Origin of the sequence: Candidatus Sodalis pierantonius str. SOPE (assembly GCF_000517405.1) — a bacterium.
GTDB lineage: Bacteria > Pseudomonadota > Gammaproteobacteria > Enterobacterales > Enterobacteriaceae > Sodalis_C > Sodalis_C pierantonii.
Window position 1 is genome coordinate 2,188,357 of the sequence record NZ_CP006568.1, and the last position, 57,671, is coordinate 2,246,027.

At 55.2% G+C, this 57,671-nt stretch carries 44 protein-coding genes, 1 tRNA gene, 17 pseudogenes and 1 riboswitch (1 of these 63 running past the window's edge); of the genes and pseudogenes, 26 read left to right on the plus strand and 36 right to left on the minus strand.

Features of this window, described 5'->3' with window-relative positions; translation table 11 throughout:
- Window positions 1–476: 476 nt before the first annotated feature.
- Window positions 477–2,159, plus strand: a pseudogene (sgrR, locus tag SOPEG_RS11135) (HTH-type transcriptional regulator SgrR).
- Window positions 2,160–2,269: 110 nt separating this feature from the next.
- Window positions 2,270–2,385: riboswitch (TPP riboswitch) on the plus strand.
- Between the two features lie 55 nt (window positions 2,386–2,440).
- A pseudogene (gene thiB / locus SOPEG_RS11140) lies at window positions 2,441–3,168 on the plus strand (thiamine ABC transporter substrate binding subunit); the annotation flags it as partial.
- A gap of 37 nt (window positions 3,169–3,205) precedes the next feature.
- On the opposite strand, the pseudogene SOPEG_RS11145 reads toward thiB, so the two are convergent.
- The 9 genes and pseudogenes from SOPEG_RS11145 to SOPEG_RS22890 all read right to left on the minus strand — a co-directional run bounded on the left by SOPEG_RS11145 (window position 3,206) and on the right by SOPEG_RS22890 (window position 12,665).
- Window positions 3,206–4,415 (minus strand): annotated as a pseudogene (locus SOPEG_RS11145) (IS256-like element ISSoEn2 family transposase).
- Window positions 4,416–4,487: 72 nt separating this feature from the next.
- Window positions 4,488–6,903 (minus strand): annotated as a pseudogene (locus tag SOPEG_RS11150) (efflux RND transporter permease subunit); the annotation flags it as partial.
- Window positions 6,904–6,992: 89 nt separating this feature from the next.
- Complete coding sequence (locus SOPEG_RS11155) at window positions 6,993–8,474, minus strand: efflux RND transporter periplasmic adaptor subunit (protein ID WP_025245394.1); 1,482 nt, start codon at window positions 8,472–8,474, stop codon at window positions 6,993–6,995.
- Complete coding sequence (locus SOPEG_RS11160) at window positions 8,471–9,553, minus strand: TolC family protein (RefSeq protein WP_025245395.1); 1,083 nt, start codon at window positions 9,551–9,553, stop codon at window positions 8,471–8,473. The genes SOPEG_RS11155 and SOPEG_RS11160 overlap by 4 nt, the downstream gene beginning before the upstream one ends.
- A gap of 12 nt (window positions 9,554–9,565) precedes the next feature.
- Window positions 9,566–9,727, minus strand: a complete 162-nt coding sequence (locus SOPEG_RS28260; protein WP_158382380.1) for a hypothetical protein — start codon at window positions 9,725–9,727, stop codon at window positions 9,566–9,568.
- Window positions 9,728–9,805: 78 nt separating this feature from the next.
- Complete coding sequence (locus tag SOPEG_RS11165; RefSeq protein WP_148297060.1) at window positions 9,806–10,135, minus strand: hypothetical protein; 330 nt, start codon at window positions 10,133–10,135, stop codon at window positions 9,806–9,808.
- A gap of 622 nt (window positions 10,136–10,757) precedes the next feature.
- Window positions 10,758–11,204 (minus strand): annotated as a pseudogene (gene nrdG, locus SOPEG_RS11170) (anaerobic ribonucleoside-triphosphate reductase-activating protein); the annotation flags it as partial.
- A gap of 6 nt (window positions 11,205–11,210) precedes the next feature.
- Window positions 11,211–11,816: pseudogene (nrdD, locus tag SOPEG_RS11175) on the minus strand (anaerobic ribonucleoside-triphosphate reductase); the annotation flags it as partial.
- Window positions 11,817–12,053: 237 nt separating this feature from the next.
- Window positions 12,054–12,665 carry a helix-turn-helix domain-containing protein gene (locus SOPEG_RS22890; protein WP_025245398.1) on the minus strand — a complete coding sequence of 204 codons (612 nt, stop codon included), beginning with the start codon at window positions 12,663–12,665 and terminating at the stop codon, window positions 12,054–12,056.
- 169 nt (window positions 12,666–12,834) lie between these two features.
- Between SOPEG_RS22890 and SOPEG_RS24660 the strand changes: the two genes are divergently transcribed.
- Entirely contained in the window at window positions 12,835–13,080 is a 246-nt protein-coding gene (locus SOPEG_RS24660) for a helix-turn-helix domain-containing protein (RefSeq protein ID WP_236851749.1), read from the plus strand.
- Between the two features lie 16 nt (window positions 13,081–13,096).
- Window positions 13,097–15,145, plus strand: a complete 2,049-nt coding sequence (locus SOPEG_RS11185; RefSeq protein ID WP_071882177.1) for a Mu transposase C-terminal domain-containing protein — start codon at window positions 13,097–13,099, stop codon at window positions 15,143–15,145.
- On the opposite strand, the gene SOPEG_RS11190 is transcribed toward SOPEG_RS11185, so the two are convergent.
- On the minus strand, window positions 15,113–16,036 hold the full coding sequence (locus SOPEG_RS11190) for an IS5-like element ISSoEn1 family transposase (protein ID WP_025244443.1): 924 nt from the start codon (window positions 16,034–16,036) through the stop codon (window positions 15,113–15,115). The genes SOPEG_RS11185 and SOPEG_RS11190 overlap by 33 nt on opposite strands.
- Before the next feature lie 186 nt (window positions 16,037–16,222).
- Between SOPEG_RS11190 and SOPEG_RS30585 the strand changes: the two genes are divergently transcribed.
- The 11 genes and pseudogenes from SOPEG_RS30585 to SOPEG_RS29520 all read left to right on the plus strand — a co-directional run bounded on the left by SOPEG_RS30585 (window position 16,223) and on the right by SOPEG_RS29520 (window position 21,480).
- Window positions 16,223–16,738, plus strand: a complete 516-nt coding sequence (locus SOPEG_RS30585) for a helix-turn-helix domain-containing protein (protein WP_335334083.1) — start codon at window positions 16,223–16,225, stop codon at window positions 16,736–16,738.
- Window positions 16,623–17,153 carry an AAA family ATPase gene (locus tag SOPEG_RS30590; RefSeq protein ID WP_335334093.1) on the plus strand — a complete coding sequence of 177 codons (531 nt, stop codon included), beginning with the start codon at window positions 16,623–16,625 and terminating at the stop codon, window positions 17,151–17,153. The genes SOPEG_RS30585 and SOPEG_RS30590 overlap by 116 nt, the downstream gene beginning before the upstream one ends.
- Window positions 17,154–17,164: 11 nt before the next feature.
- Window positions 17,165–17,455, plus strand: a complete 291-nt coding sequence (locus SOPEG_RS11200; RefSeq protein WP_025245401.1) for a hypothetical protein — start codon at window positions 17,165–17,167, stop codon at window positions 17,453–17,455.
- 7 nt (window positions 17,456–17,462) lie between these two features.
- Window positions 17,463–17,654 (plus strand): hypothetical protein, encoded by a 192-nt coding sequence (locus SOPEG_RS27450; protein WP_148297061.1) that lies wholly within the window; start codon window positions 17,463–17,465, stop codon window positions 17,652–17,654.
- Entirely contained in the window at window positions 17,644–18,273 is a 630-nt protein-coding gene (locus SOPEG_RS11205) for a DUF3164 family protein (RefSeq protein ID WP_025245402.1), read from the plus strand. The genes SOPEG_RS27450 and SOPEG_RS11205 overlap by 11 nt, the downstream gene beginning before the upstream one ends.
- A gap of 3 nt (window positions 18,274–18,276) precedes the next feature.
- Window positions 18,277–18,468: a hypothetical protein gene (locus tag SOPEG_RS11210; protein WP_025245403.1), complete on the plus strand. Its 192-nt coding sequence runs from the start codon at window positions 18,277–18,279 to the stop codon at window positions 18,466–18,468.
- A gap of 320 nt (window positions 18,469–18,788) precedes the next feature.
- Window positions 18,789–19,713, plus strand: a pseudogene (locus SOPEG_RS24665) (IS5-like element ISSoEn1 family transposase).
- 161 nt (window positions 19,714–19,874) lie between these two features.
- Complete coding sequence (locus tag SOPEG_RS11225) at window positions 19,875–20,606, plus strand: 3'-5' exonuclease (protein ID WP_025245404.1); 732 nt, start codon at window positions 19,875–19,877, stop codon at window positions 20,604–20,606.
- A 93-nt stretch (window positions 20,607–20,699) separates the two neighbouring features.
- A complete protein-coding gene (locus tag SOPEG_RS11230; protein WP_236851750.1) occupies window positions 20,700–20,987 on the plus strand; it encodes a phage protein GemA/Gp16 family protein in 288 nt (95 codons plus the stop codon).
- On the plus strand, window positions 20,987–21,181 hold the full coding sequence (locus tag SOPEG_RS29515; RefSeq protein ID WP_236851751.1) for a hypothetical protein: 195 nt from the start codon (window positions 20,987–20,989) through the stop codon (window positions 21,179–21,181). Before SOPEG_RS11230 ends, SOPEG_RS29515 begins: the two co-directional genes overlap by 1 nt.
- Window positions 21,178–21,480 (plus strand): hypothetical protein, encoded by a 303-nt coding sequence (locus SOPEG_RS29520; RefSeq protein WP_236851752.1) that lies wholly within the window; start codon window positions 21,178–21,180, stop codon window positions 21,478–21,480. Before SOPEG_RS29515 ends, SOPEG_RS29520 begins: the two co-directional genes overlap by 4 nt.
- Before the next feature lie 37 nt (window positions 21,481–21,517).
- Here the strand turns inward: SOPEG_RS29520 and istB are convergent, their stop codons facing one another.
- From istB to SOPEG_RS30875, 5 genes and pseudogenes are all read right to left on the minus strand, one after another.
- Entirely contained in the window at window positions 21,518–22,267 is a 750-nt protein-coding gene (gene istB, locus SOPEG_RS11240; RefSeq protein WP_025245405.1) for an IS21-like element ISSoEn3 family helper ATPase IstB, read from the minus strand.
- 11 nt (window positions 22,268–22,278) lie between these two features.
- Window positions 22,279–23,830 (minus strand): annotated as a pseudogene (gene istA / locus SOPEG_RS24675) (IS21 family transposase).
- 169 nt (window positions 23,831–23,999) lie between these two features.
- Window positions 24,000–25,142: pseudogene (locus SOPEG_RS11255) on the minus strand (IS256-like element ISSoEn2 family transposase); the annotation flags it as partial.
- A 135-nt stretch (window positions 25,143–25,277) separates the two neighbouring features.
- Entirely contained in the window at window positions 25,278–25,511 is a 234-nt protein-coding gene (locus tag SOPEG_RS11260; protein WP_038468641.1) for a hypothetical protein, read from the minus strand.
- Window positions 25,512–25,609: 98 nt separating this feature from the next.
- Complete coding sequence (locus SOPEG_RS30875) at window positions 25,610–26,080, minus strand: glycosyltransferase family 2 protein (protein ID WP_081742982.1); 471 nt, start codon at window positions 26,078–26,080, stop codon at window positions 25,610–25,612.
- Window positions 26,081–26,138: 58 nt separating this feature from the next.
- Here SOPEG_RS30875 and SOPEG_RS11270 point away from each other — a divergent pair, with 58 nt between their 5' ends.
- A complete protein-coding gene (locus tag SOPEG_RS11270) occupies window positions 26,139–27,062 on the plus strand; it encodes an IS5 family transposase (protein WP_025245409.1) in 924 nt (307 codons plus the stop codon).
- Between the two features lie 833 nt (window positions 27,063–27,895).
- Here SOPEG_RS11270 and nrdD (SOPEG_RS11275) read toward each other — a convergent pair.
- A pseudogene (gene nrdD, locus SOPEG_RS11275) lies at window positions 27,896–29,368 on the minus strand (anaerobic ribonucleoside-triphosphate reductase); the annotation flags it as partial.
- Between nrdD (SOPEG_RS11275) and SOPEG_RS29525 the strand changes: the two are divergent.
- Complete coding sequence (locus SOPEG_RS29525; protein WP_236851878.1) at window positions 29,279–29,698, plus strand: hypothetical protein; 420 nt, start codon at window positions 29,279–29,281, stop codon at window positions 29,696–29,698. The pseudogene nrdD (SOPEG_RS11275) and the gene SOPEG_RS29525 overlap by 90 nt on opposite strands.
- Window positions 29,699–29,935: 237 nt before the next feature.
- Here the strand turns inward: SOPEG_RS29525 and SOPEG_RS11280 are convergent, their stop codons facing one another.
- The 5 genes from SOPEG_RS11280 to pyrB all read right to left on the minus strand — a co-directional run bounded on the left by SOPEG_RS11280 (window position 29,936) and on the right by pyrB (window position 34,684).
- A complete protein-coding gene (locus SOPEG_RS11280) occupies window positions 29,936–31,447 on the minus strand; it encodes a class I SAM-dependent methyltransferase (protein ID WP_025245411.1) in 1,512 nt (503 codons plus the stop codon).
- Window positions 31,448–31,449: 2 nt separating this feature from the next.
- Complete coding sequence (locus tag SOPEG_RS11285) at window positions 31,450–32,112, minus strand: type II restriction-modification system restriction endonuclease (protein WP_200867876.1); 663 nt, start codon at window positions 32,110–32,112, stop codon at window positions 31,450–31,452.
- Between the two features lie 413 nt (window positions 32,113–32,525).
- Window positions 32,526–32,912 (minus strand): 2-iminobutanoate/2-iminopropanoate deaminase, encoded by a 387-nt coding sequence (ridA, locus tag SOPEG_RS11290; RefSeq protein ID WP_025245413.1) that lies wholly within the window; start codon window positions 32,910–32,912, stop codon window positions 32,526–32,528.
- A 79-nt stretch (window positions 32,913–32,991) separates the two neighbouring features.
- Complete coding sequence (gene pyrI / locus SOPEG_RS11295; protein WP_025245414.1) at window positions 32,992–33,456, minus strand: aspartate carbamoyltransferase regulatory subunit; 465 nt, start codon at window positions 33,454–33,456, stop codon at window positions 32,992–32,994.
- A gap of 244 nt (window positions 33,457–33,700) precedes the next feature.
- Window positions 33,701–34,684, minus strand: coding sequence for an aspartate carbamoyltransferase (gene pyrB, locus SOPEG_RS11300; RefSeq protein ID WP_025245415.1), 984 nt, complete (start codon window positions 34,682–34,684; stop codon window positions 33,701–33,703).
- A 372-nt stretch (window positions 34,685–35,056) separates the two neighbouring features.
- Between pyrB and SOPEG_RS11305 the strand changes: the two genes are divergently transcribed.
- Window positions 35,057–35,524 carry a NanQ anomerase/TabA/YiaL family protein gene (locus SOPEG_RS11305; RefSeq protein ID WP_025245416.1) on the plus strand — a complete coding sequence of 156 codons (468 nt, stop codon included), beginning with the start codon at window positions 35,057–35,059 and terminating at the stop codon, window positions 35,522–35,524.
- A gap of 252 nt (window positions 35,525–35,776) precedes the next feature.
- Here SOPEG_RS11305 and argF read toward each other — a convergent pair whose 3' ends face one another.
- Window positions 35,777–36,793 (minus strand): ornithine carbamoyltransferase, encoded by a 1,017-nt coding sequence (gene argF, locus SOPEG_RS11310; RefSeq protein ID WP_025245417.1) that lies wholly within the window; start codon window positions 36,791–36,793, stop codon window positions 35,777–35,779.
- Between the two features lie 172 nt (window positions 36,794–36,965).
- Between argF and rraB the strand changes: the two genes are divergently transcribed.
- Window positions 36,966–37,406, plus strand: coding sequence for a ribonuclease E inhibitor RraB (gene rraB / locus SOPEG_RS11315; protein WP_025245418.1), 441 nt, complete (start codon window positions 36,966–36,968; stop codon window positions 37,404–37,406).
- Between the two features lie 98 nt (window positions 37,407–37,504).
- Here the strand turns inward: rraB and SOPEG_RS11320 are convergent, their stop codons facing one another.
- From SOPEG_RS11320 to pepA, 5 genes and pseudogenes are all read right to left on the minus strand, one after another.
- Window positions 37,505–38,716 carry an IS256 family transposase gene (locus SOPEG_RS11320; protein ID WP_071882179.1) on the minus strand — a complete coding sequence of 404 codons (1,212 nt, stop codon included), beginning with the start codon at window positions 38,714–38,716 and terminating at the stop codon, window positions 37,505–37,507.
- A 101-nt stretch (window positions 38,717–38,817) separates the two neighbouring features.
- Window positions 38,818–39,313: pseudogene (locus SOPEG_RS11325) on the minus strand (GNAT family N-acetyltransferase).
- A 303-nt stretch (window positions 39,314–39,616) separates the two neighbouring features.
- Window positions 39,617–42,472: a valine--tRNA ligase gene (locus SOPEG_RS11330; RefSeq protein WP_025245420.1), complete on the minus strand. Its 2,856-nt coding sequence runs from the start codon at window positions 42,470–42,472 to the stop codon at window positions 39,617–39,619.
- Window positions 42,473–42,485: 13 nt separating this feature from the next.
- Window positions 42,486–42,935 carry a DNA polymerase III subunit chi gene (locus SOPEG_RS11335; protein WP_025245421.1) on the minus strand — a complete coding sequence of 150 codons (450 nt, stop codon included), beginning with the start codon at window positions 42,933–42,935 and terminating at the stop codon, window positions 42,486–42,488.
- 80 nt (window positions 42,936–43,015) lie between these two features.
- Complete coding sequence (gene pepA / locus SOPEG_RS11340) at window positions 43,016–44,527, minus strand: leucyl aminopeptidase (RefSeq protein WP_025245422.1); 1,512 nt, start codon at window positions 44,525–44,527, stop codon at window positions 43,016–43,018.
- Between the two features lie 279 nt (window positions 44,528–44,806).
- Here pepA and lptF point away from each other — a divergent pair, with 279 nt between their 5' ends.
- Together lptF and lptG are read left to right on the plus strand one after the other, a co-directional pair.
- Window positions 44,807–45,907, plus strand: coding sequence for an LPS export ABC transporter permease LptF (gene lptF / locus SOPEG_RS11345; protein ID WP_025245423.1), 1,101 nt, complete (start codon window positions 44,807–44,809; stop codon window positions 45,905–45,907).
- A complete protein-coding gene (gene lptG, locus SOPEG_RS11350) occupies window positions 45,907–46,983 on the plus strand; it encodes an LPS export ABC transporter permease LptG (protein WP_025245424.1) in 1,077 nt (358 codons plus the stop codon). Before lptF ends, lptG begins: the two co-directional genes overlap by 1 nt.
- Before the next feature lie 41 nt (window positions 46,984–47,024).
- Here lptG and SOPEG_RS26300 read toward each other — a convergent pair.
- From SOPEG_RS26300 to nei, 4 genes and pseudogenes are all read right to left on the minus strand, one after another.
- Window positions 47,025–47,192, minus strand: a pseudogene (locus SOPEG_RS26300) (IS5/IS1182 family transposase); the annotation flags it as partial.
- A 65-nt stretch (window positions 47,193–47,257) separates the two neighbouring features.
- A pseudogene (locus SOPEG_RS11360) lies at window positions 47,258–47,605 on the minus strand (Arm DNA-binding domain-containing protein); the annotation flags it as partial.
- A gap of 156 nt (window positions 47,606–47,761) precedes the next feature.
- Window positions 47,762–47,846, minus strand: a tRNA-Leu gene (locus SOPEG_RS11365).
- A gap of 270 nt (window positions 47,847–48,116) precedes the next feature.
- Complete coding sequence (gene nei, locus SOPEG_RS11370) at window positions 48,117–48,908, minus strand: endonuclease VIII (protein ID WP_025245427.1); 792 nt, start codon at window positions 48,906–48,908, stop codon at window positions 48,117–48,119.
- A gap of 494 nt (window positions 48,909–49,402) precedes the next feature.
- Here nei and SOPEG_RS11375 point away from each other — a divergent pair, with 494 nt between their 5' ends.
- A complete protein-coding gene (locus tag SOPEG_RS11375) occupies window positions 49,403–49,933 on the plus strand; it encodes a YjjA family protein (protein WP_025245428.1) in 531 nt (176 codons plus the stop codon).
- A gap of 418 nt (window positions 49,934–50,351) precedes the next feature.
- Here SOPEG_RS11375 and SOPEG_RS11385 read toward each other — a convergent pair.
- Window positions 50,352–51,309, minus strand: a pseudogene (locus SOPEG_RS11385) (YncE family protein).
- A 686-nt stretch (window positions 51,310–51,995) separates the two neighbouring features.
- Here SOPEG_RS11385 and SOPEG_RS26305 point away from each other — a divergent pair.
- Window positions 51,996–52,913 (plus strand): annotated as a pseudogene (locus tag SOPEG_RS26305) (IS5 family transposase).
- 186 nt (window positions 52,914–53,099) lie between these two features.
- On the opposite strand, the gene SOPEG_RS28265 reads toward SOPEG_RS26305, so the two are convergent.
- Window positions 53,100–53,258: a hypothetical protein gene (locus SOPEG_RS28265; RefSeq protein ID WP_158382382.1), complete on the minus strand. Its 159-nt coding sequence runs from the start codon at window positions 53,256–53,258 to the stop codon at window positions 53,100–53,102.
- Window positions 53,259–53,342: 84 nt separating this feature from the next.
- Here SOPEG_RS28265 and SOPEG_RS11400 point away from each other — a divergent pair.
- Together SOPEG_RS11400 and SOPEG_RS11405 are read left to right on the plus strand one after the other, a co-directional pair.
- A pseudogene (locus tag SOPEG_RS11400) lies at window positions 53,343–54,065 on the plus strand (IS5 family transposase); the annotation flags it as partial.
- 72 nt (window positions 54,066–54,137) lie between these two features.
- Window positions 54,138–54,464: pseudogene (locus tag SOPEG_RS11405) on the plus strand (transposase); the annotation flags it as partial.
- 55 nt (window positions 54,465–54,519) lie between these two features.
- On the opposite strand, the gene SOPEG_RS11410 reads toward SOPEG_RS11405, so the two are convergent.
- Together SOPEG_RS11410 and SOPEG_RS11415 are read right to left on the minus strand one after the other, a co-directional pair.
- Entirely contained in the window at window positions 54,520–55,443 is a 924-nt protein-coding gene (locus SOPEG_RS11410) for an IS5-like element ISSoEn1 family transposase (protein ID WP_025243834.1), read from the minus strand.
- A gap of 64 nt (window positions 55,444–55,507) precedes the next feature.
- A complete protein-coding gene (locus tag SOPEG_RS11415; protein WP_335334094.1) occupies window positions 55,508–55,759 on the minus strand; it encodes a helix-turn-helix domain-containing protein in 252 nt (83 codons plus the stop codon).
- A 56-nt stretch (window positions 55,760–55,815) separates the two neighbouring features.
- Between SOPEG_RS11415 and SOPEG_RS11420 the strand changes: the two genes are divergently transcribed.
- Window positions 55,816–57,024 carry an IS256-like element ISSoEn2 family transposase gene (locus SOPEG_RS11420; protein WP_025245435.1) on the plus strand — a complete coding sequence of 403 codons (1,209 nt, stop codon included), beginning with the start codon at window positions 55,816–55,818 and terminating at the stop codon, window positions 57,022–57,024.
- A gap of 53 nt (window positions 57,025–57,077) precedes the next feature.
- On the opposite strand, the gene rne is transcribed toward SOPEG_RS11420, so the two are convergent.
- Window positions 57,078–57,671: the 3' portion of a ribonuclease E gene (gene rne, locus SOPEG_RS11425; protein ID WP_025245436.1), read on the minus strand. It continues 2,934 nt past the right edge of the window; only the last 594 of its 3,528 coding nucleotides appear in the window; its start codon lies off the right edge, out of view; it ends in the stop codon at window positions 57,078–57,080.

The window sequence follows — 57,671 nt, forward strand, 5'->3', positions numbered from 1 at the left end:
GCGTTGATAGTTAGCGAACGCGGCAATGATGGCCATTATCCGCCGCGGCTCCGCGCCTCTTTATTGCTTACCGCGACGGTCGTCGCGTTCTTAACGTTGTGGTGTCGTTATTGACCAGCCCGACTCCGATTGGCCCTGATGACGACCGCCGCGCGACACTCTGCGCTACCGCTCGGAAACGCAGCGCGCTAATGCGCGATGCGCGACGTCCTGCGCGCAAAAAAAAGCCGGCGCCATGCGTCGCCGGCTGGTGATCATCACCTGATTCAAGAATTAGGGTGTCTAGGCGCTTGTCCATTGCATCGTTTGCACCGCGGCATTGCCGGCTGGCTGGCCCACCAACCAAGCGTTGAGGAGGTACAGCCGCTCTGCCGCGGCGCAGCGGAGGTGCATCCTGCCGCGCTTTCGGCTTAGTGAGTATCGGCGTAATATACGGAAAGAAAAATAGATGACTTTTCAGAGAGGGTTCCCCTTTTATGGCCTCACCGCGTTTACAGCAGCAATTCATACGCCTGTGGCAAAGCTGCCAGGGCGAATCCCGCGATACCACGCTCAGCGAACTGGCGTTACAGCTCAATTGCTCGCGCCGCCACGTCCGATCGCTACTGAAAAGCATGCAGCACATGGGCTGGCTCAGTTGGCATTCCCAGGCCGGGCGCAGTAAACACTCTCGGCTGGACTTCCATTATACCGGTCTCGGGCTCCAGCAGCAGCGCGCCAGCGAACTCCTCGAGCAAGATCGCATTGATCAACTGGTGCAGTTGGTGGGGGATCGCGAGAGCCTCAGAAACATGCTGCTTTCCCACCTGGGCCGCGGTTTCCGTCAGGGGAAACATATCCTGCGGGTGCTTTACTACCGTCCGCTGAGCAATCTGTTACCCGGTACGCCGCCGCGGCGCTCGGACAATCATATTGTCCGGCAGATCTTCAGCGGCCTGACGCGTATAAATGAGGAAAATGGGGAACTCGAGGCGGATCTGGCCCATCACTGGCAGGCGCTGGCCCCCGATCATTGGCGTTTTTATCTACGTCCAGCGGTGCGTTTTCACCACGGCCAGGAGTGACCGTCGACGATGTCATCCAGTCGCTGTCGCGCATGACCGGCAACCCGCTATTTGCCCCGATCCTGTCTTTGCATTCCCCCGCTCCCCATGCGCTGGATATTAAGCTCGCCGGGCGTGACGATTGGCTGCCCTGGCTGCTGGCGAGCGTATCGGCGATGATCCTGCCCGCCGAATGGCGTACTCTGCCGGATTTCGCCCGCCGGCCCGTTGGCACCGGCCCCTATAGCGTGGTGCGCAACCACCCGAGCCAGCTGACCATCCGCGCGTTCGACGATTACTTCGGCTACCGATCGCTGATTGATGAGGTCAATATCTGGGTGCTGCCGGAGCTGTCCCATGAGCTTAGCTATAGCGGCGTTCAGCTGCAAAACGTGGCTATGCCGCCGGGGAAAGACGGCAGCAGCGACGCCGCTGCGGAGATACGTCAGGAAGAGGGGTGTTACTTTTTACTTTACGACCAGCGCTCGCCGCTGATGCAATGCCCGGAAATACGCCGCTGGCTCTGCGACTACCTCAACCCTCTGGCGCTGCTGCCCTATACCCCGCCCGCAAGCCAGCACTTCTGGTCGCCGGCTTACGGACTGTTGCCGCGCTAGCACCATCGCCGCCATGAACCGCCGGCGGCTAAACCACCAGAACTGACCCGACTGACCCTCACCTTATACCGCAACCATTCGGAATTCGACGTGCTTGCCGCCGCGCTGACCGCGCTATTGGCGGCGCAGTCCATCCAGCTGGACATCAACGCGGTGGAATATGACCAATGGTACCGCGGCGACGCCACCGCGGATATTTGGCTAGGCAGCGCCAATTTCTCGCTGCCGCAGGCGTTTTCGCTGTTTGCCACCCTGTATGAAATACCGCTGCTGCATCGTTGCCTGCCGCCGACGCTTCACGACGCGGCCGAACGTTGGCGCCATCGTCAACTGCCGATGGCGGAGTGGTGCCGGTCGCTGGTTGACGAACATTGGTTTCATCCGCTGTACCACAACTGGCTCAGCCTGCAAGGGCAGCCGTAGCATGCGCGGGATCCGGATGAACACCCTGGGCTGGTTCGATTTCAAATCGGCCTGGTTCGCGCCGCCGGCACCCTAGCTACGCGCAGGCTATCGGCACCCTGGTTACCGTTTCCCTTGTTTTCCGTATTTCCGGCGCCAATGGCGGGATTTACTGTTAACCCGACTCGTAAGCGTTTACAATCAATGCCGTTCTCAACGGGGTGCCCACTCCCGCCGCCCGCCGCGACCGGAGTCAGCTGAGAGAAGACCCGCCGAACCTGATCCGGTTAATACCGGCGAAGGGATTTGAGAGTGCGCTTCTGCCTCAAAGACCTTTGCCACCCTTATCTCAGGAGTGCAAGGTGTTGAAAAAAATGGTTGTTCTGTCTGTTACTGGCCGCCGCCGCGCCGGCGTGGGCCAAACCGACCCTGACGATGTACACCTATGACTCGTTCTCTTCCGGATGGGGCCCGGGGCCGGCGATAAAAACGGCGTTTGAAAAAGAGTGCGGCTGCGAGCTGAAATTCGTCGCGCTGGAAGACGGGGTGGCGCTGCTGAACCGCTTACGCCTGGAAGGCAACAATAGCCGTGCTGACATCGTGCTGGGCCTGGATAACAACCTGCTGCAGGCGGCGCACGATACCGGCCTATTCGCCCCCCATCGGGTCGCTACCGACGCGCTTACGCTGCCCGGCGGCTGGCATGACGACACTTTCCTTCCCTACGACTACGGTTATTTCGCGTTTGTCTATAACCAGACCAAACTTAAAAACCCGCCCGCAGCCTGCATGAGCTGGTGGATGGCCCCGCATCATTAAAAATCATCTATGAAGATCCACGCACCAGCACCCCTGGGCTGGGGCTGCTGCTGTGGGTGCAGAAAATCTATGGCGACGGCGCGCAGGCGGCCTGGGAAAAACTGGCCGCGAAAACCGTTACCGTGACCAAAGGCTGGAGCGAAGCCTATGGCCTGTTCCTGAAAGGGGAAGCGGACATGGTGCTTAGCTACACCACCTCGCCGGCGTACCATATTATCGAAGAGAAGAAAAATCAGTACGCGGCGGCGGACTTCAGCGAAGGACACTACCAGCAGGTGGAAGTGGCCGGGGACCCTGTACACGATTCTGTGTAAATGCCTTTTCTCAGAAGTGACCGTCCAGGCGGTCACCGAACTCGATAATAAAGCGGCTCATTGCCATGCGCCAGTCCCTCAAAGGCATTGTCCATTTCTGTGAGGCCGCCTGTATCGCCAGCCACACCACCTTTTTCACTGCGTCGTCGGTCGGGAACACCTTGCGCTTTTTGATGGCATGCCGGATCACGCTGTTTAACGACTCGATGGCGTTGGTCGTGTAGATCACCTTGCGGATGTCCGTTGGGTAGGCAAAGAACGTGGCCAGATTGGCCCAGTTTGCCTGCCAGTTTCGACTTATTTTCGGGTAACGGATGTCCCAGGCACTGGAGAACGCTTCCAGCGCCTGCAAGCCAGCTTCTTCCGTAGGGGCCTGATTAGATAGCTTTCAGGTCGCGGGTGACGGCCTTGTAGTCCTTCCAGGAGACGAACCGCAGGCTGTTGCGCACCATATGCACGATACACAGCTGGAGCCGCGCCTCCGGATACACCGCGTTAATAGCGTCAGGGAAACCTTTCAGCCCGTCTACGCAGGCGATAAGGATATCGTTCAGGCCGCGGTTTTTCAGCTCTGTCAGCACGTTCAGCCAGAACTTTGCGCCTTCATTTTCGGCCAGCCACATACCTAGCAACTCTTTCTGGCCTTCGATGTTGATGCCCAGCGCCAGGAACACAGATTTGTTGATGATGCGGCTGTCCTGCCGGACTTTTAGAACGATACAGTCAAGATAAACAATGGGATAGACTGCATCCAGAGGCCGGTTTTGCCATTCGACAACCTGCTCCATGACCGCATCGGTGACCTTTGAGACCAGCGCCGGCGAGACATCGGCGTCATACAGCTCTTTGAACGCGGCGGCGATCTCGCGGGTGGTCATCCCTTTGGCGTACAACGATAAAATCTGGTTATCCATCCCGGTAATCCGGGTCTGGTTCTTCTTCACCAGTTGCGGTTCAAAGGAACCGTCACGATCGCGCGGAGTACGCAGCGCCAGCGGGCCATCGCCAGTGGTAACGGTTTTTGTGGAATAGCCGTTGCGGGCGTTGGTCCCCGGTTTAGGCTGATTTTTATCGTAGCCGAGGTGATGGGTCATTTCGGCATTGAGAGCTGCTTCGACGCTGATTTTTTTCAGCAGCCGATCGAAGTGACTGAGATCTTCAGGGGTTTTGAGATTTTTGGCCAGTTCGTTAGCCAGAGCCTGCAACTGTTTTTCGTCCATAAATTAACCTGTTTTTGATGTTGGATTGAACATATCAAAATCAGGCAAATACACAAATTTCTAAACAGGCTCTGGCCCGTCATTAACGCGGATGGAGGCCAAATCCCCCAGCATAACCTGCGCGCCGGCCGCGGTGATAACGGGCAGGTCGCGCAGTTTTTGCACCGAATCCCGCAGCTCGCGCGGATAGCGCACATTAATGGGATAACGTTCGCGCCCCTCGATAGTTTGGCCGATGTTCTCTCCGCCGACGACCGCGGCGACCAGGGTCTGTAGCGCCTGCACCGTTACGCCATAGCGCGCGGCGCGCACCCGGTCGATATCCACATCGATATAGCGTCCGCCTTTCAAGCGCTCCGCCAGCGCCGACGTGACGCCCGGCACCTGCCGTACCACCCGTTCGATTTGCTGTGCGACCTCTTCAATCTGGTCAATGTTATTGCCGTTGACCTTGATGCCCACCGGACTCTTGATACCGGTGGCCAACATATCCAGCCGGTTGCGGATGGGCGGTACCCACACATTGGCAATGCCGGGCAGGGAGACGGCGTTATCCAGCTCGCGCACCAATTTATCCATGGTCATCCCCGGTCGCCACTGCTGCTTGGGTTTGAAATGAATTGTGGTTTCCAGCATGGTCAGCGGCGCCGGATCCGTCGCGATATCCGCCCGGCCCGCTTTGCCGAATACCGTCTCCACTTCCGGCACGGTCTTGATAAGCCGATTGGTCTGCTGTAGTAGCCGAGCGGCTTCGCGCGCCGAGATGCCGGGCAGAGTCGAGGGCATGTACAACAAATCCCCTTCGTCTAGCGGCGGCATGAACTCGCTGCCTAGCCGGCTGAGGGAATAAAGGGTAACCAACAACAGCGCCAGCGATTGACCGAGCGTGGCCCAGGGCCTGGCCAGCACGGGGCGATACAGCGCAATCAGCCAACGGTTAAGGGGATTGGCCCTCTCGTCCGGAATGCGGCCGCGGATAAAGTACCCCATCAGTACCGGCACCAGCGTGATTCCCAGGCCGGCGGCGATCGCCATGGAGTAGGTCTTGGTGAACGCCAGCGGGCTGAACATCCGGCCCTCCTGCGTCTCCAGCGAGAAAACCAGAATGAAAGATAAGGTGATGATCAGCAGGCTACAGAAAAGCGCCGGCCCCACTTCGGTGGCGGCGCGGGCGGAAACGTGCCAATAGTCCTCGTTTGACGGCGTCTTGCCGGGATGATCATGGCGCCACTGCTCCAGCACTTTGTGCATGTTCTCTATCATCACGATGGTGGCGTCGACCATGGCGCCGATGGCGATGGCGATACCTCCAAGCGACATGAAATTGGCGTTAATTCCCTGATAACGCATGACGATGAAGGCGCCCAATATGCCGAGCGGCAGGGTGATTATCGCCACCAGCGCGGAGCGGAAGTGAAACAAAAACAGGCTGCACACCAGCGCCACGACGATAAACTCTTCGAGCAGTTTATGGGATAACGAATCAATGGCCTGTTCAATCAAGTGGGAACGGTCGTAAACCGGCACGATTTCTACGCCCGGCGGCAGACTGAGGCGGATGTCCGCCAGCTTGTTTTTAACGCCGTTGATCGTATCCAGCGCATTTTTACCGTAGCGCATAATGACGATCCCGCCGGCGACTTCTCCTTCCCCGTTCAGTTCCGCCACGCCGCGTCGCATCTCAGATCCGAGGCGGACCTGCGCCACATCGGACAACAATATCGGCACGCCGCCGCGGGCGTCGATGACAATGTGATTGAAATCCGCCAGCGTTTTCAAATAGCCGGCGGTGCCGTACCATATATTCGGCTTCGCTCATCTCCAGCACCGAGCCGCCGCCCTCCTGGTTGGCCTGCTGTACCGCTTCGATGATTTGTTGATGGCTGATATTCAATGCGCGCATCTTGTCCGGCTGCAGCACCAACTGGTATTGCCGCACCATGCCGCCGAGGCTCGCGACTTCCGCCACGTTGGGCACGGTTTTCAACTCAAACTTAAGGACCCAATCCTGCAACGCCCGCAGCTCCGCCAGATTGTGCCGGCCGCTGCGATCCACCAGCGCGTACTCATAAACCCAGCCGACGCCGGTTGCGTCCGGACCCAGGCCGGCGCGGGCCTCCGCCGGCAGCGTCGCTTGCGTCTGGCTCAGGTATTCCAGCACCCGCGATCGTGCCCAATAGGGATCGGTACCATCGGCGAACAGGACATAGATATAAGCATCGCCGAACATGGAGAAGCCGCGCACAGTGGTCGCGCCGGGAACCGACAGCATCGTGGTCGTCAAAGGCCAGGTGACCTGATCTTCTACGACCTGCGGCGCTTTGCCGGGATAGCTGACCCGAACGATGACCTGAACATCGGACAGATCCGGCAGCGCGTCCACCGGCGTACGTTGTAGAGACCAAATGCCCCAGGCCGCCAGCAGCAGCGCCGCCAAGATGACAAGCAGGCGGTTGCGCAGCGACCAGCGAATAGTGAAAGCGATCATTGGTCGCCCCTTACCGGTACGATAGTGGTGAGTTGCGCGCCGCTGTCGTTCAGGATAAAGGCGAATTGCACCCGGCTACCGATGTTGACCTACGGCGGTAAACCGCTCTCGGGCAGCGTGAAATCCATGGTCATCGCCGCGATGGCGCCGTGGGCCAGGGTCACCCGCCGGTCATGACGGGCTTTCAGCGTCCCTTCTCCCCGATAGGTTTGCGGCGAGGCGTCTTGGCTGCCGGCATCATGATGTGCCTGTGGCGGGACCGATGCGCCGCCGGCGCTGTCATTGCCTAATGGCGTTGCCGGCATGGGCGATGAGGCGCCCTGGCCATCGGCCGGCGCACCAGCTAGCTGCGACAGCGCGCCGCGCAGGCTGGCCTCGGAGTCGATGAGGAATTGCCCGGCGACGACGACTTTATCCCCGTCGTGCAGCCCGTTGACGATTTCAACCCGGTCGCCCAAACTGCGCCCGGCAGTGACCGCAACCGGTCGGAAATAGCCGTCACCCTCGGCCAGCAGCATTGTATTGCGGCTGCCGGTCTGTAGTAACGCGTCCTGGGGGATCGTCAGCACCGTTTCACCTGTACCGCCGCCGTCGGCCCGCTGCACCCGCATGTACATGCCCGGCTGTAGGCGGGCGTCATGATTATCGATGGCGATACGCGCCCGGTAGGTGCGGGTGCTGTTATCCACGACCGGCAGCAACTCTTCGACACGCCCGTGAAAACGCATGTCCGGCCAGCGCGCGGTGGTGGCGACAATGTCATCCCCCGCCGCCACGGCACCGGCTTGCGCCTGCGGGAAATAGGCCACCAACCACAAGGGATCCAACGATGCCAGCTCAAACAGCGGCTGCGCCGCGGTGACCTGGCTACCCTCACGGACCGACAATTGGCTGATAAAGCCGCTTGCAGGCGCGCGCAGGGTGATGCGGGTCTGTGGTTGCCCGCTTCGCTCAACCGTGCGTATGACCTCCTCCGGCATTAACAGCAATTGCAGTTTCTGGCGCGCAGCGGCCGTCAATGCGCGGTCCCCCAGTTGCCTTATCGCCAGATATTCCTGTTGGGCGGCATTCCACTCGGGGATCCACAGCCGCGCCAGCGGCTGATTCTGCGTGACGCGCTGCTGTTCGGCGCGCACGTATAATTTATCCACCAGCCCGCCGGCCCGCGCCGGAATAACGCGAAGGCCACGATCGTCGATATTGACGGTACCAAAGGCGTCCAGGTCCCGCGACAGCGTACTTTTTTGCACCGTCGCGACCGCCACGCCCAGGTTTTGCTGTTGGCGGGCGCTGAGGGTTATCCCGCCGCTATCCTGCGACTGATCGGCATAGCGGGGCGTCAGCGGCATATCCATAAACGGTGATTTGCCGGGCTTGTCGAAACGCTGACCGGGTACCATGGGATCGTACCAATATAATACTTTGCGATGGTCGTCAGGACGCGCGTCCTGCGCCGTGACGACCTGCTCCGGCGCGGCTGGGTGCAGCGCATAGCCGGCGGCGAACGCCGCAATCAACCCGGCGATCGCCAGCGCGATGACGCCGGTACGGCCGGTAGCAGAGAGGCTCATAGCCTATTCTCCTCGGGGATCAGATAGCGGATGGCGGCCCAGTCCTGGGCCAGTTGTCTGGCGGCACGGCTTTCCTCGAGCTCGCTGCTCAATAGCGCCTGGCGTGCCTCAAGCAGCTCGCCCAACCCGGCGGTACCGCTGCGATATTGCGCCTGCACAAGCGCGATGCGCTGGCGCTGCAATGGCAAGACCTCCTGGGTTTGCCGCCGCCAGCGGCTTTGGGATGCTTCATAGCGGGCGATCAGCGCCTGTAATTGCGCGGTATGATCGCGAATGGTGAGCGCCAGCCGATCATTGGCCTCAAAGGTGCGCGCCCGATCGGCCGCGTGATCCTTGTCCTGGCGCTGCGACTGAAATAGCGGCAAATCGACCGTGAACATGATGCCGGCCATATCGTCATAGCCGCTGGCGCGCTGGGCGTAGTACACCTCCACGCCGACATCGGGCAGCGCAGCGACGGCCGATTGGGCCGAGCGAGCCTGCGCGACGTCCGCCTCCCGACGCGCCTGCAGAATTTCGAGGTGCTGCGAGATACCCTGAGTGAGCACGGCCACATCCGCCGGTAGGCGCTCAAAGCGCGGCAGCGCGCCTGTAGGTTGCACTTGAGCGACGCCGGTGAGTTGCGTGATACGCGCTTGGGCCAGCACCACATCCCGGCGGGCATCGGTGACGGTATCGCGCTGGAGCTGCGCGCGCAGACGCTGATAGTTTGCCGAGACGGCGTCCGCCTCGGCGCGGATGGCGTCCGCCTTGTGGTCACGTTTGGTCTGACTGATATACTCCTGCATGATGCCCACGCGCTTCATGGTCATCCCCTCCCGGCTGAAGCGGCGATCGTTACTGCCGCCCACCGGGACATTTTCAATACCGAACTTAAGCTGCGGGTCCGGCAGCTGGTTGGCGGTGTCGGCCTGATTTTCCAGCGCCTGACGTTGATAAACGGTGGCGGATAAATCCGCCGAGTAGCGTTCGGCTCGGGCCAGTGACTCCGCAAGCCCCATCTCTTCGGCGCCGGCGGCCGTGGAGAAAAGGAGCGCGAAGACCAGCCATGCCCGTGGATAACGGCACGGTAACAGCATGATATTCCTCGCTTATGGCTGGACGGGCTGAATGGCGGTGACGGTATAGCTGCCGTTTTGCAAGCGGAAGCTGAAATTCACCGCGGTGCCTGTGACGAGCGGCTTGGCCGCCAGCGGCAAAAAAAGGGAAAACAGGCTTACAACAGCGCTAACGCTGAGCGATAAAGTACGCATGAGGACAATTCCTGAACAAAAGTCAATAATTGCCGGCGCAATGACTGCGTCGACAACCGATTGCGTTTTGTCAGGTGGTTATTCTCGGTAGCGACAGAACTTCTTTTCCGCCGGCGGCCCCGCGATGGGAGGCATCAGCCAGGCAACGATTTGTTGCCGTGGCGGCTCATGCCGGTCGATTAGACTGAGTCTGGCGCTGTTCGGCAGCGCGATAATCGGCGCGTGGTGGTTTTCCTGCTGCGCCGAATCCGGCAGGCAGTGTTTACCGCAGATCGGTTCGGTGGTGCTGGTGTGGCCCGGCGGCGGGATGACGCTATGGATCATGCCCTCACTGTGCTGAATACTGGGCGGCAGCGAGATGGGTTTGAGATTGCAATCGTGGCTGGCCAGCGCCAGTTGCGCGTTCATCCACAGCCAGATAAACAGCATGCACTGCCAGGCAATCCACCGGCAGCGGCTGCGAAGCAGATGGCTGAATCGAGTGGGACGAACACAAACGCACATGAAACTCCTATTTCAAGTTATTGATAAATAAGTTGGCCAGGCTTAAGTAAACGTGAAAAACACACCAGGCTTATTGATACGCATCAATATTATCGGGATAAACACCCGCTACATGAGCAAATTTGCGCTTATTGACAATTCGCCGCCGTAATAACCGACACGGCTTACGCGTGAGCGTCACCCTGTTCTCTGGCGCTACGGCGGCTTGGCGCACCACAACGAACCGGCGTGATACCCGCGGGCAAGGTCAGGGAGCACCGCCGGCCGGGCGGCGCTTAAGCCATCGGCGCCGCGAAAATGATCCGGCAGCGCTAGTAGGTATGGATGCCTCTCTCACTGCGGCGACATGGGTAAATTGGCCGCCTCTCTCTCTGCGGCGGCGCTGGTGAAAGTGGCTGCCTCCCCGCGTCGGCGGCCCCTATCGGTTTGGTTACTCCCTCGTGTCGCCGGTCTCCATCGCTTCGGTTATCTCCGCCGCGTTGAGCGACGCCCGCAAGCTCGCGCCTTGTAGCCTGCGCTGCGCATTCAAATCGTGGATCACCTGATTGCCGCTGCCGCGCCAAATTAGCGCGGGATCGTGCAGATCCTTCACGAATTTGCCGTCCACTAGCGCTACCACCTGCTGCGGCGCCTCGGTTAGCGTCCCGAGGGTATAGCCGGTCCACATCCAAACATCTTTATCGGGGCATTCCCGACGTACCCGTTGCAGCAGACGGCGAATCGGCGCCAGATTTGCCGGATGCAGCGGATCGCCGCCCGACAGGGATAAACCCTACCGCTGGATACGCGTATCCTGCAAATAGCAAATAATGCGATCCTCCATCTGCGCGGTAAAGGGTAAACCGGAATTAAGCCGCCAGGTGCTTTTGTTGTAGCACCCCGGACATTAGTGCTCGCAGCCGGAGACGAACAGCGTACAGCGCGTACCGGGGCCATTGATGACGTCCACCGGGTAGTACTGATGGTAATTCATCGTCCCTTAACCCAGCTCGCCGGTCGAGAGATGCTTGACGCGCCGTTTGACTTCCTCCTGTTTACCGGCGTTAAACGGCCGCACATCCAGGCTGCCCAGATAACCGCAGACTCGTCGGGTCACCGACACGCGCGCCGGGTTATGGTTGCCGCATTTCGGGCAGGTAAAGCCCTTACTGGTGCAGGCGAATTCGCCGGTAAAACCGCACTCGTAGCACTCATCGATAGGGGTATTGGTACCGTAGTAAGGCACGCGGTGATAGCTGTAGTCCCAGACATCTTCCAGCGCGCGCAGGTTGTGTTGCAGATTAGGGTACTCGCCGTAACAGATAAAGCCGCCGCTCGCCAGCGGAGGATAGGGCGCCTCGAAATCCAACTTGTCATAGGGATTCACTTTCTTTTCCACGTCCAGATGGAAACTGTTGGTGTAATACCTTTTATCGGTGACGCCGTCGATAATACCGAACTCGGCGGCGTCCAGGCGGCAAAAACGGTCGCACAGGTTTTCGCTCGGCGTACTGTAGAGGCTGAAACCATAACCGGTTTCTTTCTTCCAACGTTCGGTCGCCGCCTGCAACCGTGCGACGATCGCCAGCGCTTTCTCCCGCAGCTCGACTGTGGGGTGGCAAGCATTTCTGGACTCTCTAGGGGAACGATGGATTAGCCGGAAGCCCTTTACTGGCGCGGCTTACAGTGATTTTATTGATTCTGGACTCGTCGCAAAAAAATGAGCGGAAAATGATTTTTTTGCACTATATTCTGGACTGGGTTGATTGTAATTTGGGTAAGTTTGAAAGCCGTTTAAAAATTCTCTTATTAACAATTGTGTTACTAAATATAAACAAGAAATTTATAGTTTTTTAAACGGCCCTTTTGCGTTCGTGCGTTCGCTTGCTAGGCTATCTTCTGATGCTACTTCACCAACCTCACTAGTCCCCTTTTTGATTTGGTCATAGAGCCGCATTAGACGCTCTTTTTCTTCAGGAGGCAGCTGTAAGATTTTTATGTTCATATCATCACTTAGGCTAAGAAGTGATGCTATTCCCCTAGCGTAGATGACGGTAAGCAGTTCCTCTCTCTGCTCCTGACTTACTCGTGATAATACCGAAAGAAACTCTCCCGTAACGGAGTCGCACGAATGTACGACACCTCCTGTTTTATTCATGCGGTCACCGTATCCACTCTCCTTTCCTGTTGCTAACCAATTAATAGTACAATTACAAGTATTAGCAAGCAAAGAGAGGCGTTCAAGCGTGGGGTAGGACTCTCCTTTTAAATACTTCCTTATGACGGCTTCAGACATGCCGGATTTTTTGGCCAATAGGCTATTGCTAAGGGATCCAGCTTTTTCCATGGCTTCTTTCAGGCGCTCGGGAAAACGGATTATTCCCGACTCTGTAAAAATCCGTTCACGGATTTTTGTATTCGTCGCGGATTTTTGGTCGTAATCAAATGAATTCATTATGATTTCTCTTATCAGGCTGCACTAGAATAAATCGTGCGAATAATCCGCACTATTGTGTTGGTTTTGGATTTTTATGCGCGCATATTTATACGAGATGATAATCACATCTGATTATCGCCTTTGATAAACTTTAGAGGATCACACAATGCAGTTGCCGAGACAAGACATGACCAGCTTGTTCGTTGATATGGGGCATGACTGGTCTAGTAAAGCGATCATCACGGCATTGGATAAGAAAGGCGTCAGTTTACGTACACTGGAGCAGGAGCTAGGTTTGCGTGCAAACTCAATTCGCAATGTTTTCTATAGAAGAGTTAATTGTTATCAAGAGGCTATAGCTCAAGCTATTGGAGTTAACCCGGCAGTAATTTGGCCTAGCCGTTACCATCGCGAGAAACATAAATCTGCTTAGTTGGAGAATATCAAAAATGTCTATCTGGCTAACAGCCAAGGAATGTGTATCTTTGCCCGGTTTGCCACGCATGCAGCAAAATATTCATAGCCGACTAGATAAAGCAACAGGTAATAGTGCTGAATTACGTCGTCGGCGTAAAGGTACTAAGGCTTTCGAGTACCACATCGATTGTCTGCCAGAGCAAGCGCGCGAGATCGTCAAGCAGAGACACTATAAATCCTTGATAGCGCAAGCCCCGGCCCAGCCGGTTGATGAGTCGGTCAAGCGCGGCACCGCCATCAAGTCGCGTGATGAGCTGGCGATCATGCGTCAATGTCCAGCCCTGCTTGACCGCAAGGTGCAGTCCCTGAACGATCACCAAAAGCAGATTGCCGATGCACGCATGATGCTGGCACAGGAAGTGATCCGATTGCAGCAGGCCGGCATGACCCGCATTGCGGCGGTGACCTTTATCGTCGAGGAGTCAAAGGCCGGCACATTGCCCGAGGCACTGCAGCGCGCCGCCACGCTGGCCAACGCCAAAAAGGGCCGCACCCGGCAAGGGGTGGGCAAAAGTAGCCTGCAGGAATGGGTGAGTCTCTATCTTAGCGTTGAGCGGCCCCAGGAGCGCCTGGCGATACTGGCTCCCGGTCAGCCGAAGAAGCAGCGTCCCGAGGACATGACGTGGTTCTATACGCTCTTCTGGCCGCATTATGCCCGGGCCTGTGGCCCGACGGTGCTGGAAGCCTACCGCGCATTTCAGGCGGACTGGCAGGGCAAATACCATGACCAACCTGCCATGCTGGCGGCCCTGCCGACCTACGACAAGGTCAATCGCATGGTCAAGAGGGTGGCACCTCACCGACGGGTCAAGGGCCGGGTCACCGGTTCGGCGCTCAAGGCGTATCAGGTGTACCAGCAGCGGGATTGGGCACAGATGCCGGTGAATGGCTGCTGGATAGCCGACGGTAAGTCGGTAAACATGAAAGTGGCGCATCCGATACACGGGCGGCCCTTTACCCCAGAGCTGACTTTGGTGCTCGACGGGCGTACCCGGTATCTGGTGGGCTGGAGCCTGTCACTGGCGGAAAACGCCATCGCGGTAGCGGATGCGTGGCGTTATGCCATCCAGCACCACGGCAAGCCGTTGTTTGCCTACTCCGATAACGGCGGCGGCGAGACCAACAAGATGCTGGATGCGGATATCACCGGGATTTTTCCCCGGCTGGGCATAGAGCATATTACCGGTATCCCCGGTAATCCGCAGGCGCGGGGCATTATTGAGCGGCTGAACGGGGTGCTCCCACGTCGGCTGGCACTGCGCTTTCAGACCTATAACGGATTGAGCGCCGACCCTAACGGGGTACGGGTGCAGGGGCAAAAACTGCTGAGTCTGTCGAATGCATTGCGTCAGGGGAAGGAGCTGAACGCCACGCAGCAGAAGACGCTGGCGATATTGCCCAGCTGGCGGCAGCTGATAGACGCCATCGAGGAAGAAGTGCAGCGCTATAACCACAGCCACGAGCATAGCGCCTTGCCCAAGGTCAACGGTAAATCGATGACGCCGGCTGCTTACCGCAAGGCCCTGCTGGCCGAGGAGGGGGATAATATTGAATACCTGACGCTGGGCGAGTTGCGCGAGATGTTTATGCCAGAAGAAAAACGGGTAGCCCAGCGCGGCTGGGTTGAATTACTGAACAACCAGTATTTTGCCCGGGAGCTGATTGAGGTAGATCGCCAGACGGTGCGGGTGGCCTACGATATCCATAATCCTAATGAAGTGATTATTCGCCAGATGGACGGGGCCTATCTTTGCACCGCGCTCTGGAATGGCAATACCGTCTCGCCGGTGCCGGTCTCGCGGGTGGAAAAAGCCCTGGAAGCGCGCGCTAAACGTCGCATTAAACTGGCTGAAAATAAAATTCAGGATGCGAAAGACGAATTACGTCCGGTGATTGATGCGCCCAAGGAGAACGATTACAGCCTGCTGGTTGCTTTGTTGAATAAATCCGAAATTTGTGTGACGACTTCCTCCCTATCAGGGCGATTGTTACATGATGCGGACGCTGTTTGGCATTCCTAACAGCGTGATCCGGTTAAGCGCTTTGACCATTGCCATAGCCTCACCTACCTGCGCGTCATAGTCATGCAGACTCAGATGACCACCCAGAAGTGTTTTAAACCGGAACATGGTCGTTTCAGCCAGTGAACGCCGGTGATAACCTACTTTCTTTTTCCAGGTATCGTTATTGCCGCTCAGATGCTGATTTGCCACCGCATGGTTACGCTCATGGTATCGAGCTGGCCAATATTGCGCACCACTTCGCGGTGGGATAAGCGGCTTTATTTTTTTCCTCAGCAGAGCATCATGACAGTAACGCGTATCGTAAGCACTGTCAGCCGACGCTTCCCTGATTTTCCGGTGGGTTTGGTTAATCAGCCCGGGCAGCGCCTGCGCATCTGTCGTACCGCTTAGCGATAAATCGGCACAGATAATTTCATGTGTCGCGCTATCTACTGCCAGATGAAGCTTGCGCCATACTCTGCGCCTCTCAGCCCCATGCTGCCTGACTTTCCATTCGCCTTCGCCGAAGACTTTCAGGCCGGTGCCATCGATGACCAGGTGTGAGATTTCGCCGCGGGTTGGCGTTTTTATGCTGATGTCGACGGTTTTTGCTCGCCGGCTGACCAGAGAGTAATCTGGGCAGCGCAGCGACAGCCCCATCAGTTTAAAAATCGAGTCAACGAAACCCTGTAACGCCCGGAGCGAAAGGTTAAACACGCGCTTTATCATCAGAACCGTGGTAATGGCCATATCGGTGTAGTGAAGCGGCCGGCCACGATGTTCAGGTGGTGTACTCTCAGTCCATGCAGCAATGGCTGACTCATCAAGCCATACTGTCAGGTTCCCCCGCTGCCTGAGCGCATTGTTGTATGCGGGCCAGTTGGTGATTTTAAACTTTTGCTTTGCCATGGGGACCTGATGTTGAAACGAATGTAGTGATCAGAGCCGCCAGTCACCTAAAAGTTCGATTTATTCAACAAAGCCCCTGCTGGTACCCAAGGCAGCGGAACCCGAAAAAGAGAAGGTGTATTTATTTGAATCTGAATACGAGCACGATATCAAGCAGGTCGGTAATAACCGCTAAGGATATATTGTATGACAACGCGAGAACGTATTTTCCAGCTGATGGAACGGTCAGACTACACCCAGCGCAAGGTGGCCGATAAAACCGGATTAAGCAGCGCGACCATTTCACAATATTTAAAGGGGGTTTACAACGGCAATATTGATAACGTCGAGGGTACGCTGCGGGATTTTCTTGATCGCGAGACAGAGCGCGCTCACCGGCGGGATATCAAGGTGCATTTTGTGCCGACCCATCTGGCCAGGGTGGCGCTGGACCTGATTAGTGCCACGCACGACTTCGGCGATATCGGTGTGATATACGGCCCAGCCGGCATGGGGAAAAGCATGGTACTGAAAGAGTATGTGCGCGCCAACAGCGCCAATAAAGGCGTCATCCTGATTGAAGCCGACCCCGGGCTATACCGCCAAGGTGTTATTGCAGGCGCTGTGCGCCCGGCTGGGTCTGCGCAAAACCGGCAATATCCACGAGCTGGTCGAGGAGTGCGTACAGGGGCTGCGCGACAAAAACTGGCTGGTCCTGGTTGACGAGGCCGAGCTGCTGCCCTACAGGGTGCTTGAGGTCTTGCGCCGCATTCACGACCGTTCCGGGGTGGCCATTGTATTGGCGGGCATGCCACGCCTGCTGCTCAATCTGAAAGGCTCACGCGGGGAATACGCCCAGCTCTATAGCCGGGTGGGCATGGCGTTAGACCTGGAATCTCGTAAGAAAGACAGTGAAGCCGAGGATTTCAGTGCCATTCTGGGCAGCCTGCTATCGAACGGCGGGGTCTCGGATAAACCGCTTGCGCCGGAGATTGCCGCCGCCTTTCGCAAGCATTCACGGGGCAATTATCGCCGCCTGTTTAAACTAGCGCGCGGGGTGGCCCGGACAAGCGCTATCGGCAATCAGGGGATGTCCGTGACGTTAATCGACCGCTATGCAGAAATGCTAATTCATTGAAGGAGGAAAGTATGTCAGTCCATCATAAAGCGGCATCGTCCAACACTCATCTTATCGCCGCGATGACGCAGGCAGGAGCTGTTATTCATTATTTGACGATAAGAGGCGTGAGCGTAAAAAGCGTGATATTGCATAATTGCAAACCCGTTATCCGTATTGCACACCATCCGCTCTGTGAGCAGTTATTAAAACAGGGCCAGGCGAATTATATCACCGTGGGCAAAAACGCACGGGGTGATTTTAAGCAAGGGGCATTCATGAAAGGTGGGTGCAAGGTGATTTGGTCAACGTCATTACATTGAGGCTATCATGCCAATTAAAATAACAGTGACTCTTCTGGATGATGAAAAAGGCACTCATGCGAATGTCCGTGCTAAACAAAAAAAGGTTACACCACATGAAGATAAATGTGCACGCCTATTACTTAAACTGATAGAGATGTATTTCTCTGAAATAGGTGAAAACGAAAACAGGATTAAAGGAGCCCCCCATGTCCACTAACTCACATGACAATACAGTACCCGCCGGCTACTGGCAGGACGCCAAAGGCGTATTGATACCCGACGCCATGGTAAAACCCATTGATAAGGAGCGCGACGCGCTGGTTAAAGATATTGTGGCGCGCGCCCGGCCGCTGCATGAGGCATTGCGAGACTTTAAACACCGCGCGTTTGTCGATATCCAGGCATTGATTGACCTGTCGATTGAGCAGTACGGGGTAAAGTGTGGCGGTAGAAAAGGCAATGTGACGCTGTATTCCTTTGATGGTCACTACAAGGTTATCCGTGCCCTGCAGGACCGCATTACCTTTGATGAGCGTATCCAGGCCGCCAAGGCATTGATTGATGATTGTATGACGGAATGGACGCAGAATGCGCGCCCGGAGCTGCTAGCCATTATTGACCAGGCGTTTTCCACCGACAAGAACGGTGATATTAATCCGGCCCGTATTCTGCAGCTGCGTCGCCATGATATCACCGACCCACGCTGGTTGCGGGCAATGGATGCGCTGGCGGAAGTGGTGCAGGTGGTCAGCAGCAAGAGCTATATCCGCCTTTATGAGCGCATCGACGAGACCGGGCAATATCGGCCGTTGTCGCTGGATATCGCCAGGGTATGAATCATGAAGGCAGAACAGTTTAATCAGTGCTATCCGGTCGGCGCGACTTTTATTTATCAACCTAACCGGATTTTAAAAAATGGCACCTTAATAAGGACACTGGACAGAGCAAAAGATTTAACCACCTGTACTGTGGTTGAAATTAACTGCGCACCTTATTTTGCGAATATTCTGTGGCTGACGCCGAAACGCTGAATAAATAATGCATTAATGCTTTGTTTTATAATGGCGTCAATCCGCCGGTGCTGGCGTGCGCCAAATAAACGTCATGCCTTTTTTCTCAACCCACCCGGGAGGACATAAACATGTTATATCGTGTGATTAAATGTGAATATAGGGATAACGGTAATCGCTGTGTTTATTATCTTAATGACCGCAGTCTGGTGCAGGAGTCACGCCTCGTCCCGGTGCCCTTCAGCCTGCGTTTTTATGACGCACGGGGCTTTGTTGAATAAATCGAACTTTTAGGTGACTGGCGGCTCTGATCACTACATTCGTTTCAACATCAGGTCCCCATGGCAAAGCAAAAGTTTAAAATTACCAACTGGCCCGCATATAACAATGCGCTCAGGCAGCGGGGGGACCTGACAGTATGGCTTGATGAGTCAGCCATTGCTGCATGGACTGAGAGTACACCACCTGAACATCGTGGCCGGCCGCTTCACTACACCGATATGGCCATTACCACGGTTCTGATGATAAAGCGCGTGTTTAACCTTTCGCTCCGGGCGTTACAGGGTTTCGTTGACTCGATTTTTAAACTGATGGGGCTGTCGCTGCGCTGCCCAGATTACTTCTCTGGTCAGCCGGCGAGCAAAAACCGTCGACATCAGCATAAAAACGCCAACCCGCGGCGAAATCTCACACCTGGTCATCGATGGCACCGGCCTGAAAGTCTTCGGCGAAGGCGAATGGAAAGTCAGGCAGCATGGGGCTGAGAGGCGCAGAGTATGGCGCAAGCTTCATCTGGCAGTAGATAGCGTGACACATGAAATTATCTGTGCCGATTTATCGCTAAGCGGTACGACAGATGCGCAGGCGCTGCCCGGGCTGATTAACCAAACCCACCGGAAAATCAGGGAAGCGTCGGCTGACAGTGCTTACGATACGCGTTACTGTCATGATGCTCTGCTGAGGAAAAAAATAAAGCCTCTTATCCCACCGCGAAGTGGTGCGCAATATTGGCCAGCTCGATACCATGAGCGTAACCATGCGGTGGCAAATCAGCATCTGAGCGGCAATAACGATACCTGGAAAAAGAAAGTAGGTTATCACCGGCGTTCACTGGCTGAAACGGCCATGTTCCGGTTTAAAACACTTCTGGGTGGTCATCTGAGTCTGCATGACTATGACGCGCAGGTAGGTGAGGCAATGGCAATGGTTAAAGCACTTAACCGGATCACACTGTTAGGAATGCCAAACAGCGTCCGCATCATGTAACAATCGCCCTGATAGGAAGGAAGTCGTCACAAATTTCGGATTTATTCAACAAAGCGGACGCACGGCAATGCATGATTTATTCAGACGCTATTCGCCAGCAAATGAAACAGGCGGTCATGCGCTATAAAAAACAGCATTGAGGAAAAATCATGAACAGACCCATGAATAACGTGATGCTCGATATCGAAACGCTGGGTAAAAAAGCCAGCTGCCCGATAGTGTCGGTAGCGGCGGTGTTGTTTGAGCCGGCAACGGGGCGGGTTGGACAGACGTTTTATGCGCGTATCGATTATCAGGCCGCACGTCAATACGGCCAGCCAGAGGAAGAGACCCTGCTGTGGTGGCAAAAACAGAGCGATGAGGCGCGTCAGGAGGCCTTTGGCGGTAAAGCGCGTCCCGATGTTGTGGCGCGCGCCTTGCGGACGTTCATTGCCACCCACTGCGCCAAACCTCGCGTACCCTGGGGTAACGGCGCGATATTCGATATTGCCCTGCTGGAAAGCTGGTTCGACCGCGTTGACCCGCAAAAAGACGACCAGGGCAATGACCGCTACCCCTGGTCATTCTGGGATGTCGCCGACCTGCGCACGCTGGTACGGCTGTCAGGCATTGATGTGCGCGCCATCCCGTTTGCCGGTGAAAAGCATCATGCACTGGCGGATGCGCTGCACCAGGTCAAGATAGCGCATACCGCCTGGCAACGATTATTTCCTGATGAGGGCCAGTCTTATGCGTCAGTCACCGAATACCAGCTCACCCAATGCAAGCGAGCCTTGACCGCCCTGGGGTTATTGCCCCCAGTGTCTTTCTTCAGTGAGAGGGAGAGGCATTTACCGGGACAACATTCTCATGCGGTGAACCTTCGGAGTGATGCTCATGAAAAATCTGATTAAGATTGTGCATACGGGTAAAAATACACTCGGCTGGGATGAAGAGACCTACCGGGGCGTCCTGCTGCGCGAGACCGGTAAGCGAAGCGCCAAGGAGTGTGTACGGCCGCCGAGCTGGCGCGGGTGGTGCGCTATATGCGCAGCCAGGGCTTTACCACGTTACTCCAACAGGGCTGCAAGCCGCGTGTGGCGGCGGGACGCCAGGGTATGCTTAATAAGATTGAGGCGCTGCTCGCCAGCGCCGGGCGGCCCTGGGGCTCCCTCGATGGCATGATTGCGCGTATGCTGGGCGAAAAAAAGCCCGTAGAATGGCTCTATGATGCGCAGGTGCGCCGGCTGATGCAAATGCTGATTATGGACGCCAAACGGCACGGGAGGCTGTGATGCAACCGTCATTGCAGCCCGATTACGCCGAGGTGCAGGCATTGCTGCCAGAGTCGGTGCAGCAGATTGCCGGCCTGATAGGCTTTCCAGCCACCGAGTCGCTTATTCGCCATTTCGGCGGGGTGCCGTTTCGCATCGGCAAGGGATTGCGTGGCGCGGGGAGCGACGCATTGCCCTGCTGCAGGACGTGTTGACGCCCTCTCAGGTGGCGCTGCTGATGCGCCATTTTGGCGGCGAGGAGCTGTATATCCCCCGCTGCGACAAGGCGTGGCGCGCCTGGCGTAACCGCTGCTTTCTGGCCGAGCTGGACCGGCTGCGGGCGCAAGGGGAGTCCACCACCATGGCCCTGACGCTATTGTGCCCGCGCTATGGCATCGCCGCTACCCGCGCCCGCGAACTGGTGCGCAAGCTGCAGATTCCGACGTATCCGATCAGCTGTTCCGGCGACATCCGATCAGTTATTCCGATATTTTCCGATCACCCATTTCAGTGATATTCGTTCACGTGTTCGCTCATCTTCTGACTCGGGTTTAGTCTATTTTTCCTGTGCTGGCTACTCCTTGCTCTTTGCGTAGTGATTCGCCTTTAAGTTCCAGTCTATAGCTGGGGTGTACTAACCGATCGAGTAACGCGTCAGCTGTCGTGGGGTTTTCTATCAGTCCATACCATTTTTTCACCGGCAGTTGACTGATCAGGATGCTGCTGCTTTTGTCGTAGCGATCTTCCATCACCTCCAACAGCATCGTTGCCTGCATCGGACTTATTGATTCTAGGCCCACGTCGTCCAAGATCAGTAACTCTATTTTTTCTAACTGCTTAAGCTGTTTTAGATAGGTCCCGTCTACCTGACACTGGTGAAGATGGGCCAGCAACCGACCCACTCGCCAGTAACGCACGCTATATTGCTGCCGGCATGCCTGCTCACCAAGCGCACAACTGAGCCAGGTTTTGTCCGTACCTGTTGGCCCCGTGATGAGTATGCTTTTCTGATATTTCAGATATTGTCCCCCTAGCAGATCTCGCATCTGTTCCGGTGTCACTCCTCGGCTAGGGATATAGCGGATATCTTCCGGTTTTGCCTGCAAGCGCATTTGCGATTGCCGTCGCATACGGCATATGTAGTTGTTTTTTCTATGCAAATTTTCCGCTTCTACCATCAGCGACAACCGCTCCTCGAACCCCAGCTCCCCATAACTCCCCGGGAGTTCGCGTTGCGTCTCCAACGCCTGGACCATTGCCGACAACTTCAGCTCTCGCAGAGCCATTAACAGTGTATCCATATTTATTCTCCTTAGTGATAACTGTCCGGACCTCGGAGGTTTTCGTGAACCAGCATTGATACGCCGGCTCCGTCCTGGGTGACCTCACTTTCACGACCGTGTTTCAATACGTTGGCTATGAAAGAGCGGTTAATGCACCCTTTCTCCAACGCCAGCGCGCAGGCCTTCTCCAGTCGCGTCGTCTCATAGCGCCGTTGCAGATTGAGTAGCCCCAGCACGGAGCGGTAAGCCTGCTCCGGATGGGCTTTGCTCTTTTGGATGGACTCGACCACTTTCAGTGTGCACACACCCACCGACAGCGACCAACTGCACAGCTTTTCCGGCGTCCACTGACTCTGCCCCTTATGGTTAGCCGGCATGTGCGCCGCCTGAGTCGTGTGCCTATAGGCGTTATCGCTGCGAGGGTGCGTAGCCACGCAGACGCCCTTATGGTGGATTTGCACCAGCCGTTGGGTGGCGATGACGTCAACGCGCTCGCCAACCAGCGGATGCGGCACCGAGTACCAGTTTTTGCCGTAGTCTATGTGGTAATCAGGTCCCACTCGGGCAACGAGATACTCACTGTATTCCCATTGTGTGGGCGGTAGAGGCCCAAGAGCCGGTTTGTCCAGCTGCTCGAAGCGTTCAAAGGCGACTTTGTCCGCCGTAATGACGCATCGGGCGCAAATTCAACTCATGATTGAGTTCTCGTATCACCTGGTTGAGTTCGGCCAGCGAGTAGAACCTACGTTTACGCAACCGGGCCAAAACCCAGCGTTCTACCAGCTGCACAGTTGATTCTGCCTTCGCCTTGTCTTTCGGTTTTCTCGGGCGCGCCGGTAGCACCACTGTCTCATAGTGATTTGCCAGCGCCTGGTAGCTCTGGTTTATGACCGGCTCATAGCGGTCAGGGGTGCTGACAGCGCTGCGCAGATTATCAGGTATCATCAGCTCCGGAACCCCACCCATGAAGTGCAGGCAGCGGCTATTGGCATTGAGCCACGATGCCATGTCCTGGCCTTCGCAGGCTTCGATATACGCATAGCCTGACACGCCCATGGTAGCGACGAAGATAGCGACCTAGCGTACGCTACCGGTCGCAGGGTTGACGATAGGTACGGTGGGGCCACAGAAGTCGATGAAGAGCTTTTCGCCAGCCTTGTGTTCCATGCGCATGGAACGCTGCTGCTTCTTTTTCCAGTCACGGAACAGTGCACAAAACTGTGAGTAACCGAGGGCATCACCGCCCACGGCGGACTGATATTCCATCCAGAGCAGCTGCTTGGTCATGCCCTTGCGGCTTAACTCGGTATCGATATCAAGCCAGCTGGGTAAGGTATTGATAACTTTTCCGGATTTGCCGGGATAGAGCAGGCGGTCGAGGTCGACGGGAGACAGTTCCGCCGGCAATGGCCAGACCAGGTTAGCTACCGTGAATCGGCCGAGGATATCGTGCACGGTAGTACAGCCTATGCCGAGCGCTGCTGCGATAGTGCGATTTGAGCGACGCTGCTCGAATTTCATACGTAAGACATTAATATAGATGCACATTTCCGTTCTCGCTTTCTTCTTTTTACGTGCCATGCCATGCCCCCAGAAGCTAAAAGTCTCCAGAGTATGGCGGAACAGAAGATGAGCGATCGGACAGAATCGGAATCGCTGATCGGGCGACCGGAATCAGTGATCGGATGAAATCAGAATTAGTGATCGGGTGAAATCGGAATCGGTGATCGGATGTGACCGGAACCAGCACCCTCAAAGGCATTGTCCATTTCTGTGAGGCCGCCTGTATCGCCAGCCACACCACCTTTTTCACTGCGTCGTCGGTCGGGAACACCTTGCGCTTTTTGATGGCATGCCGGATCACGCTGTTTAACGACTCGATGGCGTTGGTCGTGTAGATCACCTTGCGGATGTCCGTTGGGTAGGCAAAGAACGTGGCCAGATTGGCCCAGTTTGCCTGCCAGCTTCGACTTATTTGCGGGTAGCGGATGTCCCAGGCACTGGAGAACGCTTCCAGCGCCTGCAAGCCGGCTTCTTCCGTAGGGGCCTGATAGATAGCTTTCAGGTCGCGGGTGACGGCCTTGTAGTCCTTCCAGGAGACGAACCGCAGGCTGTTGCGCACCATATGTACGATACACAGCTGGAGCCGCGCCTCCGGATACACCGCGTTAATAGCGTCAGGGAAACCTTTCAGCCCGCCTACGCAGGCGATAAGGATATCGTTCAGGCCGCGGTTTTTCAGCTCTGTCAGCACGTTCAGCCAGAACTTTGCGCCTTCATTTTCGGCCAGCCACATACCTAGCAACTCTTTCTGGCCTTCGATGTTGATGCCCAGCGCCAGGAACACAGATTTGTTGATGATGCGGCTGTCCTGCCGGACTTTTAGAACGATACAGTCAAGATAAACAATGGGATAGACTGCATCCAGAGGCCGGTTTTGCCATTCAACAACCTGCTCCATGACCGCATCGGTGACCTTTGAGACCAGCGCCGGCGAGACATCGGCGTCATACAGCTCTTTGAACGCGGCGGCGATCTCGCGGGTGGTCATCCCTTTGGCGTACAACGATAAAATCTGGTTATCCATCCCGGTAATCCGGGTCTGGTTCTTCTTCACCAGTTGCGGTTCAAAGGAACCGTCACGATCGCGCGGAGTACGCAGCGCCAGCGGGCCATCGCCAGTGGTAACGGTTTTTGTGGAATAGCCGTTGCGGGCGTTGGTCCCCGGTTTAGGCTGATTTTTATCGTAGCCGAGGTGATGGGTCATTTCGGCATTGAGAGCTGCTTCGACGCTGATTTTTTTCAGCAGCCGATCGAAGTGACTGAGATCTTCAGGGGTTTTGAGATTTTTGGCCAGTTCGTTAGCCAGAGCCTGCAACTGTTTTTCGTCCATAAATTAACCTGTTTTTGATGTTGGATTGAACATATCAAAATCAGGCAAATACACAAATTTCTAAACAGGCTCGTTTAGCGATGTATTTTTTCATTGACTCTTTATGTTTTTCACTCATGGACAAATCACTCATGGTTACAATAATTTACTTGCCTTCAATTTCAAATATTTTTTCTTATCACTAACTCTAATAAATGGTGATAAAATGAACCTCGGCATTGATATTTCTTTGCACGTGTCAATGAGGATTTTGATGGATTCTTCATGCAAATACTCAGGAGGCAACTTTCTTAGTTCATTTATTGCGCTACAATAGGCAATTGGCCCTTGTCTCTTTAGCGTTTGGATTTTTATTTTTTCTAAATTCATTCGTTCAGTAATCTGCTTGGTATTTAAACTATTAGTTAAATTATCTTCTCTTTTGAAATAACTATAAAAGCTGCTTTTTGAAAAGAAAACATCCTTAATTAAAGGAAGTGCTTTAAGTAAAGTGTATTCATCTTCATAATATTTTTTTCCACTATTCCAATTTTTTTTAGTAATGACGTCCGATAAAATTTACCTGCAAAATGTCCCTGAATTTTCTTTCCTTTCAAGTACATATTTATAAAATCCTTTTTCCGTACGTATTTTGGGATAGTATAATTTTTGATACAGTCTCCTTCTATTGGTGTAGCGAGTAAGTCAAAATCTTTCATCCTTAAAAAAGGAAGTATATTTTTTAAAAAAACCCCATAAACAGTATCATCACCATCAAGGATGGTAAAATATTTTCCTTGACATTGACTTAATGCATATTGTCTTACTCTTCCTATGTTCTTATACTCAACACGGAAATAGTGGATCTGCGAATATTTTATGGAATACTCTTTCCTAATTTTAGGAGAATCATCGCAAGATGAATCATCGACTAATATTATTGGCTTTGTTGAATAAATCGAACTTTTAGGTGACTGGCGGCTCTGATCACTACATTCGTTTCAACATCAGGTCCCCATGGCAAAGCAAAAGTTTAAAATTACCAACTGGCCCGCATATAACAATGCGCTCAGGCAGCGGGGGGACCTGACAGTATGGCTTGATGAGCCAGCCATTGCTGCATGGACTGAGAGTACACCACCTGAACATCGTGGCCGACCGCTTCACTACACCGATATGGCCATTACCACGGTTCTGATGATAAAGCGCGTGTTTAACCTTTCGCTCCGGGCGTTACAGGGTTTCGTTGACTCGATTTTTAAACTGATGGGGCTGTCGCTGCGCTGCCCAGATTACTCTCTGGTCAGCCGGCGAGCAAAAACCGTCGACATCAGCATAAAAACGCCAACCCGCGGCGAAATCTCACATCTGGTCATCGATGGCACCGGCCTGAAAGTCTTCGGCGAAGGCGAATGGAAAGTCAGGCAGCATGGGGCTGAGAGGCGCAGAGTATGGCGCAAGCTTCATCTGGCAGTAGATAGCGTGACACATGAAATTATCTGTGCCGATTTATCGCTAAGCGGTACGACAGATGCGCAGGCGCTGCCCGGGCTGATTAACCAAATCCACCGGAAAATCAGGGAAGCGTCGGCTGACAGTGCTTACGATACGCGTTACTGTCATGATGCTCTGCTGAGGAAAAAAATAAAGCCGCTTATCCCACCGCGAAGTGGTGCGCAATATTGGCCAGCTCGATACCATGAGCGTAACCATGCGGTGGCAAATCAGCATCTGAGCGGCAATAACGATACCTGGAAAAAGAAAGTAGGTTATCACCGGCGTTCACTGGCTGAAACGGCCATGTTCCGGTTTAAAACACTTCTGGGTGGTCATCTGAGTCTGCATGACTATGACGCGCAGGTAGGTGAGGCAATGGCAATGGTTAAAGCACTTAACCGGATCACACTGTTAGGAATGCCAAACAGCGTCCGCATCATGTAACAATCGCCCTGATAGGAAGGAAGTCGTCACAAATTTCGGATTTATTCAACAAAGCGAATATTATTTCATAATCATGTTCATCTTTCATCGCTGATAACGCGCTATCTAAACATGCAGATACGTACTTTTCAAGGTTATGAACTGCAACAACGATAGATAAGGAAATAGTCATTATGTTTACCATGTGTTAATTTCATGTAAATTTAATAGCATGTAGCTATCTACTTATATAAATCAAAATGTAAATTATAAATCAAAATTCACGAAAAAACCCTAAACATGCAAGATATTGTTTTATAAGACTTTTATCTTATGTAGATGACAATGACATATACTAAAAATACTTCAAGATGCAGTTGCCTATCCAGCAGAAGACTCGGGCAGTAAGGTCATTGTGCTTTCTCTGCCTGCATCTTCAAGTTAATTGGGATATCAGAAAGATTTAATAAATATTAGATAGCATCATAACTCTATAGATCATGATGCAAATGATCTATAGAAATCTATTTTTATGGGAATTGATTTAGTCCGGCATTGGAGAGGAAGGCGGCAATTTTTCATCCACTTTATCTGTTGGCGAACTCAGGACTATGGATGGCATTCGCTCTGGAGCAATACGCAAGCATGGATAGCCTGCTTCATTCAACATTGTTGACCTGAAATACTGATTGGGTAGCAATCGTCAGCGCAAGCGCGAGTTAATCATCTGCAATTTTGCTTGATAATTTTTTTGCAAACAATTCTGGACTGTCCAAAATAGCCATTTTTTAGGATTTAAAGGGGTCCAGAATTGTCTGCAAATTAGTCCAGAATATTTTGCATCGCTACACGACGCTGTCGTAAACGTGGGTGCGGTTGCCAAATAGCGCGTTAATGGTTTCGTGAATGCCGATATAGCCCAGCGAAATGGTGGCGCGACCGTGTTTAAAGATCTCGGCGATGTTGTCATCCGCCTTCAGGCGCACGCCACAGGCCCCTTCCATATACAGTATCGGCGCGACCCGCGCTTTCACGCCGTCCAGTCGGGCGATACGTGTCATCAACGCTTTTTTGGCCAGCCGCAGCCGCTCGTCCAGCAATGACCAGAAGCGCGCTTCGTCGCGTTCAGCCTCCAGCGCAATGCGCGGCAAATTGAGGCTGATGACGCCAAGATTATTGCGGCCATCGTGGACAAGTTGGCCATTTTCCTCATAGGCACCGAGGAAACTGCGGCAGCCCATCGGCGTTTTAAACGATCCGGTGACCTTCACCACCTGGTCATAATTGAGGATGTCGGGGTACATCCGTTTGCTGGCGCACTCCAGCGCCAGCTGTTTGATATCGTAGTTAGGATCGCTGAATTTATGATTGACGCCGTCGCGAATCGCGAACACCAACTTGGGGAACACCGCGGTTTTCCGGTTTTTACCCAGACCAGCGATGCGATTGCGCAGTATGGACTGCTGAATCAGCCGCGATTCCGCGCTAGTGCCCAGCCCGAAGCCGAAGGTGACGAACGGCGTCTGACCGTTGGCGGTGTGCAGAGTATTGACCTCATATTCCAGCGACTGGAAAGTATCGAAACACTCTTTTTCGGTACGAGCGCGGGCATAGCCTTCCGCATCCGCAATATGCCATTCACTGGCGGTGTTACGGTGCTTGTCATAACTGGCGGCGACATAGGGCGCTAGGATTTCATCTATCCGATTAATGGTGGTGCCGCCGTAAATATGGCTGGCGACCTGGGCGATAATTTGCGCGGTGACCGCGGTGGCGGTGGAGATCGAGCGCGGCGGCTCTATCTCGGCGTTGCCCATTTTAAAACCTTGGGTAAGCATGCCCTGTAAATCGATGAGCATGCAGTTGAACATGGGAAAGAACGGCGAGTAATCCAGATCGTGATAATGAATCTCGCCGCGTTCGTGGGCCAGCACCACGTCGCGCGGCAGGATGTGTTGCCGGGCGTAATGTTTGGCGACGATCCCGGCCAGCAAATCGCGCTGGGTGGGGAACACTTTGCTGTCCTTATTGGCGTTTTCGTTTAACAGCGCCATATTGCTCTGCTCCACCAGCCCGCGGATTTCCTGGTTCAACCGGCCGCGCTGCTCGCGCGCCACGTCGCGATCGTGACGGTATTCGATGTACAGCCGCGCGAGGGTTTTATAAGGACCCGCCATCAGCTGATTTTCCACCGCGTCCTGGATATCGCGGATATCCACATGGGAGCGGGACGCCATTTGCCGCGCGACCTGTGCGGCGACGGTCGCGCAATAATTCGCGTCGCCTACGCCTGCCGCCTGTGCGGCATGCAAAACCGCCTGGAAAATACGCTGTTCATCGAAATTGACCTGACATCCGTCCCATTTGATCACTACCGGTTGCACGATGTGACTCCTTGTATGCCGAGAGAGGTTAAGCGCCGCACCTGCGGGCAGCGCCTGAAAAAGACAATTGCTCATGTTGCCAACGGTCGGCTACGCCGCGGAGCGTTTACGCGCGCAAACCGCGCGTGCCGGCCAGTAATAATCCGTGATGCGACGAAGCGGCCGATTGCCGGCAGTGTGTGCGATGCATCGCATGGCACTATATGTAGTCTTTGTGATGTGATTTTGGCACAAGATGTAGAAAATCGTCGCAACGATCGCACTAAAAATTGACTTTGCGCAATAAAGTTTATGTTCGAATGAATTGCTGGTCAGCGCGATTTTTACCCGTCCGCGCGGTATCGCTTGAAATAGCTGGAAAAAGGGGAGGTAGGCGAATTTTGCCCCTTTCCCGGCAGCAAATTTGGACTTGACGGCGGTGATAAATCGGCGGTGCGCTGAGGCAACGCCACCCCCGGCACCTGGCGCAGCGGCGATGGGCGATAAAGAGAAAAGGGACCTTGTCAGCGATTAAGGCTGTGCCGCGGTGATCCTACGGCGAGGCGGCGCCGGTGGATGCTGCCGGGTGATGGCGTCGTATGCTTTGCTCATGCCCAATTTGCCCGCCACGCGCTCAAGGGAAACGCGCTTTAACAGTTCGGCGGTGATGGGGCGCTTCTCGTCGTTAAACACCATCGCGCCGAGAAGCTCGGTGAACGGCTGTGATCGCACCAATGTCATGATGAAATCCGCCTCCGATTCATGCTGACAAGGCAGGAAATAAAGGGTGTCGTCCAGCATCACGGGCTTGCCATTAATAGGCCCCACCTTCATGAAATTAAACGACTTGTAGAAGCCTGAGATGGCGACTTTCCAGGGCGCGAAGGTATAGGCGCCGACGCCAAATACCGAGAAACGCGGCTTTCCCCGATAGATAACGCTGCCCCGGGCATCGAGTCTATCCCCATGATCCATCAGGTATCGCCAGGTCTTCGGCACCGTGCCGGCGAGCGTAGCGGTATCCTCGCCGATCTCTTTCTGGGTGACGATCATGACGCGGTCCGCACGGCTCCTGCCTTTCGCCACATCGGAGCTTTTGAGCAGCGGAAAGACGATGCCGGTTTCAAGATCCACGCACTCTCCCAGGCCATTGGTCAGCAGACCGTCAACCCCCTTGGACAGCTCCATGACCTTTGAACAGTCGTGCTTCACGCCGGAGCGCCAGACGTAATGCATGTTGGTGGCAATCAGATCGCGATGGCGGAGGTACGAGTCGACATTGGAGACCAGAAACTGATCGTGAAAACCGATGGTGGACTCCGGCGCCGAGGCTTCAAGGCTGGCAAAGACATCACAGTCTTGCGAGTCATCCCCAACGGCGACCGGCAGGACAAAAAGGCAGGCTTCGACGGCGGCGCCAAAATGCTGCATGGCATCGATCTTATAGATGGCGGCTCGACCGACCGGGTCGCCTCGCCGCCACGCTTGCCGCAGCAATTTTCGCGCCACCGAGGTCTTGACGAGCATAGCTATCCAGCCTGAGCGTCCCCGAAGCCATTCCAACTGCTTGAGCAGCATCCATTCGGAAATATCGAAGTTGGCTTTGCCGGTCAGTGCGTCCAGTCCCTTATGCCCTTGGAAATTACTTTTCGAGGGCAGATTGACGCTCTGTAGCAGCCCCAGTTCGGCATTGGTGACCCAAGAGGGGTTACCCAATACTAACCATGGCCCCGGATCGCCAGACAGCACCGCGTCCCAGTCGAGGGTAAAGAAATCGCCCTGGTCCACCCGGGCGGCGCGTCCAAGACGCATCCGGGCTTCCTTCACGTATGCCGCATTGATTTCAAGGCCCAGCACATGCCGCGCCGCAGGGAAATGCGCAACGGCGGCCTCAAGGAAAGCGCCTTGGCCGCAGGTGGGCTCCACCACGGCGCCGGGGGAAATGCCGCGTCGAGTCAGGACGGCACACACAGCGCACGCCAGACCCAGCGGGGTTTGAAAATCCCCGAATTGCCAGACGTTCCGTTCTTTTTTGCCGGCCATGGTCAGCGCACCCTTTCCAGGCCGTCCACGGTACCCGCCTGTATTATCACCCGACTGTACTGGAGCCGCCATTGCAGTGCGTTTGAGATAGTGAGGTAACCTTGCAGCGGCGGTTCAGCCAAAATGGTTTCGGCAATGTTACGCGCTTCGATTTCGTCAACGGGCAAGTTTCTATCCTGGAGAAAGGCCACAATATCGTCAGCATTTCCCTCATTAGCAATAATTTGTCGCAGGCCGTGCGTCGTCTGGAAGTCGGCGGTACGGCCCTTGTCCACGAAAATCGTATGCATCATGTTCAGCCGGCCCGTACGGGCGAACGGATCGTCCACTTTCTCATAGACAAACACAATGAGGTGGTAGCTGAGACCATAGATCTTCTGACGCGCCGACTTATAGGGGCAGGAGGACTGCGGTTGGCGGATGCACGTAACCTTGATATCAACATTCAAGCTCGGCAGATCGATGCCGTTGGCCGTATTACCCGCGCCGAACCAATAACGCTCCATGAGATGGGAGGTGAATTTGTGCTCAAGATAGGTCCCGATCGCCTTGCCGTCCGTTACTCCGTATAACGCCGGCTCATCATACTTGCTCTCAATTTCGGCGAAATTGGCGGCTTCTGCCCACATATGCTCAAGTGTCAGGTCTATTTTATCGGCGAACACGGGTTTTCCATATTGTCGCATGTGCCGCTCAACCTACCACATAGCGCGCTGCCGCTCCATCTCGTTTCACGCCTTAGTCGCCTTGCGGCCCCTGGGTTGGGCTCGAGGGCAGCGTAGGTCGCAACCGTCTTCCACTGACGATCGGACGTAAGTATTCACTGCAAGACATCATTGTTTTTATTCAGGTAGTGATAACTCACGCTATCTGGTACGGCGTGAGCGGTGACCGCGTTATTATCGCGCATCGTCGATCAAGAGGCAGGCAGGTTAGTACTCCACTTTTGCCCATCCTACCTGCGCGAGCCTTCCGGCATGGGCAAAGGCGTCTTTCTTGTCATTAGTGACGATGTTGCCGGAGCCACAGCGGAGGGGGCATGATGACGCCGGCAGGCAACGCCCCGCCGGCGCTGCGCCTAGCGGCGTACGGCGATAGCTTCAATCTCGATTTTCACGTCTTTCGGCAACCGTGCGACTTCCACGCATGAGCGGGCCGGAAACGGCGCGTTATGTTCGGTGAAAAAGGCTTCATAGGTGGCGTTAATCGTCGCGAAATCGTTAAGATCTTTGACAAACACCGTTGTTTTTACGATGTCCACGACCTGTAAACCTGCCGCCTCGACGATAGCTTTGACATTCTCCAGCGACTGGCGCGCCTGATCGGCAACCGCTTCCGCTACCTGGCCGCTCTTCGGGCACACCGGGATCTGGCCGGAGGTAAGGATCATACTGCCGAGATCGACCGCCTGCACATAAGGACCAATGGCTGCGGGCGCGTTTTCCGTATTGATTATGCGGGTCATGGCTACTCCTGATGATTGAACATTAAGCGAAATAACGGTGCCGGCCAGCATAGGCCATAGGCCGGCCGCTGCGAAGAGATCAGGCGCTTTGAATCACCGCTTGGTGTTCAAATTCCTTCTCGCAATATTTGCACTGTAAGTGCACCTGCTGACCGCGGACCTTGACGCGAAAACCGGAGGCCACCGGCTCGCTGCGGCTAATACAGTTACTGTTGGGGCAGGTGAGCACACCATCTATACGCTCCGGCAATTGCAGCGTCTGTTTACGCACCACATCGTAATTATCAATACGGTTAACCGTGGCGTGCGGCGCATAGATGGCCAGCTGGTTGGCTTGTTCTTCAGTCAAAAAGACATTCTCCAGCTTGATAAGATCCTTTTTACCCTGCTGGTTGGACGGCAAATTAAGACCAATGGTAATGCGTTCATCGGTGGCGGGCAGCTTAAACAGGCTCAGCAATTTCATGCCCACCTGCGCCGGGATATGGTCGATGACCGTGCCGCGGCGTATCGCTTCGACTTGTAGTTTATTATCTTGCGTCATGGGTGATTCCCCCTTATGCGCCTGCTTTTGATCAGGCGGTTTACTCAGTATGCAGCGTCGTCGCCGGTGGTCCTGATCCCCGTCAGCCGGGCGCGGCGGCTATCGGGCCACACCGTGCCGGCGGGCTGGCGAAGGGCACGGGCGGCGCATCTCAGCCGGCGGCCTAAACCTTGCAGCCGTAGCGCACCAGACCGTAAGCGCCGCGTCAACCGCTGACCCGGCGCAGCACCAACGATACGCGCTGTTATGCTAGCCGGATGGTGTCCGGGTGTCTATCGGCAATCGCGCGCCGGACAGCATCACCCTCCGAGGGCGAGAACGCCGGCCGCCGCGCGGGACGGGCAAAAATTCCGTTACCGGCCTGCTGGAAATAATACGCATACGGCGTGCGGTCCACGTCAATGGCGATTTCATCCACTCGCGGCAGCGAATGCAAAACCTTCAGGTTAGCGCGCGCCTGTTGTAAATCGCCGGCATGCAGCACGAACGGTGCTTTCACGTTGGCATATTCCGAGGGATCCAGCCGCTCTTTCTGCACCCGGGTCATATAGAGGATATACAGCGCCGGCACCACTTCTTCAATGCTGGTGTGGAGACTGTAAGCGATTCCCTTTTCCTCCAGCATGTGCAGGATGTGGGCCGGCATCGCCAACGCCTGCGGCGCGATAAAATAGAAGCGGTTGCCGTCGAATTTGGCCAGCGCTTGAGTCAGTGAATGCACGGTACGGCCGTATTTTAGATCGCCTACCATAGCGATGCTGAGATGATCCAGACGACCCTGGGTTTCTTGAATGGTGAACAGATCCAAAAGGGTCTGGGTCGGATGCTGATTGGCGCCGTCGCCGGCGTTCAAAATCGGCACCTGTCCGGAGAATTCGGTGGCGAGCCGGGCCGCCCCTTCCTGCGGATGGCGCATCACGATGGCGTCGACATACGTGCTGATGACCGAGATGGCGTCGGCCAGCGTCTCGCCTTTTTTACCGAGCGAGGTATTGTCGGCATCGGGGAAACCGACGACCGAAGCGCCCAGCCGGTGAATAGCGGTTTCAAACGACAGGCGGGTTCGGGTCGAAGCCTCGAAAAAACAGCTGGCAATGACTTTGTGTTTCAGTAATTCCGGCTGCGGCCGGGCCTTAAGCGCGGCGGCGGTGGTTAACACCATTTCCAACTCCCCGCGGCTCAGGTCGTTAATGGAAATGAGATGCTTTTGATAAAGGGGATTCACCATCTTTCCTTCCTCCTTATAGGTGCCGGTAATGCCGTCGGGTGACGTAGGGCGAGCCGATTTGCGTCCAAAAAAAAGCCCCTCATTGAGGGGCGATAATAACAGAATATAACGGGAGCAGCCGTGGCGCCTGGTCGCCAGCGTGAAACGTATGCAGCTGAATATAAGCCAACGTGCTGATGCTGTGCATGATTCCTCCCGGCAAATTGCCCGGCATTATACGCAGGTGGTTTTCTACTTCAAGCCTAAATCTTGTCCGACGGCAACGAAAAGGAACCATTTAGTCGGCGCGGTAAAATAACTGACGGATTGCTCTCACCTTTCACCCATTTCTTATTTTACACTAAAACGACTTTTCATTTTCAGGGAACTATTATGATCACCGGTAACGTCAATCATCTTGAATTCATTCCGTATCTGCCCGCCAAATTGCGCGCCGCCATCGATTACGTCAAACGCCACATTAATGATGAGACGCCCTTGGGCAAGCATGATATCGAGGGCAATGAAGTGTTTGTTATCGTTTCCAATGATGTGACGGAACCGCGCCAGGCGCGCCGTGCCGAATATCATGCCAAATATCTTGATATCCAGATTTTGCTGCGTGGTACCGAAGCGCAATGCTACAGCACGCTGCCGGCGGGTAAACCGGATACCGACCGGCTGGAAGAAAAAGATATCGCCTTTCTGCCGTCGGGCCAGCATGAAAAACAGGTAGTGCTGCAGGCGGGGGATTTCGTGGTGTATTTCCCCGGTGAAGTGCATACGCCGCTGTGCGCGGTGGGCAAGCCGGCGAATATTCGCAAGGCGGTGATAAAAATCGACGCGGCGCGGGCGATTTAAGCGCGACGCCGACCTCCGCCGCGGCCGGCCCGAGGTGTGCTACCGCGTTACCCTTGGCGCCTCGTCGCCGTGGGCCGCGGCGCGGTTTCCCAACATCAGCTTGAGCGCAAAGGATGCCCCACTGCGTGCGGCAGTAGTGTAGCAGCAGAAACAACGACGCTGATCCGCGCTTGGCGGCGTTGTGCGCCGCCAGCAATAAAGGCAATCGCCGGATTTTGGCGGCAGTCATTCGGCGTCATAAGCGGGCGCTAATTAACCGGCTGACGGCTGCGTCAGCGTCGCCACCATGACGGCTTTGATGGTATGCAGGCGGTTTTCCACCTGATCGAACACCACGCTGTGCGCGGACTCAAATACCTCGTCGGTCACTTCCATGCCGCCCGCCAAGCCGTATTGTTCCGCCATTTGCCTGCCGAGGGTGGTTTGATCGTCATGGAACGCGGGCAGACAGTGCAAAAACTTCACCCGTGGATTGCCGGTCTGACGCAGCATGGCCATATTGACCTGATAGGCGCGCAGAAGCGTGATGCGTTCCTGCCATATGCTTTTGTCCTCGCCCATGGATACCCACACATCGGTATAGATAAAGTCCACCGTCTGCACGCCGGCGGCGATATCTTCGGTAAGGGTAATATCGCCGCCGTTTTGCTGCGCCAATCGACGACAGGTTGTCACCAGCTCTTGATCCGGCCAGCAGGCGCTCGGCGCCACCAACCGCAAATCGATACCGGTTAGCGCCGCCGCTTCCAGCAGCGTATTGCCCATGTTATTGCGCGCATCGCCGACATAGGCCAGTGACATTTGATTAAAAGTTTTTTCCGGCAAATATTCCTGCATGGTCATCAGGTCAGCCAGCAATTGGGTAGGATGGAACTCGGTCGTAAGCCCGTTCCATACCGGCACGCCGGCATGACGCGCCAGCGTTTCGACGATCCCTTGGCCATAGCCGCGGTATTGAATTCCGTCATACATACGGCCTAGTACCCGAGCGGTATCCTTTATGGATTCTTTATGGCCTATCTGGCTACCGCTCGGCCCCAAATAGGTAACGCGGGCACCCTGATCAAAGGCGGCAACTTCGAAAGAGCAGCGGGTACGGGTCGAATCTTTTTCGAAGATGAGCGCAATATTTTTACCGGCCAGGCGCGGCGTCTCGCCGCCGGCGCGCTTCTGGCGCTTCAGGTCGGCGGCCAGCATCAGTAACTGATTAATTTCAGCAGAGGTAAAATCCATTAACCTCAGCAAATTGCGTTGAACTAACTGATTCATCATCCGTTTCTTCATGAATACCCTGTCAAACAGGTTGAATTAAAATTCACTTTATATGTATTAATATTCAAATTCAAGTGCTAACAGCAAATCTTTCACCATTAAGCTGGAGCCGCACCCGTCGGTGTGTGAAAATAGCCCTCCTACAGGCCGACGTATTGAGGACAGGGGCATGGCACATTCATTTCTTGAAGAGCAACGCGAAGAGACGCGTCTAATTATTGACGAACTGCTGGAAGACGGCAGCGATCCTGAGGCGCTTTATACCATCGAACATCATCTCTCCGCGGACAATTTTGACACCCTGGAGAAAGTCGCGGTAGAGGCCTTCAAACTGGGTTACGAAGTCACCGATGCCGAAGAGCTGGAAGTGGAAGGCGGCGAAACGCTGATGTGCTGTGATGCGGTCAGTGAAGTCGCATTGCAGGCGGAGCTTATCGATGCACAGGTAGAACAGCTCTTTACCCTGGCGCAGCGCCTGGGGGTAAATTACGACGGCTGGGGCACTTATTTCGAGGATCCTGACGGAGAGGATGAAGAAGGCGATGAGTTCGATCAAGACGAAGACGACGACCCGGCGGATAGCGACGAGGTGCCCGCCACACGCCATTGATTGCCCCCCCGCCGCTGACCGCGAAGGTCGGCTGAAGGATGATGCGAATAACGGTCGTCGCCGGGACCCTGTACACGATTCTGTGTAAATGCCTTTTCTCAGAAGTGACCGTCCAGGCGGTCACCGAACTCGATAATAAAGCGGCTCATTGCCATGCGCCAGTCCCTCAAAGGCATTGTCCATTTCTGTGAGGCCGCCTGTATCGCCAGCCACACCACCTTTTTCACTGCGTCGTCGGTCGGGAACACCTTGCGCTTTTTGATGGCATGCCGGATCACGCTGTTTAACGACTCAATGGCGTTGGTCGTGTAGATCACCTTGCGGATGTCCGTTGGGTAGGCAAAGAACGTGGCCAGATTGGCCCAGTTTGCCTGCCAGCTTCGACTTATTTGCGGGTAGCGGATGTCCCAGGCACTGGAGAACGCTTCCAGCGCCTGCAAGCCGGCTTCTTCCGTAGGGGCCTGATAGATAGCTTTCAGGTCGCGGGTGACGGCCTTGTAGTCCTTCCAGGAGACGAACCGCAGGCTGTTGCGCACCATATGCACGATACACAGCTGGAGCCGCGCCTCCGGATACACCGCGTTAATAGCGTTAGGGAAACCTTTCAGCTCGTCTACGCAGGCGATAAGGATATCGTTCAGGCCGCGGTTTTTCAGCTCTGTCAGCACGTTCAGCCAAAACTTTGCGCCTTCATTTTCGGCCAGCCACATACCTAGCAACTCTTTCTGGCCTTCGATGTTGATACCCAGCGCCAGGAACACAGATTTGTTGATGATGCGGCTGTCCTGCCGGACTTTTAGAACGATACAGTCAAGATAAACAATGAGATAGACTGCATCCAGAGGCCGGTTTTGCCATTCGACAACCTGCTCCATGACCGCATCGGTGACCTTTGAGACCAGCGCCGGCGAGACATCGGCGTCATACAGCTCTTTGAACGCGGCGGTGATCTCGCGGGTGGTCATCCCTTTGGCGTACAACGATAAAATCTGGTTATCCATCCCGGTAATCCGGGTCTGGTTCTTCTTCACCAGTTGCGGTTCAAAGGAACCGTCACGATCGCGCGGAGTACGCAGCGCCAGCGGGCCATCGCCAGTGGTAACGGTTTTTGTGGAATAGCCGTTGCGGGCGTTGGTCCCCGGTTTAGGCTGATTTTTATCGTAGCCGAGGTGATGGGTCATTTCGGCATTGAGAATTGCTTCAACGCTGATTTTTTTCAGCAGCCGATCGAAGTGACTGAGATCTTCAGGGGTTTTGAGATTTTTGGCCAGTTCGTTAGCCAGAGCCTGCAACTGTTTTCGTCCATAAATTAACCTGTTTTTAATGTTGGATTGAACATATCAAAATCAGGCAAATACACAAATTTCTAAACAGGCTCGTCGCCGGCGCTATTCGCGTCCACCCAGACGGTTTATAATGTTTTCAACATGGTGACTTCACAGTCGACGTGGCCGGTATTGCCCATCGGGCCAGTGATATGGCAAAAGCCCAGCTGCTCATAGAGGGCAATAGCGCGATCCAGGGGGGGCGGTGGTTTCCAGATAACAATGGCGGAAACCCTGCTCGCGGGCAAGCATCAGCGCGCGCTGCGCCAGCTCCCACGCCACCCCCCGTTCGGGCAGGAAATACATTTTTTGCAGTTCGCAAACCTCTTCGTTTGCGCCGCTCAGCGGCGCCACGCCGCCTCCGCCCGCCAGCTGCCCGTGCAACTCAATGACCCAATAGGCGCTGCGTGGCTGGCTATAGAGCTCATAGAGATGATCGAGGTTGGGATCGGAAACGGTATAGCCTTTATCCGCCGTCAGGCCGAATTCGGCGGAAACCCGACGGATCACCTGCGCGATAGCGTTATTGTCTGCCGACGTTATTGGACGCACCCGTATGGCATCTGCAGAGGTAGTGGACATGGTCATGATCCGGATAGTCATACATAAAGGCACGATGGATTAAAAGTAATAGCACCGCAGGGCCTGGCGATGCAACTGAAACCGCCGAGGGCGCCTGGGCGATGGTCGGGGACGGCCGCCGCCTGACGGAGCGCGGTGACCGGGGAACGAATCACTCGCCGGCGATAACGTGCTTAACCGCCGGCATTAGCGTGATGACCGCTGGCGATAGTTCACTGGTAAACCTGTGCTAGCGTAACGGTCCCCGGCGATAGCACAGTTACCGACCGGGAGTCGCGCGCTTGCCAACTGACATCAGCGCGATTACAAGCCGGCGATGATCGCTTGTTGTTCGAGCAATTTTGCCCTGGATTGCTGATAGCTTTCCAGCTTCTCGCGCTCTTTCGCCACCACCGCCTCCGGCGCGTGGCCGATAAAGCCCTCGTTGCCGAGCTTGGCGGCGATACGGCCGATTTCGCCTTCGATGCGCGCCGCTTCTTTGGCCAGACGCTCCAGCTCGGCGTTTTTATCGACCAGGCCCGCCATCGGGATCAGCAGCTCGGCGCCGTCAATAAGTTGGGTGACGGAAACCGGCCCTTTATCGTCCGCCGGCAGCAGGGTAATGCTGTCAAGCCGTGCCAGGGTGAGTATAAAGCTCAAGTTTTCGTTCACCCTGCGCGCCACCGCCGGTGAAGCCTGGCTCAGCAGCACCGTCAGCGGCTTACCGGGCGCAATGTTCATTTCGGCGCGAATCGTGCGCACCGCGACGATAGCTTGCTTGATCCATTCCAGGTCGGTGAGTGCGTCGGCGTCCGCCAGCGCCGCATCATAGGCCGGAAAAGGCTGCAGCATAATAGTTTCACCCGGTTCGCCGGTGAGGGGGTTCACCCGCAGCCAGATGGTTTCGGTAATAAACGGAATGATAGGATGCGCCAGGCGCAGCAACCCTTCCAGCACGTTGACCAACGTATGGCGGGTACCGCGCAGCTCGGCGTCGCTGCCGCCGCTCATCACCGGTTTGGTCAGCTCCAGATACCAGTCGCAGAACTGGTTCCAGGTGAATTCGTACAAAATCCCGGCCGCCAAATCGAAACGGTAAGCGTCCAGCGCTTCGCGAAACGCTTTCACCGTCTGGTTAAATTCCGCCAGGATCCAGCGATCCGCCAGCGACAGCACTTGGTCCCCGCCGTTGAAACCGCAGTCTTGATCTTCGGTATTCATCAGAACAAAACGGCTGGCGTTCCACAATTTATTGCAGAAATTGCGATACCCCTCCAGGCGCTTCATGTCCCAATTGATATCGCGGCCGGTAGAGGCCAGCGCCGCCAGCGTGAAACGCAGGGCATCGGTACCGTGCGGCTCGATGCCGTTCGGAAACTGTTTTTCCGTGCGTTTGTGGATCTTATCCGCCAGCTGCGGCTGCATCATATTGCCGGTGCGCTTTTCGAGCAAATCGGCCAGCGAAATGCCGTCCACCATGTCCAGAGGGTCGATAACATTCCCTTTGGACTTGGACATCTTCTGCCCTTCTTCATCGCGGATCAGACCGGTCATATAGACGGTATTAAACGGCACCTGCGGCTTGCCGTTGTCATCCTTGATGAAATGCATGGTCAGCATGATCATGCGCGCTATCCAGAAAAAGATAATGTCAAAGCCGCTCACCACTACGCTTGTGGGATGGAACGTGCGCAGCGCGTCGGTGTTTTCCGACCAGCCAAGGGTGGAGAAGGTCCATAGTCCTGAGGAGAACCAGGTATCCAGCACGTCGTCGTCCTGGCGCAGCGGGATGTCGTCCGCCAACTGATGTTGCTGGCGCACCTCGGCCTCGCTGCGGCCCACATAGACCCGACCCTCGGCATTGTACCAGGCTGGAATGCGGTGGCCCCACCACAGCTGGCGGGAAATACACCAATCCTGAATATCCCGCATCCAGCTGAAATACATGTTCTCGTACTGCTTCGGCACGAACTGGATCTCGCCCTGTTCCACCGCTGCCACCGCCACTTTCGCCAGCGGCGCGGCGCGCACGTACCATTGATCGGTCAACATCGGCTCGATAACCACGCCGCCGCGATCGCCATACGGGACCGTGAGGTCATGGGCCTTGACCTCGACCAGCAGGCTCAGGCGGTCGAATTCCGCCACGATCGCCTTGCGGGCGGCGAAACGTTCCAGGCCACGGAAAGCCGTCGGGATATCGCCAGACAGCGCCTCGCTGGCCTCGCCGTTGGTGTCGAACACCTCGGCTTCCTGACGGATGTCGCCGTCAAAGGTCAGGATATTGATCATCGGCAGCGCATGACGCTTGCCGACCTCATAGTCGTTAAAATCATGCGCCGGCGTGATTTTGACGCAGCCGGTGCCTTTGGTCATATCCGCGTGCTCGTCGCCGACAATCGGGATACGGCGGCCGACCAGCGGCAGCATGACGAACTTTCCAATCAAATCGCGATAGCGCGGATCTTCTGGATTGACTGCCACGCCGGTGTCGCCGAGCATGGTTTCCGGCCGCGTGGTGACGACCACCAGGTAATCCAGACCGTCGGCGGTGCACACGCCGTCGGCCAGCGGGTAACGCAGGTGCCACATAGAACCCTTCGACTTGCGGTTTTCCACTTCCAGATCCGAAATCGCGGTGCGTAATTTCGGATCCCAGTTCACCAGGCGTTTGCCGCGGTAAATCAAATCGTCCTGATACAGACGCACGAAGACTTCCTTCACCGCGTTGGACAGCCCGTCGTCCATGGTGAACCGCTCGCGTTCCCAATCCACCGAATCGCCCAGCCGGCGCATCTGGTGGGTAATGGTGCCGCCGGATTGCGCTTTCCATTGCCAAATCTTGTCAATAAAGGCGTCGCGGCCGTAATCGTGGCGGGTTTTACCCTCTTCGGCGGCGATTTTGCGCTCCACCACCATCTGCGTCGCGATGCCGGCGTGATCGGTGCCCGCCTGCCACAGGGTATTTTTACCCTGCATACGCTGATAACGAATCAGGGTATCCATAATGGTCTGCTGGAAGGCATGGCCCATATGCAGGCTGCCGGTGACGTTCGGCGGCGGGATCATGATGCAGTAGCTATCCTGCCGGGTATCATTGTTCGGCTTGAAATAGCCCTGCTGCTCCCAGTGCTCGTACAGCGGCTGCTCGATATCTTTGGGATTGTATGTTTTGTCCATTATGCGTCGTTAATCACTGCGTTGGCGGCGTGGCCGTAGTCAATTGGAAGCCGACGCTGCGATACGCTTTATAACGATCGCGCGCCAGCTGTTTCAAAGCGTCTTCATCCGGGACGAAGTCTATCACTTCATGGAAAGCGGAGGCAAAATCCGCGCAGGCTGGCAGCAGGCTTATCAGCAGATCCCGCGGCGCGTTGCCGCGGCGCTGCGGCCAGCAAATTTCCACCGGCGCGCCGTAGCGCGGGCCTTCACCCGCCAGGTTATGCGGCACGAACGCATCGGGATCGCGCGCCCACAGCGCCTCGTCCAGTCTGAACGCTTGGGCATCGTCCTCACAGGCGATAAGCACCCGTTTCCCCTCCCGCCATTTACCGGCCGCCAAATCGCAGGCAAGCCGCTCCACGGCGGTCAGGCCGTCGCTGGTGGCGCGTTGGTCGAGCAAATAGAAGGTTGCGTTTTTCATGTACCGTTTTGTTAACCAGGGGATGACGGAAAAAACAACGGGCGGCAAGGGCCGCCCGTGCAAGCATACCTTTTTTGCGGTTACTCGTCACCGTTGAGTCCGGCGCGGTTGAGCAAGAATTGCGACAGCATCGCCACCGGCCGTCCCGTGGCGCCTTTGGCTTTACCGGAGCGCCAGGCGGTGCCGGCGATGTCCAGGTGCGCCCAATTATATTTGTGCGCAAAACGCGACAGGAAGCAGCCGGCGGTTATCGCGCCGCCGGGCCGGCCGCCGATGTTCGCCATATCGGCGAAATTCGACTCCAACTGCTCCTGAAAATCATCCCCCAGCGGCAAACGCCAGGCGCGGTCGCCGGCCTGCTCGGCGGCGCCGATAAGCTCATGGGCCAGCGGGTTATGATTCGACATCAGCCCGGTCAAATGATGCCCCAGGGCAATAACGCAGGCGCCGGTTAGCGTAGCGACATCGATGACCACGTCCGGGTCGAAGCGCTCGACATAGGTGAGGGCGTCGCACAGCACCAGCCGGCCCTCGGCGTCGGTATTCAACACTTCCACCGTTTGGCCGGAGAGGGTAGTCAACACATCGCCGGGCCGAAACGAGCGACCGTCCACCATGTTTTCGCAACCGGCCAACACGCCGACGATATTCAACGGCAGATTAAGCTCCACCGCCATGCGCATCACGCCATAGACCGTTGCGGCACCGCACATGTCGTATTTCATTTCATCCATGCTGTCGGCGGGCTTGATGGAAATGCCGCCTGCGTCAAAGGTCAGCCCTTTCCCCACCAGCACAATCGGCCGCGCTTCGGCGTCGGGGCTGCCTTTATACTCAATCACCGACATCAGCGATTCATTGGCCGAACCCTGACCGACCGCCAGATAGGCGTTCATGCCCAGCTCTTTCATCTGCTGTTCGCCGATGACCCGGGTCGTGGTGGTTTTGCCGTAGCCGTCGGCCAGCTGGCGCGCCTGCGAGGCCAGATAGGCCGGATTGCAAATATTGGGCGGCATGTTGCCCAAATCTTTAGCGGCTTTGATACCGGCGGCGATAGCCAGACCGTGCGCAATCGCGCGCTCGCCGCTGGTTAATTCGCGGCGCGTCGGCACATTGAACACCATTTTGCGCAACGGCCGGCGCGGCTCGGTTTTATTGCTCTTCAGCTGATCGAAGGTATAAAGCGTCTCTTTCGCCGTCTCCACCGCCAGGCGTACTTTCCAGTAGGTGTTACGCCCCTTGACGTGCAGCTCGGTCAAAAAGCACACGGCCTCCATGGAGCCAGTGTCGTTGAGCGTATTAATCGTTTTGTTGATAACCTGCTTATACTGGCGTTCATCCAGCTCGCGCTCTTTACCGCAGCCGATAAGCAGAATACGTTCGGACAACACATTCGGGACATGATGCAGCAGCAGCGTCTGCCCGACCTTGCCTTCCAGTTCACCACGGCGCAGCAGCGCGCTGATATAGCCTTCGCTGATTTTATCGAGCTGTTCGGCGATCGGGGACAGACGGCGCGGCTCAAAAACCCCGACGACGATACAGGCACTGCGTTGTTTTTCCGGGCTACCGCTTTTTACACTGAACTCCATGCACTCTCCTGAATCTTAAAGGCAAAGACGGTTGCGCGGGATAAAATAGACTTTCCCGTCATCGTCCCGCCTTTGCATTCACTCTATGTGTTAATCTGAACGACGCAAAGGACGCTATTCTGTCGACAATCAGTGCGTTCTCATGGCTCGGCCGAATGCTTAATGTTGTTATACTCTATCTAGCGATAAAGGTGGCTGTTTGATACGTATTAATGGTGGATTAGCGATGAAATTATCGATTTTCCTGCAAAAAGACAAGTTTTCACAGGCGAAATAAGCGTGATAATTACTAGATATCTGGTTCGGGAGACATTTAAAAGCCAGCTTGCCATTCTGTTCATCCTGCTGCTGATTTTTTTCTGTCAAAAGCTGGTGCGGATTTTGGGCGCGGCGGTGGATGGCGATATTCCGACAAAGCTGGTTTTATCTTTACTCGGCTTGGGCGTGCCTGAAATGGCGCAATTGATCCTTCCCCTGAGTCTCTTCCTGGGGTTGTTGATGACGCTGAGCCGTATGTACACCGAAAGCGAAATTACGGTTATGCACGCCTGCGGGCTAGGTAAAAGTGTGTTGATTCGCGCAGCGCTTGTGCTCAGCCTGATTACCGCGATAGTCGCGGCGGTGAATGTGGTATGGCTTTCGCCCTGGTCGTCGCGCCATCAGGATCTGGTGATGTCGGAAGCCAAGGCCAACCCGAGCATGGCGGCGCTGGTCGAGGGGCAATTCAAACCGGCGGAAAACGGCAATTCGGTGCTGTTCGTCGGCAACGTGAAAGATAAAGGGTTTGAACATGTGTTTCTGGCCCAGCTCAAGCCGAACGGCAATGCGCGTCCTTCCGTGGTTATCGCGGACCGTGGTCATATGACCCAGCGGCCGGACGGATCGCAATTGGTCATGCTGGATAAGAGCACCCGCTATGAGGGGACCGCGCTGCTGCGCGATTTCCGCATTACCGATTTTACACAATATCAGGCGGTTATCGGCCATCGGGCGGTGGCGGTGGACAGCACCGACGCCGAGCAGATGACGCTGCACCAGCTGTGGCGCTCGCCGGAACCGGAGGCGCGCGCTGAGTTGCACTGGCGGCTCACGCTGGTGGTGTCGGTGCTGATTATGGCGATGATGGTGGTGCCGCTATCGGTGGTCAACCCACGGCAGGGCCGGGTCCTGAGCATGCTGCCGGCGATGCTGCTGTATCTGATTTTCTTCCTGCTGCAAACCTCGCTGCGCTCCAACGGCGCCAAGGGCAAGCTTGACCCGATGTTGTGGATGTGGCTGACCAATGTGGCGTACCTGGCGCTGGCGCTGGTACTGAATTTATGGGACAGCGTACCGGCGCGCAGGCTTCGCGGGCGGCTGCATGCAAGAGGAGCGGCCTAATGTTTGGCGTATTGGACCGCTATATCGGTAAAACCATTTTCAATACCATCATGATGACCCTGTTCATGCTGGTGTCGCTGTCGGGCATTATCAAATTCGTCGAGCAGCTGCGCAAAGTGGGACAGGGGGGCTACTCGGCGCTGGGCGCGGGCCTGTTTACTTTGCTCAGCGTACCCAAGGATATCGAAATCTTCTTCCCGATGGCGGCGCTGCTGGGCGCGCTGCTGGGACTGGGTTCGCTGGCGACCCGCAGTGAACTGGTAGTGATGCAGGCATTCGGTTTCAGCCGGCTGCAGGTGGCCGGTTCGGTGATGAAAACCGCCATTCCGCTGGTGCTCTTGACCATGGCCATCGGCGAATGGGTGGCGCCGGCGGGCGAGCAAATGGCCTACAGCTACCGCACTCAGGCGATTTACGGCGGCTCCATGCTCTCAACCCAGAACGGGCTGTGGGCCAAGGACGGTAATGACTTTATTTTCATCGAGCGGGTGGTGGGCAGTGATGAGCTGGCCGGCGTCAATATTTATCATTTCGATAAGGCCGAACGGCTGCAATCGCTACGCTATGCCGCCACGGCCACCTTCAGCAACGGCAGCTGGAAATTGTCGCAGGTGGACGAATCGGATTTAACCAACGACAAGCAGATAACTGGCCGGCAAACCCTGAACGGCGAATGGAAAACCAACCTGACGCCGGATAAACTGGGAGTCGTCGCGCTGGAACCAAATTCGTTGTCTATCTCGGGGCTGTATAATTACGTCAACTACCTCAAGCAGAGCGGGCAGGAATCCAACCGTTACCAGCTAAATATGTGGAGCAAGGTTTTCTCGCCGTTCTCGGTGGCGGTGATGATGCTTATGGCGCTGTCGTTTATTTTCGGACCGCTGCGCATCGTACCTATGGGAGTACGGGTCGTCACCGGGATAAGCTTCGGTTTCTTGTTTTACGTGCTGGATCAGATCTTCGGGCCGTTGAGTCTGGTGTACAACATGCCGCCGGTATTCGGGGCCTTGCTACCCAGTATGGCGTTTCTTATCATCAGTATCGTTATGCTGTTAAGGCGCTTTGTTGAATAAATCCGAAATTTGTGACGACTTCCTCCCTATTAGGGCGATTGTTACATGATGCGGACGCTGTTTGGCATTCCTAACAGCGTGATCCGGTTAAGCGCTTTGACCATTGCCATAGCCTCACCTACCTGCGCGTCATAGTCATGCAGACTCAGATGACCACCCAGAAGTGTTTTAAACCGGAACATGGCCGTTTCAGCCGGTGAGAGCCTGTTTAGAAATTTGTGTATTTGCCTGATTTTGATGTTGGATTGAACATTTCTAAACAGGCTCATGCTCCTTCACTCCAGCGCTTATTACTGGCGTGCCATTCGCTAGCAATAGTTTCGAAAGTATAGGCTCCCGAATCCTCAGCCTGAGCTTCCTTCTGTTTCGCTTTTGGGTCGATGCCCTGCGCTATCAACTTTTTGGCTTCATCGCGCTTTGCCCTAGCCTGAGCGAGAGTCACGGTAGGCCAAACACCAAAAGCGAGGCGATCCTCTTTTTTGTCAGAGGGACGTCTATATTTCATGCGCCAGTATTTGGATCCCTTGGCCGAAACTTCAAGATACAAACCGCCGCCATCGGCCATTTTGTAGGTTTTGTCTTTTGGCTTTGCGGTCTCTACCTGTCTGGCGTTGAGCTTCATTTGGGGGGCACATTTCTAATCGAAGTTAAGATGCCCCCAATGACATACGGGTTTCAACGGACTATCTCGGACGACTCAGGACGTAAAAATCCCTGCAATCATAGATTTTTAAGGGATAATTGGACTTTCTCGGATGGTCTTGGAAGTACTACTAAATGGTGCCGAAGGCCGGACTCGAACCGGCACACCCGAAGGCGGTTGATTTTGAATCAACTGCGTCTACCGATTTCGCCACTTCGGCACTGATAGGGGTACGGATAGCGAGGTGCATTATACCGTTAACAGATCCCGGCGCAATACTAATCCGCCTCTCCGGTGCGCAACTGCTGAAAAAACGGCCTTACGGTGCATTTTGGCACCTGTTGGCTAAGGTGGGTAGGTGGGCAGGCGAAGCAACTCTTCCCCCCGCGCATCTGTTGGCTAACGCTAGCAGCCGGAGCATCCACGTTGCCCGCGTGCCTGCTAGCTAATCTGGCTGGACGCCGGTTTACATTTCTCCCGCGCTTGCTGGCTATTGCTGGCATCCCGGGCACCAATAAAACGGTCGGCCGGAAAACGTGGTCTTCTCAATTGCGTGACCACAGCGCTCGCAGGCTTTGCCTGCACGGTGAAAGGCGCGAAAGCGAAACGTGGCGCCATGGTGATCTTTAGCGCCCGGCTGGCCGCGGGTAGTGTAAGATAAGCGCAGAATGTCGAGAATAGCCTGACACAAAAGCCGTTGCTGCTCTATGTTTAAATCGCGCGGTCGATGATGCGCCGCCAGCCGCGCTTGCCATAGAATTTCCACCCGCAGATAATTGCCCAGGCCGGCAATGAAGGATTGGTCCAGCAGCAGCGCGCCAAGCTGGCGGCCGCAAAAGCGCTTGGACATCAGCCGCGCCTGCACGGTTTCCACCGTCAGTTGCAAGTCCAATGCATCTGGGCCAATGCGCAGCAAAAAGGGGTGCTCGGTAACCTCGTCAGCGCTTAACATACTGATTTCTGATGCGCTGTAGAGCAAGATGGCGGCGTTGTGATTCTCCAGCCGTACTCGCAGGTCGCGTTTCGTCACCGGCGTTTCCCCCGCTTTGACCACCCGCCAGACGCCGTACAGCTGGTTGTGGCTGTAGAGCACCAGTCCATTGGAAAACCAGGTCAGCAGCGCTTTACCCCGCGCCTCGATCTTGTCGATGGTTTGCCCGGTCAGTTGCGTCTCCCAGCGTTTCAGATGAGGAAAGGCAAACCACGCCAGGGTAATCGGTAAATGGGACATCGCCTGCATCAAGCCATCGGCTGCACGACGTATTTCCGGTCCTTCTGGCATTTTCCCCTCCCTTCAATCAGGCTGCATGCTGATGATAGCACCCGGCGGGAAAAGTCGTCTAAGCGAAACTCAAGTAAACCCGTCCCGGCATTTCCCCTGAGACTCTACCCGGCGTCGAAGGCGCGTACCGATTGTCGCTGGCGACCACGCGTGATGTAACCGTTGCGGATTGAGAAGCGCTTTGCCTAGCTGTCGCCGCCGTTCCATTAATCGATAGCGGCGGCCGAACGAAGCGCAAGGACGTGAATTACCGCCCTTACACCTGGTCGCTGCGTCGCAAGTTGGTTAAGGACGGATCGCGACAGGCTTCACATCAACTTAGCTAATACCGTTGCCACCGGCAGGAATAGTCCCAAAATGGCAGTTTACGGTAGGTTTCTCCGATATTTCGCTGCCTGGCAGGCATTGATGCGGCATACTGTGTCGATGCGCCTACAGGGTTGCGACGCTTATGAAGGTGCCGTGATCGGCTATTAATTCAGGAGCTTATTATGATGACCCCTTCCCGCCGCCTGTTATGCGCGCTGAGCGTCTGTACCGCCATGTCTTGCGGTGTGGCACAAGCGGCCAGCTGGATGGATTCTGCCGCGAACGTGGCCAACAGTTTGCAACAATCGAACGCCAACAGCGGCGGGCAAAATTCCACCGCTACCAATAATAAGGGTACCTCGTTAAGTTCGCTCGCCGGGCTGCTGAACGGCGGCGATAAGGCGTTAAGTTCCGGTTCAATGACTAATGCCGCCGGCGTGCTGCAATACTGTGTTAAAAATAATTTACTGTCCGCCGGCAGTACTTCCACGGTAAAAGATCAGCTGTTGGATAAGCTTGGCATTAACAATAACGCATCGACCACCGCCTCCGCTGTGAAAACGCAGGATTACCAGTCCGGTCTGGCGGGGATCTTGAATACCAGTCAGGGTAACACCGTGAATTTGAATGCCCTTAGCACTTCACAGCTGACTGAAAAGTTCAAAACCAAAGCCTGCGATTTGGTCCTTAAGCAGAGCAAAAACTTTATTTCCTGACGCGTGTACCGGCGGGGTGCCGCTGCACGCCCCAGCGGAAGGCATGCTAGCATGCGAGCCGGGATACTACCGCCTCACGAAGCAGACGACTTAAAGGCGCTCACCGCTGGAGAAGCATCAGCGTGCCAGCCACTCATCGCCCGCCTGGGGGAACATGAGGATGATTCAGCCATCCGCTATAAAAGAAACGTCATCATGAAGACCGAGATTCGCGTACTTGAAAAGCTTGGGGTGCTATAGCAGCCCACCGCTAAACACGCTTCAGCGCAATGGCCATTAACCGCCCGCTTTGCGCGTTGTGAAGGTGATTCAGCAGCCCAGGGCTGAAGCAGCGCCAGCGCGAGGTTCACCCTTGGGCGGGACTGGGCAACCTCTGCCCGCTGCACAGCCTCGCTTTGGGAAACCCTGGCGCTTGCCGCTACACATCCGCCAGGGGAAAATAGCCGAGCGCCTCGCAGCCCTCACCCACCCGAGGTGTGGCAATCACTTGCAGCAGGTGCAAATCGATCGCGCTCAGGGTGCCGTCATCCTCATTAGCAATCAGCAACAGCGCGTTATCGGGGCTGAAGCAACCATCCATCGGTTTATTGCCGACGCGAAAGCTGGCCAGCGGCGTGAGTTCACCGTCCAAGAGTGTCACCACCGGCTCGCCGTCGCCCACGACCGCCAACAGCGAACCGTCGTGATTAAAGCGGACGACCTGTGCGTTGTGATGGTGATCATTAAGAGGTAGCGTGCCGCGCAGCTGATGGCTGTCGCTATCGACAATATACAGCGCCGGACGGTCGGCGGCCGTGGCCACCACATAGAGATGGCGGGGCGGCGATACCGCCGATCGGTCCCGGCATGGCAATCGTATCCAGCACCTGTCCCGGCGAGACGGCGATATCCACCACGATAATACTGGCGTCCTCTTCATTTTCGGTGAACAGCTTTTTCTCCGACGGCGTAATGGTTAGGCGGTGCGTGTTGGCTGAAGGTGTAGCTATCCGCTCAACCACCCGGTCATCATCTGTGTCGATCACCACGATGGCGCGGCTATTTTCACAGCAGAGATAAAAGCGCCCATCATCGCCAATACGGCCGGTATGGGGAGATTGCAACGGGCTGATGTCGATAAAACTCCGTAGGGTGCGCCGCGCCAGGTCGATGACGGCGATTTTGTGTCCTGGATGCGGATTGTCTCCATGCACGCCGTCGCCGTACAAGGGAACGTAGGCCTTCATTTTCGCTGCCGCAATCACCAACTCGTGCGGACGGGGCGGAAAGCCGTTCAGCCTTTGCTGTACAACATAGCTGTCAGCATCGAGGAACAGAACGTTTGAGCCTTGCTTGTCAACGGCAATCAGGCCATAGGCGTTGGCGAGTGTGGTCATAGTCGCTCTCCCTTCTCAGCTATCTTTACCCTAAGAATAGTTCATCATGCAAGGTTTGGCGCCGACGCAGACAGCGTTTACACTGGGAGCTGTGTCGACAGTCGCTATGGTAATAGCGTAAGTAGCGGCGGCGGCACCGTCAGCAACATGCGCTGCGGCTCGGGCAGCGAAACAATCATAGGTCATCAGAAAGAGTCTGGTGGAAAGGGTGCGCCCCCGCCTGCGAGAGGGGCCTTTCATTAATTTATTCACAAATTAATAATATATTTACTAGCATTAAAATGGCCCTGCGGCGGGAGGATTTAATTTATGTCATGTGCATTAAAATAAATAACCTACTATTTACCCGAGGACAATAACATTATTCCCCACAGGTCAAAAAGGAGGACAAGCCAGTAATAGCGCCCGCTGCGGGGGGATTGGCTGGCAAAGCGATAACTCTGGACCAGAGGGGAAGGTTAATTTAATGTTGTCATAATTAAAAAATCAAAGATAGAATCATTAGTTACCAAAAGCAGTTAACTATCGCGCCCAATGTTATTTTCGTTCACGACCTTGTCAAGGACGTTTAATGACTTGGATTCCTTAATATTCGTTCACTAACGAATATCGGCTTTGTTGAATAAATCGAACTTTTAGGTGACTGGCGGCTCTGATCACTACATTCGTTTCAACATCAGGTCCCCATGGCAAAGCAAAAGTTTAAAATCACCAACTGGCCCGCATACAACAATGCGCTCAGGCAGCGGGGGGACCTGACAGTATGGCTTGATGAGTCAGCCATTGCTGCATAGACTGAGAGTACACCACCTGAACATCGTGGCCGGCCGCTTCACTACACTGATATGGCCATTACCATGGTTCTGATGATAAAGCGCGTGTTTAACCTTTCGCTCCGGGCGTTACAGGGTTTCGTTGACGCGATTTTTAAACTGATGGAGCTGTCGCTGCGCTGCCCAGATTACTCTCTGGTCAGCCGGCGAGCAAAAACCGTCGACATCAGCATAAAAACGCCAACCCGCGGCGAAATCTCACACCTGGTCATCGATGGCACCGGCCTGAAAATCTTCGGCGAAGGCGAATGGAAAGTCAGGTAGCATGGGGCTGAGAGGCGCAGAGTATGGCACAAGCTTCATCTGGCAGTAGATAGCGCGACACATGAAATTATCTGTGCCGATTTATCGCTAAGCGGTACGACAGATGCGCAGGCGCTGCCCGGGCTGATTAACCAAACCCACCGGAAAATCAGGGAAGCATCGGCTGACAGTGCTTACGATACGCGTTACTGTCATGATGCTCTGCTGAGGAAAAAAATAAAGCCGCTTATCCCACCGCGAAGTGGTGCGCAATATTGGCCAGCTCGATACCATGAGCGTAACCATGCGGTGGCAAATCAGCATCTGAGCGGCAATAACGATACCTGGAAAAAGAAAGTAGGTTATCACCGGCGTTCACTGGCTGAAACGGCCATGTTCCGGTTTAAAACACTTCTGGGTGGTCATCTGAGTCTGCATGACTATGACGCGCAGGTAGGTGAGGCTATGGTCAAAGCGCTTAACCGGATCACGCTGTTAGGAATGCCAAACAGCGTCCGCATCATGTAACAATCGCCCTGATAGGGAGGAAGTCGTCACAAATTTCGGATTTATTCAACAAAGCACTGTTAAGGCGTCGATGACGCGGTAATTATTCCCTGGTGAGGCGCTGTTGGGTAATACCGTCAGCGTCGTTTTTTATTGCCGCGGCTTTCATTTTGGACCCTAATGCTGTGTCATGCCGACAGCGGAAAATTATTTCATGCTGTCAATAAACATGCCTTTGGTCAAATCCCGCAACCATTTATGGCAGGGTGAATGATTATGTTTTGAATGCCATGCCTGGATAATACTGCGCTTACCCAGATCGAAATCGGCGCTGAAGAATTCCACCGCCACATTCAATTTTTTCATTGTGGTGACGGCTTTGTTGAATAAATCGAACTTTTAGGTGACTGGCGGCTCTGATCACTACATTCGTTTCAACATCAGGTCCCCATGGCAAAGCAAAAGTTTAAAATCACCAACTGGCCCGCATATAACAATGCGCTCAGGCAGCGGGGGGACCTGACAGTATGGCTTGATGAGTCAGCCATTGCTGCATGGACTGAGAGTACACCACCTGAACATCGTGGCCGGCCGCTTCACTACACCGATATGGCCATTACCACGGTTCTGATGATAAAGCGCGTGTTTAACCTTTCGCTCCGGGCGTTACAGGGTTTCGTTGACTCGATTTTTAAACTGATGGGGCTGTCGCTGCGCTGCCCAGATTACTCTCTGGTCAGCCGGCGAGCAAAAACCGTCGACATCAGCATAAAAACGCCAACCCGCGGCGAAATCTCACACCTGGTCATCGATGGCACCGGCCTGAAAGTCTTCGGCGAAGGCGAATGGAAAGTCAGGCAGCATGGGGCTGAGAGACGCAGAGTATGGCGCAAGCTTCATCTGGCAGTAGATAGCGTGACACATGAAATTATCTGTGCCGATTTATCGCTAAGCGGTACGACAGATGCGCAGGCGCTGCCCGGGCTGATTAACCAAACCCACCGGAAAATCAGGGAAGCGTCGGCTGACAGTGCTTACGATACGCGTTACTGTCATGATGCTCTGCTGAGGAAAAAAATAAAGCCGCTTATCCCACCGCGAAGTGGTGCACAATATTGGCCAGCTCGATACCATGAGCGTAACCATGCGGTGGCAAATCAGCATCTGAGGGGCTTTGTTGAATAAATCGAACTTTTAGGTGACTGGCGGCTATGATCACTACATTCGTTTCAACATCAGGTCCCCATGGCAAAGCAAAAGTTTAAAATTACCAACTGGCCCGCATATAACAATGCGCTCAGGCAGCGGGGGGACCTGACAGTATGGCTTGATGAGTCAGCCATTGCTGCATGGACTGAGAGTACACCACCTGAACATCGTGGCCGGCCGCTTCACTACACCGATATGGCCATTACCACGGTTCTGATGATAAAGCGCGTGTTTAACCTTTCGCTCCGGGCGTTACAGGGTTTCGTTGACTCGATTTTTAAACTGATGGGGCTGTCGCTGTGCTGCCCAGATTACTCTCTGGTCAGCCGGCGAGCAAAAACCGTCGACATCAGCATAAAAACCGCTTTGTTGAATAAATCCGAAATTTGTGACGACTTCCTCCCTATCAGGGCGATTGTTACATGATGCGGACGCTGTTTGGCATTCCTAACAACGTGATCCGGTTAAGCGCTTTGACCATTGCCATAGCCTCACCTACCTGCGCGTCATAGTCATGCAGACTCAGATGACCACCCAGAAGTATTTTAAACCGGAACATGGCCGTTTCAGCCAGTGAACGCCGGTGATAACCTACTTTCTTTTTCCAGGTATCGTTATTGCCGCTCAGATGCTGATTTGCCACCGCATGGTTACGCTCATGGTATCGAGCTGGCCAATATTGCGCACCACTTCGCGGTGGGATAAGCGGCTTTATTTTTTTCCTCAGCAGAGCATCATGACAGTAACGCGTATCGTAAGCACTGTCAGCCGACGCTTCCCTGATTTTCCGGTGGGTTTGGTTAATCAGCCCGGGCAGCGCCTGCGCATCTGTCGTACCGCTTAGCGATAAATCGGCACAGATAATTTCATGTGTCGCGCTATCTACTGCCAGATGAAGCTTGCGCCATACTCTGCGCCTCTCAGCCCCATGCTGCCTGACTTTCCATTCGCCTTCGCCGAAGATTTTCAGGCCGGTGCCATCGATGACCAGGTGTGAGATTTCGCCGCGGGTTGGCGTTTTTATGCTGATGTCGACGGTTTTTGCTCGCCGGCTGACCAGAGAGTAATCTGGGCAGCGCAGCGACAGCCCCATCAGTTTAAAAATCGAGTCAACGAAACCCTGTAACGCCCGGAGCGAAAGGTTAAACACGCGCTTTATCATCAGAACCGTGGTAATGGCCATATCGGTGTAGTGAAGCGGCCGGCCACGATGTTCAGGTGGTGTACTCTCAGTCCATGCAGCAATGGCTGACTCATCAAGCCATACTGTCAGGTCCCCCCGCTGCCTGAGCGCATTGTTATATGCGGGCCAGTTGGTGATTTTAAACTTTTGCTTTGCCATGGGGACCTGATGTTGAAACGAATGTAGTGATCAGAGCCGCCAGTCACCTAAAAGTTCGATTTATTCAACAAAGCCCCTTGATAAGGTTACTTGCCGGGACTTCGAGTGTTTGTTGCTGACTTTGATTGCGCGCGTTCGGACCGGCAAACATATCTCCCTGACCGCCGGTGAGCCATTCCAGACGGACGCCCGTATCCGCCAGGCATTTGACCACTAAATCAGAAGGGTATAAATCTTTTTTATAGCGCATTGAAAGATTGCTGGCCGTGATACCGAGATGCTTACAATACTCAATTTTAGGAGCCTGTTTAGAAATTTGTGTATTTGCCTGATTTTGATATGTTCAATCCAACATCAAAAACAGGTTAATTTATGGACGAAAAACAGTTGCAGGCTCTGGCTAACGAACTGGCCAAAAATCTCAAAACCCCTGAAGATCTCAGTCACTTCGATCGGCTGCTGAAAAAAATTAGCGTCGAAGCAGCTCTCAATGCCGAAATGACCCATCACCTCGGCTACGATAAAAATCAGCCTAAACCGGGGACCAACGCCCGCAACGGCTATTCCACAAAAACCGTTACCACTGGCGATGGCCCGCTGGCGCTGCGTACTCCGCGCGATCGTGACGGTTCCTTTGAACCGCAACTGGTGAAGAAGAACCAGACCCGGATTACCGGGATGGATAACCAGATTTTATCGTTGTACGCCAAAGGGATGACCACCCGCGAGATCGCCGCCGCGTTCAAAGAGCTGTATGACGTCGATGTCTCGCCGGCGCTGGTCTTAAAGGTCACCGATGCGGTCATGGAGCAGGTTGTCGAATGGCAAAACCGGCCTCTGGATGCAGTCTATCCCATTGTTTATCTTGACTGTATCGTTCTAAAAGTCCGGCAGGACAGCCGCATCATCAACAAATCTGTGTTCCTGGCGCTGGGCATCAACATCGAAGGCCAGAAAGAGTTGCTAGGTATGTGGCTGGCCGAAAATGAAGGCGCAAAGTTCTGGCTGAACGTGCTGACAGAGCTGAAAAACCGCGGCCTGAACGATATCCTTATCGCCTGCGTAGACGGGCTGAAAGGTTTCCCTGACGCTATTAACGCGGTGTATCCGGAGGCGCGGCTCCAGCTGTGTATCGTACATATGGTGCGCAACAGCCTGCGGTTCGTCTCCTGGAAGGACTACAAGGCCGTCACACGCGACCTGAAAGCTATCTATCAGGCCCCTACGGAAGAAGCCGGCTTGCAGGCGCTGGAAGCGTTCTCCAGTGCCTGGGACATCCGCTACCCGCAAATAAGTCGAAGCTGGCAGGCAAACTGGGCCAATCTGGCCACGTTCTTTGCCTACCCAACGGACATCCGCAAGGTGATCTACACGACCAACGCCATCGAGTCGTTAAACAGCGTGATCCGGCATGCCATCAAAAAGCGCAAGGTGTTCCCGACCGACGACGCAGTGAAAAAGGTGGTGTGGCTGACGATACAGGCGGCCTCACAGAAATGGACAATGCCTTTGAGGGACTGGCGCATGGCAATGAGCCGCTTTATTACCGAGTTCGGTGACCGCCTGGACGGTCACTTCTGAGAAAAGGCATTTACACAGAATCGTGTACAGGGTCGGGTCTGGGTTACGAGGCGTTACAGCGGATCCGGCGTGTCAGGACGGGTTGCCGGGGCGGTCGCCTGCTTATCCGCGGCGTGGCCGCCGGCGGCACCATGATCGTCGAACCGATAATCTGGCCGTTGCCAGTCGCTGACCGGCAGCGGCGAAGGCGTATAGGCCGGCGCTGGCGCTTTGGTCATCGGCGCGCTGGCATGATGCTTGAAGCGCATTGCGGGGGTGTCTGGCGATACCGGCAACGGACGTCCTTCCTGCGTCAGCGGCGGGCTGACGGGCGGCGGCATATGACGGGCGGCGTCTTCAGCCGCAGCGGATGGCGTTGGCTGCGCGGTGCCGACATTCTGACCGTCCGCGGCCGGAACGACCGGGGGCAATGCAGCGCCGAGGAACGGCTCGGAGACGGCGACGGCGTCCGCATTGGCTGTGTCGTCAGGGCGTGACGCATCGTGCGTCTCAGGCGGCGTAACGTCCTGCGCCGAGTTGACCGGACGTTCGTCGTCATGGGACGCGACCGGCTGCGACGGTGATGCCAAATCGGCGGAACGCTCCTCTTCGTGAACCGTGACTGGCTGCGACGCCGGCACCGAATCGGCATGACGTTCTTCATCGCG

Coding starts and splice junctions, on each gene's coding strand:
- SOPEG_RS11185 (WP_071882177.1), top strand. CDS start 13,097: ATGTCTATCTGGCTAACAGCCAAGGAATGTGTATCTTTGCCCGGTTTG.
- SOPEG_RS30585 (WP_335334083.1), top strand. CDS start 16,223: ATGACAACGCGAGAACGTATTTTCCAGCTGATGGAACGGTCAGACTAC.
- argF (WP_025245417.1), bottom strand. CDS start 36,793: ATGAATCAGTTAGTTCAACGCAATTTGCTGAGGTTAATGGATTTTACC.
- SOPEG_RS11190 (WP_025244443.1), bottom strand. CDS start 16,036: ATGGCAAAGCAAAAGTTTAAAATCACCAACTGGCCCGCATACAACAAT.
- SOPEG_RS11200 (WP_025245401.1), top strand. CDS start 17,165: ATGTCAGTCCATCATAAAGCGGCATCGTCCAACACTCATCTTATCGCC.
- SOPEG_RS11335 (WP_025245421.1), bottom strand. CDS start 42,935: ATGAAAAACGCAACCTTCTATTTGCTCGACCAACGCGCCACCAGCGAC.
- SOPEG_RS11210 (WP_025245403.1), top strand. CDS start 18,277: ATGAAGGCAGAACAGTTTAATCAGTGCTATCCGGTCGGCGCGACTTTT.
- lptG (WP_025245424.1), top strand. CDS start 45,907: ATGTTTGGCGTATTGGACCGCTATATCGGTAAAACCATTTTCAATACC.
- rraB (WP_025245418.1), top strand. CDS start 36,966: ATGGCACATTCATTTCTTGAAGAGCAACGCGAAGAGACGCGTCTAATT.
- SOPEG_RS11330 (WP_025245420.1), bottom strand. CDS start 42,472: ATGGACAAAACATACAATCCCAAAGATATCGAGCAGCCGCTGTACGAG.
- istB (WP_025245405.1), bottom strand. CDS start 22,267: ATGGATACACTGTTAATGGCTCTGCGAGAGCTGAAGTTGTCGGCAATG.
- SOPEG_RS11410 (WP_025243834.1), bottom strand. CDS start 55,443: ATGGCAAAGCAAAAGTTTAAAATCACCAACTGGCCCGCATATAACAAT.
- SOPEG_RS11270 (WP_025245409.1), top strand. CDS start 26,139: ATGGCAAAGCAAAAGTTTAAAATTACCAACTGGCCCGCATATAACAAT.
- SOPEG_RS11260 (WP_038468641.1), bottom strand. CDS start 25,511: ATGAATTTAGAAAAAATAAAAATCCAAACGCTAAAGAGACAAGGGCCA.
- SOPEG_RS28265 (WP_158382382.1), bottom strand. CDS start 53,258: ATGAAAAAATTGAATGTGGCGGTGGAATTCTTCAGCGCCGATTTCGAT.
- SOPEG_RS11160 (WP_025245395.1), bottom strand. CDS start 9,553: ATGCTGTTACCGTGCCGTTATCCACGGGCATGGCTGGTCTTCGCGCTC.
- SOPEG_RS11280 (WP_025245411.1), bottom strand. CDS start 31,447: ATGGCCGGCAAAAAAGAACGGAACGTCTGGCAATTCGGGGATTTTCAA.
- SOPEG_RS11225 (WP_025245404.1), top strand. CDS start 19,875: ATGAATAACGTGATGCTCGATATCGAAACGCTGGGTAAAAAAGCCAGC.
- pyrB (WP_025245415.1), bottom strand. CDS start 34,684: ATGGTGAATCCCCTTTATCAAAAGCATCTCATTTCCATTAACGACCTG.
- SOPEG_RS11375 (WP_025245428.1), top strand. CDS start 49,403: ATGACCCCTTCCCGCCGCCTGTTATGCGCGCTGAGCGTCTGTACCGCC.
- SOPEG_RS11420 (WP_025245435.1), top strand. CDS start 55,816: ATGGACGAAAAACAGTTGCAGGCTCTGGCTAACGAACTGGCCAAAAAT.
- SOPEG_RS11305 (WP_025245416.1), top strand. CDS start 35,057: ATGATCACCGGTAACGTCAATCATCTTGAATTCATTCCGTATCTGCCC.
- SOPEG_RS22890 (WP_025245398.1), bottom strand. CDS start 12,665: ATGAATTCATTTGATTACGACCAAAAATCCGCGACGAATACAAAAATC.
- SOPEG_RS28260 (WP_158382380.1), bottom strand. CDS start 9,727: ATGCGTACTTTATCGCTCAGCGTTAGCGCTGTTGTAAGCCTGTTTTCC.
- pyrI (WP_025245414.1), bottom strand. CDS start 33,456: ATGACGCAAGATAATAAACTACAAGTCGAAGCGATACGCCGCGGCACG.
- pepA (WP_025245422.1), bottom strand. CDS start 44,527: ATGGAGTTCAGTGTAAAAAGCGGTAGCCCGGAAAAACAACGCAGTGCC.
- SOPEG_RS29515 (WP_236851751.1), top strand. CDS start 20,987: ATGCAACCGTCATTGCAGCCCGATTACGCCGAGGTGCAGGCATTGCTG.
- nei (WP_025245427.1), bottom strand. CDS start 48,908: ATGCCAGAAGGACCGGAAATACGTCGTGCAGCCGATGGCTTGATGCAG.
- SOPEG_RS27450 (WP_148297061.1), top strand. CDS start 17,463: ATGCCAATTAAAATAACAGTGACTCTTCTGGATGATGAAAAAGGCACT.
- SOPEG_RS11165 (WP_148297060.1), bottom strand. CDS start 10,135: ATGAACGCGCAACTGGCGCTGGCCAGCCACGATTGCAATCTCAAACCC.
- ridA (WP_025245413.1), bottom strand. CDS start 32,912: ATGACCCGCATAATCAATACGGAAAACGCGCCCGCAGCCATTGGTCCT.
- SOPEG_RS24660 (WP_236851749.1), top strand. CDS start 12,835: ATGACCAGCTTGTTCGTTGATATGGGGCATGACTGGTCTAGTAAAGCG.
- SOPEG_RS11205 (WP_025245402.1), top strand. CDS start 17,644: ATGTCCACTAACTCACATGACAATACAGTACCCGCCGGCTACTGGCAG.
- SOPEG_RS11155 (WP_025245394.1), bottom strand. CDS start 8,474: ATGAGCCTCTCTGCTACCGGCCGTACCGGCGTCATCGCGCTGGCGATC.